The following is a 57,671-nucleotide window of genomic DNA, read 5'->3' as shown; positions in this document are numbered from 1 at the left end:
ATCATTGTGACCTCTGCTGAAGCCATTGTGATGCCTGCCTCCTCAAGAGCAGCCCTTACCGCATCAAAATCAGCCGGTGCAGTTGTGATCTCATAGCTGTCATCCTCATCGGCAAAATCTTCAGCGCCTGCATCGAGTGCCTGCATCATAAGGTCATCTGCATCCATATCGCACTCTTCCTTGTCGATGATGATCTGCCCCTTCTCGTCAAACATGTAAGATACACAGCCCTGTGTACCGATACTTCCCTGTCCCTTTGTAAAGGCATTGCGGACATTGGCAGCTGTACGGTTCTTGTTGTCTGTAAGACACTTTACAATAATAGCTGTACCTGATGGTCCATAGCCCTCATATGTAGCTGTCTCATAGTTTACACTGTTGCCATCTCCTGCTGCCTTCTTGATACCTCTCTCGATTGTATCGTTTGGCATGTTGTTGGCCTTTGCCTTGGCAACCACCTGAGCGAGCTTGAAGTTATTGGCCGGATCCGGTCCGCCCTCTTTAACTGCAACTGCGAGCTCTCTACCGATCATTGTAAAGATTTTGCCCTTTGCAGCATCATTTTTCTCTTTCTTATGCTTGATATTCGCAAATTTAGAATGTCCTGACATAATTTGTATCCTCTTTTCTACTTTTAAAAATAATCCATATCTTATAATATCATTTTTTCTCTTCCGGCGCAAGTTTCTTAATCATTACCTGCTTAATGACCTTATCCTCTACGCTCATGACAGAAAATTTATATCCATACGCGCTAATCACAGTCTTATCGCCCTCCTCCGGAATCTTATCCGAAAGCGATATGATAAAACCGTTAAGTGTCTCGTAGGCATCATCCTCAACTGGCAGTGACAGCGCCTCCTTTACATCGGAAAACTCCGTCATGCCATCCATGATAAAGGTCTCATCATCACTCTTTCTGATGTAGTTTTCCTCCTCATCATGCTCATCCTCTATGTTACCGACAAGCTCCTCGAGTATATCCTCCATCGCGATAAGGCCTGAAATCTGGCCGTACTCATCCACAACCATCGCAAGATGACTCTTTTTAGACTGCATCTTTTTAAACAGATCATTGATATTTACCGTCTCGGGTATGAAGTCCACCGGCCTGATAAGTCCGTCTATGTCCTTGATACTGCTGCGGTAAACCTCATTTTTTTCAAAAAACGTAAAAGCATCCTTGATATGTAAGACTCCGATGATACTGTCAACATCGTTTTCATAGACCGGAAAACGTGACTTGCCGGTATCTATGATAAATTCGATGGCATCGATAAAGGACATATTGCCGTCGAGGCTTACGATATTCTTGCGGTGAGTCATGATATCCTTTACTTCCTTATCATCAAACTCAAACACATTGTGTATCAGCTCTGCCTCAGACGCAAGGATTGTACCCTGCTCGTGCCCCTCCCTGACCATGGAAATAATTTCTTCCTCTGTGACATCATCATTTCCAAGTATTCCATCGAGAGTCTTTTTGTTGTTTTTCATTCCGTAGAGTAATACTCCAATACATAAAAGAAGTATCACTACAAGTATTGATAAAATTATAATTGCATATAACATAATGTTTTATTATCCTATGTAATAAGTTCTAAGCTGATTTCAAGTGCCCTGTCGATTTTAAGCAGTGTATCCTCATCAAGATGACACACCTTATCCTTAAGCCTTTTTTTGTCAATTGTGCGAAGCTGCTCTAAAAGCACAACCGAATCCTTTGCAAGCGCATACTCCTTACAGGCAAGCTCCACATGGGTGGGCAGCTTTGCTTTATGCATCTGCGAGGTTATGGCTGCGCATATTACCGTCGGGCTGTGTCTGTTTCCGACATCATTTTGTATTATAAGGACAGGTCTTATCCCGCCCTGCTCTGAGCCTACAACAGGCCTTAAATCAGCGTAATAAATATCTCCTCTTTGAATAATCATACACGAATACACTCCATATTATGGTATACAAAAAGTATCTCCAGATTTTTCGAGTGTATTCTTAAAAGTTACACTTTTTTAGTTTTTGTGGTAGATTCTTGGAACACGCGGTGTGATAAGACACGCAAACTCGTAGTTGAATCTGCCTGACAGCTCACCTAACTGCTCCATCGTGATTGTCTCATCTCCGTCTTTACCGAGCAGAGTAACTGCATCGCCTATTTTCACATCGGGTATGTCTGTCACATCAACCATAAACTGATCCATACAGACTCTGCCGCATATAGGCGCCTTTTTTCCTTTTATGAGAACCCAGCCCTTGTTTGAAAGCCCTCTTGAATATCCATCACCGTAGCCCACCGGAACTGTAGCTATCCTCATAGGATGCTCTACCGTAAAGGTGCCGCCGTAGCTTATATGTCTGCCCGGCTCAAGCTCCTTTACGTAGGCAACTCTGCTGTGCAGTGACATAACAGGCTTTAATGAGATTTTGCTCTTGTCAACCTCCTCTGACGGCCACAGACCATAGAGTGTGATACCGGCTCTGACCATATCCATATTGCACTCCGGGATTTCTACTATTCCCGCACTGTTTGAGCAGTGCTTGATTGCAATCTCCACTCCTCTTGCCTCAACAAGAGCTATCATACGCTTAAAAAGCTCAAACTGCTCAAAGGCAGGCTCCTTTGACAGCTCATCAGCCCTTGCAAAGTGAGTGAACATTCCCTCTATCATAATATTCGGCAGCTTAGCAATCTGTGCAATAATATCTGCACTTTCCTCAGTCACCTGAAAGCCTATACGGCACATGCCGGTATCTATCTTGATATGTATCTTACAGGTCTTATTTTTAGAAGCTGCGATACGTGAAAGCTCCTTAGCAGTCTCGTAGGTGCACACTGCCGGACGCACATCATTGTCCACTATCTCCTCAAACTGCTCCGGGAAGCTGAGTCCTAAAATAAGTATCGGCTTTTTCCTGCCTGCCGCGATAAGCTGCATTGCCTCGTTGCTTGTGGCAACAGCATAGCCCCACAGATACGGAAGCGGCTCAAGCACCTCTGAAACAGCCTCTGCGCCGTGGCCATAGCCATCAGCCTTTACAACTGCTGCCATCATGGTCCCCGGCTTTAGCTTATTATGCATCGACTCCATATTATATAAAATTGCATCCAGATCTATATCTGCTCTGATTCTGTTAATTGCCATTTTTTTCCACCTTAATCCAAACTTTATCTAATCCATCAATAATATCACTTGCTATCATACCATAAGAGCCAGTATTGTCAAATGCCATATTACCGGCAAGTCCATGAATAAATGCGCCGTATGCCGCAGCCTTTTTCGTATCATGCCACTGCACCAGAAGTCCTCCCACGATACCGCTTAGCACATCTCCGCTTCCGGCTGTTGCCATACCACAGTTGCCTGACAGATTGATAAACGCATCACCATCTGCCGCCGCTATAATTGTGCGAAAATCCTTAAGCACGCAAACCACCTTGTACAAGCTCGCAAACTCTCCTGCCACACCGATGATATCCTCCTGAATATAAGGAATACCATACCCGGTAAGTCTGGACATCTCACCCAGGTGCGGAGTCACGATGACAGGCATTTTATGTTCCTTAAGCAGTGCCATGTTTTCTGATATGATATTAAGCGCATCCGCATCGATTACAAGAGGTATCTCTGCTGTTTTAAGCACTGTTTCCACAAGCATTTTGGCATCATCAGACTTTGAAAGCCCCGGGCCTATCACCACCGCATCTGCCCATTTAAGCTCCGCCTCCAGAACATCAGCTGATGTGACATCAGTACAAAGCAGTGCTTCCGGCAAAGCACATTGGATTATTGAGCGGTTGCACTCAGGCGTCATGATTTTCACCAGTCCTGCACCGCTTTTGTATGCAGCCCTTGCGGAAAGTACTGCGGCACCCGCCATATTGCGGCTTCCGGCTATAATTAACAATTTTCCGAAAGTTCCCTTGTTGGAGTGTGCCGGTCTGTTATCAAGCTTCTTTAAGTCAGACTCATCAAGAGCCCTTACGGATGGCGGATTGCCACAAAAGCTGTGGTCATCTATACCTATAGGCACCATCTTGACCCTGCCGCAATAATCACAGCCCGGCCACAGTAGAAGACCTGTCTTCTTATAAGAAAAGGTATATGTGATATCTGCTTTAAAAACACTTCCCATCACATGTCCTTTATCTGAATCCACTCCCGATGGCACATCAACTGCCACCCTGTAAGCATTTGCCCTGTTAACGGCTGAAATCACATCTGCTAGGGAGCCCTCTATGGCTCGCTTAAGCCCTGTGCCAAACAGTGAATCTATTATTACGTCACTTTTTAATATATTCTCGATATCATTGGCCACCGGAAAGCCATACCTTGCGTATATATTTTTCTGCAGCTCAAAGAGCTCGCTTCCTGCCGCATCTGTGCCAAACGCATAGTACACCATGCATCTGTATCCGGCCTGATTTAGAAGCCTTGCTATCGCGATACCGTCCCCAGCATTATTGCCTCTGCCGCATATCACGGCAAACTCCTTTGATTTATCAAAACATGCAACAAGCTCCCGGACAACACCGGCCGCAGCCTGCTCCATCAGCACCACCGAAGGAACCAAAAAGGTCTGTGATGTTGTATCGTCCAGAAGCTTCATTTCATTACCTGTAACAATATATTCCAATATCAATTCCCCTTATTCTCATTGTTTGCATTATCAGCCTTTGCATTAGTAGCATTGAAAACCATAGGATCATCATATTCAATATCAAAAAGATTTAAAACCTCTGCACCAAAAATATCATGAAGGTACGAATAAATTTCCCTGTTGTTGATATCTCTGTTCTGTTTCCTTATTACATTCTTTTTGAGCTCAACTCTTATATTTGCAATCCAGTCGTCAATTTCCTTTGATTCCAGTTTGTTTTTCTCAATTTTTTCACTGAAATAATCCATCGACAAAAGCATCAGTCTGTCATTTACGGTCTTTATATTCTTTTGGATTTCAATAAGCTCTCCCTCGATATTGTCGGCCTTCTCATTAATTTCATCTATAAGCTGCTTATCCTTATCACGCTTTTCATCTCCGTCATCTCCCATATTAGCAACAATATTAGACATAATTTTTGACTTAAGCTTTTTCAAATTCTTAAGCTCATTGTTGTACTTGCCCTGCAGCTTCAACAGCTCATCCAGCTCTTTTTCCGTGGCTGATATTTCATCAGTCTTACCATGAATGGCAAAAAGTCTGTGCCACTTCTGGTCTAAAACAAGTAAAGGCACTTTTTTCCCTTTTAACGCAGCCTCAAAATCTTTTTTATCATCCATAAGACTCACCCTCTATTTATTTTTGGAATTTTTTACAATATTATAGCTGAGCTGCATAAGGCTGTCAGACAGATGTACACTCTCCACAACCACATCCTTGTCAGGAATCTCAAGGTCCACATGAGCAAAATTCCATATTGCCTTTATGCCAAGTTCCACAAGCTTTGACGCAATGGAGTCAGCCTTTGACTTTGGCATGGTGAGTGCTGCTATATCCACCTTGTGTGTCCTGCAATACTCGCCAAGCTCGCTTAGCATAAGAATCGGAATACCACGCACACTCTTTCCTGAAAGCTCAGGATTCACATCAAATAGAGCTGTAATCACAAAGCCAAGCTTTTCAAACTTTACATAATTGGCGAGCGCCTGTCCCAGATTACCTGCACCGATAATAATTATTCTATGCTCAGTGTCAAGTCCCATTATCTTTCCAATTTCCTCGTAGAGGAACTGAACATTGTATCCATATCCCTGCTGTCCAAAGCCTCCGAAATTGTTGAGATCCTGTCTGATTTGTGAAGCTGTCACCTTCATTCTGTGGCTCAGATCGTTTGATGAAATACGCTCCACTCCCTCATCCAAAAGCTCTCCGAGATATCTATAGTATCGTGGCAGTCGTCTTATAACCGCCTGTGATATTTCTTTACTCAAGTCTTATTCCTCCAATCATCGGGATGTCATTTCTCTTTTAAAGACAAAAACCCAAGATTAATTATAATTTTTTGAAGGTCATCTGTCAATGTGTTAAGAATTTAACATTCAAAAAATTTATAATTATCCCCGGGTTATATCATATTCCAAGGCTAAAAGCCAAAATTCAGATTAAATTGTCTTCTCAAGCTCTTCCCTGATTGCCTTGATAAAGCCTTCGCTGTTTAAAACAGTAGGATTCTCAATTGTTGTGATGAGTGCGAGATCCTTTGTCATCTTTCCGCTCTCAATAGTCTTTATGCAGGCTGCCTCGAGCTTGTCTGCAAACTCTGAAAGTGCAGGAAGCTTGTCAAGCTCTCCTCTCTTTCTGAGTGCTCCTGTCCATGCAAATATAGTAGCTACAGAGTTTGTTGATGTCTCCTCACCCTTTAAATGCTTGTAATAGTGTCTCTGGACTGTTCCATGTGCTGCCTCATACTCATAGTATCCGTGAGGTGATACAAGCACTGATGTCATCATGGCAAGTGAGCCGAATGCAGATGAGATCATATCACTCATTACATCTCCGTCGTAGTTCTTGCATGCCCAGATAAATCCACCCTCAGATTTCATTACTCTGGCAACGGCATCATCGATAAGTGTATAGAAATATGTAATTCCTGCCTTCTCAAAAGCATCCTTGTACTGTGCATCAAAGATTTCCTGGAAGATATCCTTGAAGGTGTGGTCATACTTCTTTGAGATGGTATCCTTTGTGGCAAACCATAAATCCTGCTTTGTATCAAGCGCATACTTAAAGCAGCTATGTGCAAAGCTCTCAATTGAATCGTCTAAGTTGTGCTGTCCCTGAATAACTCCTGCACCCTTAAACTCATGGATTAATTCTCTTGTCTCGGTTCCGTCTTCTGCTGTAAATACAAGCTCTGCCTTTCCCGGACCTGCTACCTTCATCTCTGATGCCTTGTATACATCACCGTATGCATGACGAGCGATTGTGATTTGTTTAACCCATGTCTTTACGTTTGGCTCTATGCCCTTTACAACGATTGGAGCCCTGAATACTGTTCCGTCAAGCATAGCTCTTATTGTGCCGTTAGGGCTCTTCCACATCTCCTTTAAATTGTACTCTGTCATTCTGGCTGCGTTTGGTGTGATTGTCGCACATTTTACTGCTACACCGTATTTCATGGTTGCCTTTGCTGATTCAACGGTCACCTGATCATCTGTACGATTTCGCTCCTCTAAGCCCAGATCATAATACTCTGTCTTTAAATCGATAAAAGGTGTTAAAAGCTCATCCTTTATCATCTGCCAGAGGATTCTGGTCATCTCGTCTCCGTCCATCTCTACAAGGGGTGTTGTCATCGTAATCTTGCTCATTCTTAAATCTCCTTTACTTAATAAGGTTCTCCCAACCAAGGTGTTCCATATTTTCCTTTGAATTGTTTATATGCTCTCTGGCGCATTTTTCTGCCAGCAGTGCGTCATGATTCTTAATTGCCTCGCATATCTGTTTATGCTCGTGAGTGGAGTTTTTAGCTCTCTTTGTCTCGCCGAGTGTCACCTTTCTCACTCTGCCGACATACTCATGATAGTCCTTTAATACTCTCATAAGCTCCTTGCTTCCACCGGCCTCATACAATAGCTCATGAAACCTATTGTCCAGCTCAAGAAGCTGCTTTGCATTGCCCTTTTTCTCGTGAAACTCCGTGAGATAAATATTCTCCTCCATGGCCGCCATGAGCTCATCCGATATCCTCGTTGCAGCCCATCTGGCACAAAGTCCCTCAAGCAGAGCCCTTATCTCATATATATCCCTGATATCATCCGTGGAAACACCCTCCACGAATGCGCCCTTATTTGGGATAATAGATACAAGTCCTTCAAGCTCAAGCTGGCGCAGTGCCTCCCTCACGGGAGTCCTGCTCACCCCAAGCTCATCACCGATATTCTTTTCCTTAAGCTCATCGCCCTTTGCAAATGTTCCTGCAAGTATACCATCCCTGATATGATTGTATACTCTGGCACTCAGGCTGTAATTATCATGTGACATGTACTAATCTACCTCACTATAATACTATATTAAGCTTTTTACAGCAATCAGTAATTTGAACTACAAGCTCATTATCTGTGATGGTAGTCACACGGCCCTCGTCATACTGCTCATCTACCCATTCCTTTATCATGGTCACAAGCTTTGAGTTCTTATCTACCTTTCTGTCATCAGGCAGGCGGTAGTAGGTGTTTATCCACAGCGCTATTCCTGCAAGTCCTGATGTATTAGACACAGCTACAAGAGGTGGTCTGTTTAAGAATTTACCTGTATCAAATATGTTGTAAATCTCCTCATTTTTGAGAAGTCCGTCAGCATGAATTCCGGCTCTCGTCACATTGAAATTTCTGCCGACAAATGGTGTACGGCTCGGCTGCACGTATCCAAGCTCCTTCTCAAAGTACTCTGAGAGCTCTGTAATAACCGTTGTATCCATGCCATCGAGTGTACCCTTAAGCTGTGCATACTCAAATACCATAGCCTCAAGCGGTGTGTTTCCGGTTCTCTCTCCGATGCCAAACAGTGAACAGTTGACGCCGCTTGCTCCGTAGAGCCATGCTGTTGTAGAGTTGTTTACAGCCTTGTAAAAGTCATTGTGTCCATGCCACTCAATCTGTGATGACGGCACACCTGCATGTGTGTTAAGTCCGTATATGATGCCCGGCACACTTCGAGGTATAACTGCTCCCGGGAAGTTTACTCCATATCCCATTGTATCACAGGCACGCACCTTAATCGGAATCTTGTACTCCTCCTGCAGCTTCATGAGCTCAACACAGAAAGGAATAACAAAGCCATATATATCTGAACGTGTGATATCCTCCAGATGGCACCTAGGGCTTATGCCGGTCTCAAGACACTCCCTGATGACTGACAGATACATATTCATAACCTCACGTCTGGTCATCTTCATCTTGTAGAAAATATGATAATCCGAACAGCTTACAAGTATACCGGTCTCCTTTAAGCCTATATCCTTTACCAGCTCAAAATCCTTCTTGCTGGCACGAATCCACGATGTAACCTCAGGGAACTTGTAGCCTCTCTCGAGACACTTATAAACAGCGTCCCTGTCCTTTTTGCTATAGAGGAAAAACTCACTTTGTCTGATTATCCCCTTAGGGCCTCCAAGCTTATGTAAATAATCATAAATGGTAACTATCTGCTCAGTAGTGTATGGTGCTCTCGACTGCTGACCATCTCTGAAGGTGGTATCTGTAATCCAAATGTCCTCAGGCATATTGTGAGGCACTATTCTGTCATTGAATGCTATCTTAGGAACTTCTGAATAAGGAAAGAGATTTCTAAAAGTATTCGGCTCATCTACATCAACGAGCTGGTAAAAATGCTCTTCAAGCTGTAGTAAATTTGTTTTTTCGTTCATCAAAACTTCTCTCATCTTCGCATCTCCTGTGCTTAGTTTTATCTTTTGAATAATTGTATACAATTATACTTTTTGTGTCAATAAAAAAATTTAAATCTTAGTGTAACACTTTGTTATGTCTATCATAACCTAGAGTGTAAATAAATTTTATTGGAGGTCACTTATGAGTGATTTAGCAGCAACAAACTGTTCATGCAGCAATACAGATAACGGATGCGGATGTTCTTCGATTTTATGGATTATCCTGTTACTGTGCTGCTGTTGTGGAAATGGCAACGGAGGCTCTTTCTTCGGAGGAAACGATTGTGGAAGCGGCAATAACAGCTGTATCTGGGCTATCATCTTACTTTTCTGCTGTGGTGGCTTTGGCTGTGGTGGTGGCAGCAATAATGGCTGCGGATGTGGCTGCGGCTGCTGATTTACATTTTTACTGCGGGTCTTTAGGACCCGCAGCTTTTTACGATTTTTCAGTATTCTTTTTTTGCCTGTGCTGCTCTTTTTCTTTGAGCTTTTCAATGACTTTACACTCGCCCTTCACCCTGTGCTTTTTGATGCATTCTTCATCTATCTCGTATACGTCGTGACCATCTATGATAAGCATATATCTTTTTTTAATAATGTATGCTGTAAACATGCATAATGTGAATCAGGTGACATATTATATAGAAATATATTTTAAAGGATTTTTATGGACGAGAACAGCCTGTTTACACCATTCGATGAAATAACCCAGACAAGGGAGCTTCAGATGCTTAAAACCATAATCCCATATATGCCGCACGACTCACAAAAGCAGATGACTCTTATGGTTCACTACATATCACTTATGAATTCAATGAGAATGATAGATTCTGCGCCGGCACTGTCCGTTGCAGAGACAGAAAGTATGGCAGACAGAAGGCTTTCCATGCTCAATGCCTTAAAGAAATACTGCAGTAAAAGCGAACAGGATACGATAGACAATCTGTTAAATATTTTTTCAGTTTTGGACAATAGGGAGATTTATGACAAAGCAGGAATTTTTAAATAATTTTGCACAAAAGGAAAAACCGAAGGATACAACAAGCGCCATGCCGTTTCTCATGGAAAGTATTAAGGAAGCAAAGCGTAACGGCATAGAATTTACCAAAGAAGAGGTCTATTCCATGTGCACTGAGCTAAGCAAAAACCTGCCTGAGAAAAACCGCAGGCAGGTTGAAAGGCTTTTAAAAATGCTATAGTTTAGTTTTTAAATGAATCTGTATTTATGCGGAGTATCTTGTCTATCGGTGCCGGCGAGTTTCCCTTGCCATCAGTGCCCTCAAGATACTTCTCCCCCGCAGATTCAAAAATGACATACAGGCTTTTATCCACGCTGTCAAGCTCCTCTGAGCCCGGTGGCATCTCTATTGTGATGTCGGGGCTGTTTGGCCTTGATGAGAGAGCTATGAGTGATTTGTAGCACTTGATATACGATGACACATTCCTGCCATAGGAGGTGCTCAGATATACCTTTCCCGAGGTATCAAATGTCACTCCCTGCACTCTGGCAGGTATCGTATATGTGCTTAAGCTTGTGAGCCTGTCATCCTTTTTGTCATAATAATATGCTACCATCTTTGACTTAAGAAGGATATTGTGAGTGGCTATCCACAGCCTGCCTCCATAGTACGTGATGCACGACGGCTTGTTTCCCACATCAAACACATCGACCACACCTGTCGCATCGATGACCTGCTTGGAATTCGCAGTGGCCATAAGAGAGATAAAATCATATGAGATGCGCTCCACAGTTGTGTCGTAGGAATTGCATACCCATACATTTTCTCCGTCAAAGGCAATTCCTCCCAGATGGCTGTTTGCATCCATGCCAAGTGTCACGAGGTACTCTCCGTCCTCCCTGTCAAATACCATCAGCTCCCCTAGTGAGCCCTTGTCATCAGAATAGCTTGTGATAAGCACGTATTCGTCCGTGATACAGATTCCCTGCGGGCACTGTGCCTCACTGAAAATATAATTATTGAGAAAATCATTCTCCTTCGTCTCCGGCATTCCCGGAATATTTATTTCATCTATAAAATCGTAATCGCAATCCTTAAGCGCCATTGTATGCGCTTTTTTATTATTCCTGTAATTATAATGCTCTACGCTGTATTCGTTGTTAACAGTCCTGACCCATTTGGCATATACGACATATCCATTTGCTTTTTCGTAGGTCAGAACATCTGCCTTTTTTGAAAAATGCTCATCCAGATACCAGCCATCAAATTTATAACCGTATTTGTGCGGTTCTCTAAGTCCCATGAATTTCTGCTTTGGTGTGATGTATCCATAATTATTGATATTGTTTGCCGCACCGCCCAGATTATAGTAAATATATGAAACACCATCACTTTCCGACATATTGTCAAGTAGTGTATTTAGTGATGGCCCGGAAGCAAAAGAGGCAGCTTCTGCCTCTTTTATCTCCGATGCAAACACATGAGTATTGGTAAAAATCAATGTAAGTAATATAATTAATGCTATTCTACTCTTCAACTTCAACAAGCTTGCTTGCCCTTTCTTCTATCTGTTTTGCAGCCACATCATCCGGTGCCTGCTCATATCTGGCAAACTCATATGAGAATGTGCCGCTTCCGCTCGTCATTGAGCGAAGGGTGGCATTGTATCCATAGAGCTCCAAATAAGGAATATCTGCTGCTATCTCCTGATATCCACCTTCTGTCGGGTTCATGCCCATCACTCTTGCACGTCTCTTGTTGAGCTCACCCATCACATCACCTGTATAGCCCTCAGGCACCACTACCTTAAGTGTGGCAATCGGCTCAAGAAGCACAGGCTTTGCCTCCATAATGCCCTTTTTAAATGCCTGCTGTGTTGCCACCTTGAAGGCCATCTCCGATGAATCCACAGGATGATAAGAGCCGTCATACAGCACAGCCTTTATGCCTGTCACAGGATAGGCTGCAAGAGGTCCCTTTTTCACAGACTCTGCGATACCCTTTTCAACAGCCGGGAAGAAGTTCTTCGGTACAGCTCCTCCTACGACCGTCTGCTCAAATACATATGGCGTATCCATATCACCTGACGGCTCAAAGGTCATCTTGACATGTCCGTACTGTCCGTGTCCGCCTGACTGCTTCTTGTACTTATACTCTACATCGGATTTTTTCCTGATAGTCTCCTTAAAGGCTACCTTTGGACGCATAAGCTCTATCTCCACCTTGTACTTTTCAAGAAGCTCACTTGCCACTACCTCAAGCTGCATATCTCCGATACCATATAGTACAGTCTGTCCATTTTCACTGTCATTTACACTGTTTAGAGTCAGATCCTCCATTAACAGTTTCTGTAAAGACTGGGAAATCTTGTCCTCATCGCCCTTTTTCTTTGCCTTGTAGCGCATTGCCACATACGGCTTTGATATACTTGTTCTAAGATATGTAACCGGCATATTTCTGGTGGAAAGTGAATCTGTCGTAAGAGTCTTCGCAAGCTTTGCAAGCGCTCCGATATCACCTGCATGAAGCTCCTTCACTTCCTCCACCTTACTTCCTCTCATCACATAGAGCTTTCCGATTTTCTCATCGCAGTCCCTGTGATAATTGTAAAGCACATCGTCTGTCTTTAATACACCCGAATTAACCTTGATCAGTGAATACTTACCGATGTACGGGTCAACTATCGACTTGAACACATAAGCACTCTTTGATTTTGCAAAATCATAATCAGCATTATACACCTCATTTGTTTTGGTGTTAATACCTGTACAGCTTCTCTTCTCCGGACTCGGCAGGTATTTCACAATATCAGCCATAAGTGTATACATGCCTCTTGCGAGAATATTTGATCCCATAAGCACCGGTACAATAGAGCACTCAAGCACGTTTGCACGAAGCGCAGCCCTGATTTCATCCTCAGAAAACTCCTCTCCTCCGAAATATCTGTCCATGAACTCCTCACTTGTCTCAGCTACAGCTTCAACTAAGGCTTCACGGCATATTCCCAGGTTCTCCTTTGAGTACTCAGGCACATCAAACTTATCCACGCCTCCGCTTTCATTCCATCTCTTTGCCCTCTGCTGGATGACATTGACATATCCCACAAACTTCTCATTCTCTCTGATTGGCAGATGAAATGGAGCTATTTTCTTGCCGTAAAGCTCCTGCAGCTTTAGCACCACATCCTTGAAGCTTGCATTGTCGATATCCATGTCCGTCACGAAAATCATCCTCGGCAGCTTGTATTTCTCGCATATCTCCCATGCTCTTTTTGTGCCGGTCTGTATGCCTGCCTTGCCTGAAACCACGATGATTGCAGCATCTGCAGCCGATACAGCCTCCTCAACCTCTCCTACAAAATCAAAAAAACCAGGAGTATCGAGAATATTTATTTTGACATTATCCCACTCAATCGGTACAACCGATGTATGTATAGAGAACTGACGCTTTATCTCTTCCTTGTCAAAATCGCTGATAGTGCTGCCGTCCGCTACAGTTCCCATTCTGGTAGTCTGTCCTGCCAGATATGCCATAGCTTCCACGAGTGATGTCTTGCCACAGCCGCTATGGCCTAAAAGCACGACGTTTCGAATCTTCTCAGTAGTGTAAACATTCATTTCAAGTACCTCCCTGACATTATTATAGTATGTATACATTGTACTAATATTTTAGATAATTTACAACACTTTTATGCAATCTGACGATTATTTTTTATCATTTTATTATAATAAATATGGCAATAATTTATTGCTTTATAGTGTTAAATTGATTATAATATATTAGATAATAAAGAATTAGGAGATACACATAAATGCATTTTGATAAAGTTGGCTTTATCGGGCTCGGTCTGATTGGAGGCTCGATAGCCAGAAAAATGAAAGAAAATAATCCAAAGGTCTCAATTATCGCAACAGCCGGACATCAAAAGACCATAGATGATGCCTTTGGGCTTGGCCTGATAGATAATAATGAGCTTTTAGAGCTCAACTCATTTAAAGACTGCGACGTAATCTTTCTGTGTGCACCGGTAAACAAAAATATCGAATACCTCACACAGCTTAAGGATATCATAAAGGATGACTGTATCATCACAGATGTTGGCAGCACCAAAACACAGATTCATGAAAAGGTCACAGAGCTTGGCCTTGAGCGCAATTTCATTGGCGGGCATCCTATGACGGGCTCTGAAAAAACAGGCATACTCAATTCAGACAAGCAGCTTTTGGAGAATGCATACTACATCATCACTCCTACTACGGCAACAACTGAAGAAAATCTGAATAATTTCAGACAGTTTGTACTTTCGCTCGGCTCGATAGCTCTCATTTTAGACTACAAGGAGCACGATCATGCTACCGCAGCCATCAGCCATCTGCCACACATGATTGCATACTCTCTCGTCAATCTGGTTGAGCACATCGACTCTGAAAAAGAGACCATGAAAACCATCGCCGCCGGAGGCTTCCGCGATGTGACACGTATCGCTGCAAGCTCACCGGTCATGTGGGAAAATATATGTGAATCCAACAAAACGCAGCTGCTCTCACTCATGGACCAGTATGAAGCCAATTTCCATAAGCTTCGCGAAATAATTGCAGAGGGCAGCTCTCAAAAGATGCTCGATTACTTCCAGGATTCAAAGAATTACAGGGATTCACTCACACTGCCCGGTGCCAAAATCCGCAAGGATTTCCACGAGGTATTTGTCGATATTGCAGACGAGGCAGGCGGTATCGCAGTGCTTGCAAGCCTTTTAGCCTTCAACGGCATCAGCATCAAGAATATCGGCATCATGAACAACCGTGAGTTTGAGGAGGGCGTACTGCGCATAGAGTTCTATGACGAAAATGCTCTTGACTCAGCTATCAGTGTACTTAAAGAGAGAAATTATACTATTCACCGCAGATGATTTATCCTGTTATATGGCTTTAATCCAAAACAAAGAGCCGTAAAGCGAAGTAATTTCGTTTTACGGCTCTTTTTATATCATCCGATGCAACAGCCCTTACCATTAAACTGCACCAATAACACTTTATTAGTATACGCTCTCCTCAAGTATCTCATAGAAATCCTCAAAGGTCTTACGGCAGCAATAAGGGTCAATTATCTCAACGCCCTCTGCCATAAGCCCCGGCAGTGTAAATGACATGGCTACGCGGTGATCGTCATACGTCTTAATTTGACAAGGCTTAACACTCTCTGCCGGATAAATCCTTAATCCATTTTCAGTTTCTTCAACCCTCACACCTAATTCAGCAAGGTTTTCCTCGATGGCATTTATCCTGTCACACTCCTGCAGACGTATATGTGAAATGCCTTCTATCCCTACAGGCTCCTTTGCAAACGGTGCAATCGCAGCAAGTGTCAGTGCCTGATCAGAAAATGCTGACAAATCCCAGCTTCCGCCATGCATTTGTCCATTATCCGGTGGCATACACACTATGCCGTCTGCCTCGTCAGAAAGTGTGCAGCCCATATCCGCCAGCACATCAAGAAATGCCACATCTCCCTGCAAACTGTTTTGGTGCACACCACGTACCTGTGACTTCACATGTAAAAGCGGACTCATGGCATAAAAATAGCATGCAGCCGACACATCCGGCTCTATATCATAGTCTAAGCTTACATATGCCGCTTTCTCAGGGATAATAAAGCTGTTATTTTTTTGGTTCTGTATCACATCAAGCCCAAACTGCTTCATCATAAGAAGTGTCATCTCAACATATGCCATGCCATGTGTTCCTGTGACATTAATTGTAAAGGTCTTTTCCATCACCATAGCCGAGATAAGAAGGGCACTCAGAAACTGGCTGCTCTTGTCTACGTTTATATCAACAGCATCAGCATACTCTCCTGTATTTCCGATTGTAAAAGGAAAATGATACTCCTTCTCATCATACTCAATATGAGCCCCCAGCTTTTCAAGCGATACAAGCAAATCCTTCATAGGACGCTTCTTCATCTGCTCAGATGACACTATATGATATCTGCCCTTTGACAGTCCAAGAAGTGCTGTAAGAAAACGCGCAGCGGTACCTGCACTTCCCACGTCTATCTCGGCCTCATTCTTTGGAATCCTGCCTCCAAAGCCTGTTATTGTTATTTCTCTTTTATCCTCATCCACCAAAACCGGAAATCCCAGACGAATCAGTGCATCTATAAAATGTCTCGAGTCATCACTAAAAAGACACCCTTTTAAAACGCTGCGCCCATTTGCGAGTGCAGCGATTAAAAGGGCTCTGTTTGTGATACTCTTTGAGCCAGGTACACTGGTTACAATATCATGTGGATGATTTACTTTTTTTACTTTATAAATCATTGAAAATCTGATAAATATCAATCTTGAGTGCATCAGTATCTGTCATGCCGATAAACACTGCACCATAATGATATACTCCTTCTTCACCGTCTGTTCTTCGTACAATCTCGATAACCGCATCCACAACCTCCTTGGTCCAAATCTGGATCTTGGTATCATAATATGTATGTATATCGAGAGGTACCTTTGCATTAAATCCGATACCGCTTCTGGAAATATCCGTGACATCCACATGACAATACTTAAGTGTTGTCACTCCGTCCTCATCCAAACGCTCTAACTGTACCGATACATCAATGTCAAGTCTTTTATGTCTTCTCTTTTCTTCCATGCACTTTACCCCATCTATTATATTATTGATAAAGGGAACAAATAACCCTCAATCAACATATTAGTATATATGACTGATTTTTACAAGTAAAATTTATTCAGCCGTCTCATCTTCCATATGCATATCGTTTGTGATAAACATCGCATCCCCAAAGCTGAAAAATCTGTATCTTTCCTCTACGGCCTCTTTGTATGCATTAAGAACATGCTCTCTGCCTGCTAACGCTGACACAAGCATGACAAGCGTGGACTGTGGCAGATGGAAATTGGTAATCAGACAATCAATCACCTTAAAGCTGTAGCCAGGATAAATAAATATATCCGTCCATCCGCTGCACTCTCTTAGCATGCCGTTTTCATCTGACGCAGCCTCTAAGGTACGTGTGCTTGTAGTGCCGACAGATATTATTCTGCCACCATTTTTCTTTGCATTATTAATCTTGTCTGCAGCCTCCTGTGACACCATGTAAAACTCAGAGTGCATATGATGATCAAGCACATTATCAACCTTTACCGGTCTGAAGGTGCCAAGACCTACATGTAAAGTCACCTCTGCTATATCCACTCCCTTATCCTTTACCTGCTGTAAAAGCTCCTTTGTGAAATGCAGTCCTGCAGTAGGCGCAGCTGCTGAGCCGTCATACTTTGCATATACTGTCTGGTAGCGGTTCTTGTCCTTTAGCTGATGTGTGATATACGGAGGCAGAGGCATCTGTCCGAGCTTATCAAGTATCTCCTCAAAAATACCCTCATAGCTGAACTGAATCAGCCTGTTTCCATCATCAACCACATCTATTACTTCACCGATTAAAAGTCCGTCACCGAATATAATTTTCGTGCCCGGCTTTGCCTTTTTACCCGGCTTTACAAGAGTCTCCCATACGTCGTTTTGTCTGCGCTTTAGAAGAAGTATCTCTATCTTTGCCATAGTGCCTTCCTTCACGCCAAACAGACGTGCAGGAATAACCTTTGTATTGTTGAGCACAAGGCAGTCGCCCGGTCTTAAATATTTAACAATCTCCTTGAACACATGGTGGCTGACTTCTCCTGTATTCTTGTCAAGCACCATGAGCCTTGAGCTGGAGCGGTCCTCCAGAGGATCCTGCGCTATAAGCTCCTCCGGAAGATCATAATCAAAATCTTTTACGTCCATAATTTCCTATTCCTAAAACTATACCAATATCTAGCCACGAAGCGTGATACCTGCAGTCTCTTTAAGATGAGCAAGTATATCCTTTACAAAGCCCTCGACCTTCTTAGCCTTAAGTTCCTCATCCTTTGGTGTAAATACTACACTGTACGCCATGCTCTTCTTATTCGGAGGAAGCTGTACGCCCTCGTAAACATCAAACAGTGTAACATCTGAGACATAATCACAGGCTTCCATGATACCGTTCTCAATCTGCTCACAGGTGATATCCTTGTCCACGACAAAGGCAAAATCTCTCTTCTCATCATCAAATTTTGAGATTGGAGTAAATACTCTGTCCTTTCCATACCACTTTGAAAGTACTCTAAGGTCAAGCTCCATCACATATGCCGGCACTCTCATGTCAAGCTCATCGCATATCTCATATCTTACCTGACCGAGATATCCGACCTTTTGACCGTCACAGAATACCTCTGCGGTCTGATATGGATGAAGGAATGGCTTTTGAGCCGGCTTATATGTAAACTTCACATCAAGTGCATCTGCTACAGTCTCAGCCAGTCCCTTTATAGTAAAGAATGACTCATCCTCACCGAATACACCTGCGCAAAGAGTCTCTCTCTCATCAGGATACTCTGTAAGCGGAAGCTCCTTTGCGATAAAGATATTTCCAAGCTCAAAGATTCTTCCCTCCAAAATACCCTTCTTCTGGTTTCTTGCTATGGCATAAAGCATCTCAGAAGCAAGTGTTGTTCTCATAAGCGAGAGGTCAACATTGATTGGATTTATAAGCTTGATTGCATGTCTTTCCGGTGCATCCTCCGGGAACCTGAGCAGATCAAGATCAGCAGGTGAGAAGAATGAGTAGTGTATTCCTTCATATGCTCCTGCTGCACAGAGCACCTCCTTTAGCTTGCGCTCTGTCTGCTGTCTAAGGTTGAGTCCTCCGAGTGTAACCTGTGCTGTAGGCATGAATGCAGGAATGACATGGTCATAGCCATACATACGGATAACCTCCTCTGCCACATCCGGATAATCCTCCATATCCTCACGGTATGCAGGAATCATGAGTGTCAGCTCATCACCGTTTACAACCGGTGCAAAGCCTAAATTTGTGAGTATTCTCACGATATCCTCTGTAGGAACCTCTATTCCAAGCACGCCGTTTACCTTTGCAATAGAAACCTTCATCTCTTTTGGCTCAAGTGAATTTCCTGTAGTCATCTCAACGTGTGTTGAAGAAACCTTACCACAGCCAAGCTCCTCCATCAAATGAAGTGCTCTCTTCATAGCCATGGCTGTTGTGTACTCGTTTACTCCCTTTGAGTAAAGTGCACTCGAATCAGATGACTGTCCCAACGCACGTGAGCTCTTTCTGATATTATCTCTTGCAAATTTTGCAGACTCAAACATCACCTCTGTGGTACCGTCGTTAATCTCAGAATTTAAGCCGCCCATGATACCGGCGAGTGCAACCGGCTTCTTTCCGTCACAGATAACGAGATTATTGCTGTTTAACTCAAATTCCTTCTCATCAAGTGTGACAATTTTCTCTCCATCGTTTGCACGTCTTACTACAATCTCATCTCCCTCAAGGTATGAGTAATCAAAAGCATGCATTGGCTGTCCAAGCTCTTTTAAAATAAAGTTAGTGATATCTACCACATTTGAGATAGAACCAATTCCTACAAGTGCAAGACGTTTTCTCATCCATGCAGGTGACTCGGAGATTTTTACATCATGTACATAGTGAGCTGTGTAGCGTGGGCAGATATCCTGTGCAAGAACAGATACCTTGAAGTTTTCCTTCTTCACATCATCTGCAGTATAGTCAAGTGCAGGCTCCTTAAGCTCTTTTCCCAAAACCGCAGCAACCTCTCTTGCCATGCCGTATATACTCTGGCAGTCAGGTCTGTTTGCAGTGATTGCAATATCAAAAATCCAGTCATCAAGACCGAGGATAGGCTTTACATCTGCTCCAACCTTAGCATCCTCAGGCAAAACCAAAAGTCCGTTATATCCTGCGCCCGGATAGAGGTCTTCATTTAAGCCAAGCTCTACCCCTGAGCATAACATTCCATATGAATCATATCCACGCAGCTTGCCCTGCTTTATCTCCATCACGCCCTCTATTGTAACGTGATCCTTTGCTGTGGCATATACTGTTGCACCGATAAGTGCGAGAGGGAATTTGCCGCCGGCTTTTACATTGTCTGCACCGCAGCAGATCTGGAATGTGCCATGTTCTCCTGCATTTACCTGACACAGGCTTAGGTGTGTCTCAGGAATCGGCTCACATTTTTCTACAAGGCCGACTACTACGTTTGAGATATCCTTTCCCACCTCATATGATTCCTCAACCTCGAAACCGCATGAGAATAATTTTTCCTCTAACTCCTTTGGTGTTACATCTATATCTACATAATCCTTTAACCAGCTAAGTGGTGTTAACATAATTTTTGCCTCCTGTTATATATTCAAGAAATGAATCTAGTTGTCATCAATCTGGTCTAATACCCTAAGGTCTGACTCGAATAAAAGCTTGATGTTGTTGATTCCGTATTTGAGCATTGCAATACGCTCAAGACCGATACCGAATGCAAAGCCGCTGTACTCATTTGTGTCTATACCGCAGCCCTCAAGCACCTTTTTATTTACAACGCCTGCACCAAGCACCTCAATCCAGCCTGTGCCCTTGCACAAAGAACATCCCTTGCCGTGGCACTGGAAGCAGCTTACATCAACCTCTACAGATGGCTCTGTAAATGGGAAGTATGAAGGACGAAGACGTGTTGTGACATTCTTTCCGAACATCTTCTTTACAAGCTGGTCAAGCATACCCTTTAAATCGCAGAGTGTGATGCCCTTATCTACCACAAGTCCCTCCATCTGTGTGAACATAGGAGAATGTGTTGCATCATCATCCGAACGGAAAACCTTACCCGGTGAAACAACCTTGATAGGCGGCTTCTTTGCTTCCATAACATGAATCTGTCCTGCTGAGGTCTGTGTACGAAGTAAGAACTCAGGTGATAAGTAGAATGTATCCTGCATATCACGCGCCGGATGATCCTTTGGAGTATTTAAGGCTGTAAAATTATAGTAATCATTCTCGATTTCTGTTCCCTCGTAAACCTCAAAGCCCATAGATGTGAAAATCTCTGAGAGCTGGTCCTTTACCTGTGTTACCGGGTGAAGATTACCCTTTTTGCTTCTCTTTGCAGGCATAGTGACATCTATTTTCTCGCTCTCATACTTGCGCTTAAGTGCCTCTGCCTCAAATTTCTTAACCTTCTCATCAAGAAGCTTCTCAACTGCCTCACGTGTCTCATTGACCCACTGGCCTACCTTTGGTCTCTCATCAGGAGCAACATCCTTCATGCCCTTTAAGACTGCTGTGAGCTCACCCTTCTTTCCAAGAATTGCAGCACGCACATCATTTAATTTTTCAAGGCCGTCAGCCTTATCAATTTCAGCAAGTGCTTTTTCTCTGATCTGTTGAATTTTGTCTCTCATCGAATTTCACCTCATAATATTTTTCTTAATTTGCATAAACTCGTAACTCCAAGCCTGAATTCGCCGTTTATGCGATAAAAAACGCCCCTGCATGGCTGTTAAACCGTGCAGGGACGAAAATTCCGCGATACCACCCTGATTTCCATTGAAGAAGTATCCAATGGACTCTCATTGATATGTGTAACGTACATAAAACGTCATGAACTACTGTTGCTTCATCCATGCAGCTTCAGTGTGAACTTCAATCAATAGCCTTTTTGTAAGACTGCTTTCAGCCGGTGACAATCTCTCTCTGGTCAAAGTACTATAATCTACTATGCACCTTCATTGCTTTTATTATATATATATAGCTGCGACATATATATCGCAAACGCTTATGTCTTAATAACACATAAGACATTTTAGCACAATCTCTATATTTTGCAAGTAAAAATTTCTCTATTTTATTATATTTTGATTTATATTTTATTTCTAAGACCCTTAGGATAATGGTTTTTAACCTGTGCACCATTCACCTTGCCCCAGCCGGCCGGATATCCGTCTACACATACAAGCGCCCAGCCCTTTTTGCATTCTGCCGCCTGCTCATCAGACAACATGACTGACTGACCGTTGAAAAAGCCGGTAGTCTGCGGATCATCACAGGTAAGCTTTACTACATTTTGGGCATCACTTTGCTTAAGCGCAAGTGCAAGCGAATGTGACGGCTCAAAGCGCTGTTTTTTGAACTCTCCTACATGAAGCCCTGCACGCTGTACCTTAAGCCCCTTGATATCCACCTCCATATCCGGCAGCCTGTAAAGCTGTTCCCCAAACATGACAAGCCTTGAGTTTTTTATCCAGGCTGCCATATCCTCTGATACGGTCTCATCAAGAAACTCTGAGAGAAGCTTCATATTTTCTTTTGTGAGAGCCGGCTTCGTTTCATTTTTCCTGTTCTTATTATTTTTGTTCTTTTTGGTTTTCCTGTCAGTTTTAAGGCCTGTGTCCTCTACTTTATTACAGCTCTCCTCGCATACCTCATAATCCGCATCAAACTCATTAACACTGCCTCTTCTCACAAGCTTTGCCACAAAATGACCCTCTCCATCCACCTTATGCGGCCAGAAGCGTTCCATCTCTTCAAGTGTAAAATCAGGATGTCTCTCCAAAAAATACTCAATAACGTTCTCATTTTCCTCCTGCGAGAATGTGCAGGTACTGTAGACTATCGTTCCACCGGCTTTAAGCATAGTCGCTGCATTGTCAAGTATCTCCTTCTGGCGTGCGGCACATATCTCCACATTTTGTGGACTCCACTCATTTACAGCCTCAGGAAGCTTTCTGAACATTCCCTCTCCTGAGCATGGTGCATCCACCTGTATGGCATTAAAAAAGCTTGGAAAATGTGAAGCAAGCACAAAGCTGTCCTCATTTGTCACAATCGCATTTTTGATTCCCATACGCTCTATATTCTGCGACAAAATCCGGCTTCTTTGTGTGTTAATCTCATTTGACACCAAAAGCCCGCTGTCTCCTAAATATGTGGCAAGCTGTGTACTCTTGCCACCCGGAGCCGCACACAGATCAAGCACTCTCATGCCCGGCTTTGGGGCTAAAAGAGCAGCCGCCGACATGGCGCTTGGCTCCTGTATGTAATAAAGCCCCATCTCGTGATACGGATGCTTCCCGGGGCGTTTTTCCTCGTCATAATAATAAGCATCATTCGCCCACGTAACTTTTTTGTCCATCGGTATGCAAAGCTTATCCATTATTCCGGCGATTTCTTCTTCAACGCTTTTATTTTTTCCGACTTTAAGTGTATTAAAGCGAAGCGCCTGAAAACGGTTATTGTCATAGCTGTATAAGAACTCCTCCCACTCATTGCCAAGAAAGGCCTTCATCTTTTTCTCAAACTCTATCGGTAAATTCATTGTCAAATCCTCTTGTTCTCTAAATGTATCCTGCTACCACACACATACTCATGTGTCTAAGTACTTCGATATTACCACATTTCTACTATCCATGCTATCAATTTTTTAAACTGCTTATATCCACAACTGTCACATCCTTGTAATAATATCCGATTATATCCTTATAGCTGTTTCCTGCCTTTGCCAGCCTGTCTGCACCATATTGGCTGAAGCCTATTCCATGACCAAAGCCTCCTCCGGACAGCGTATAGTGACCATTTGCACCGGCACTCACACTAAAGCAGGCGCTTGGTATCATCGACATATTCTCCCTCACAGAGCCGTCGTTTAATGTAACCTTTTTCTGATAATGCCCCAGTGCTTTTCTTATATCATTCTCTGCCGTAAATGTCTGTGATTTGTTTCCATAGCTTATAGTAAGTGAAAGTACATATCCTGCGTCAGAGGTTTTATCCGCACAAATGCCTGTAGCCGCACCATATTGAGGATCATTGTATGCCGATAATTCAAGCTCCGAGGTCCATCTGTAGTATGGCGAATTGTCATCCACCGACTCCACCTTGTGTATGAAATCCGGTGTACTCGAAGACCAGACCTCCATATCCTCGGTTTTTCCGGCAGATGTGGAAAAATAATAGCATGTTATCAAGCTTCCTCCACATGATACAACCTGCCCTGCCGTAGCCTTTACTGCCTCATCGGTTGACTGCTTTGCATCTGAAGCGTTATAGACCTGAAAAGCCGTGGTATTGTCTATATTGGCTCCGTAGAGCGCATACTGTGTATTTTTCATCTGTGAATACACAAAGGTTCTCGCACAAACAGCCTGTGCCTTAAGCGCCTCCGCATCAAATGTGGACGGCATCTCCGACGGCAGCACATAGCGCACATATGTCTCCACATCGACTGTATTCACCGCCACAATGCCTGCAGCTGTCCCGATAAACTCAAACGAGCCCGGATAGCTCTTACCGTTTATGCTGACATAATTGTCTGCTGAGCTCACCTTTATCTTACCTTTCTGTACATTTGCCATATATGCACCCACATCATCAATAGCACTGCTGCCGCAGTCGGCATCATCCACATAAAGGTTAGACGCTGCACCTGCCGCAATTGTGGGAAACGCATCCTTTCCGTCGTTTTTTATAAGCAACCTTATGTATGTAAGGTCTGGTGCCTGTCTTCTGACAATGGCACATATCCTGCCCGAATCAAGTATGTAGGAAAGTGTTTCACTGCCTATTATCAGGTCAGAAACTGATATTTCCCTAGGCGTATCTCCTGTCTCATCATACACGGGCAGCTCATCTGACTGCATCGGAATATCGTCCTGTCCCGCAATCTGCATTGTGCCGTTTCCGTACGACAGCATCACACCTGATATATCATCCGGCTTTATCTGTATCTTTTTTACCTTAGAGCCACTGATTTCAATATCACAGACACCGGTAAAGCTCTCCTCCATGGTTCCCTTTGCCCTGTAAAGCTCTCCATCACAAATGAAAATCAGCCTTCCATCGTCATTTGAAACAATATATGCATTCTCATACACCATATCCTTTGTCACAGCCTTTGCCTGCTTTGCAAGCGTCCCTTTTTCCTTTTGTGCCATGACAATTGCAAAAACAATAACCACACATACCATGGTTATCGCAAGCATTATCCAGACCATCTGATTCGGCTTTTGCCGTCTTCGTCTCCTATTTGCCAAATTTCTGTTCTCCTTAACACCAAAATAGTGGTTACTTACCGCTCAAAAAATGGGAGCTGCAAAAACAGCTCCCTTTATCATCTGTACTTAAGAATCCTTTGTGCTTTAAAAATCATTTGTATCTCATGAATCTTTTGTGCGTCCGGAGTTCTTTTGTACATTATTATTCTTTTGTAAGAACCCAAAATGCCGGTCCTGTAATTTAGACTCCTAGCGCTCTTGCTAGGTGGGTAACCGCAGTCTGCCTTCTGCCTTCCGCTGCATAATGACGGCCTGACATCCAACAGCTCATATAGGAATCCCGTTTAAAGTAAATGTAGGTTCTAAATACACAGGGTTGTCGAACATCTCAGGTATCTTTGTAAATTCATTATACTTTATTATGTCTCATGTTGCAATGCAAAATTCATGTTAGAATTTAACAAATTTTTCTCTGGCATTTCGTAACATATTTGAAAACCAGATAATTACTGCGACAAATATAATCATCTCAACATATGACCAGTATGGTATCTTTTTAAGACAATCCGAAACTATCGCAACTATACTGATAACAAAAATCACAATACCGAATACCAGTGACTTTGGATAAATATACGATATATAGCCAGCCGTATCCTTTATCTTTTTCATCTCCTCATCAGCCACAAAGGTGCTTTCAATTTTGCCGCTTTTCTTCATTCGCAGTGAGACAAAAATTATGTAAATTCCAAGTATCAGCGTGACCGCATCTATTATAATAAAATAGTTCATTCTTCTTTCTCCTGTATTTTTATTTATTATTCCTCAATAGTTACACCGGATTTTATATACAAAAATATGTAAAATCACCAAAATTAGTATAACCTCCTGTAAGGAAAAAATAAATGGTAAATAAGTCCCAACTATTTCTTGAATTTCTTTTGTTAATGTAGTAAAATGTATTTATATTTACATGGGGAAGGAGTTTTTAAAATGAAACTTGACGATTTAAAAATACTTATATGCGACGATTCGATCCTCGCAAGAAAACAGATGAAGGATATCATCAATTCCATTGGTTCACCGACTATCATTGAGGCGGCAAACGGACAGCTCGCCATTGATATGTACAAGGAGCATAAGCCAAATCTCACATTTATTGACATTGTAATGCCTGTAAAGGACGGAAATGCCGCTATCTCAGAGATTATGGAGTATGACAGCAGTGCTACAATCTTTGTTGCATCATCTGTCGGCACACAGTCCGAGCTTAAAAAGGCTCTTGCTGCCGGAGCATGTGACTTCATTCAGAAACCTATCGACAAGGATCAGGTCATAAGCCTTATTCAAAAGCACATAGGAGGAAATTAATATGTATACTCAATTTTTTGGCAATTTTCTCCTATCAAAGGGGTATATCACTAATGAACAGCTTTTTGACGCTCTCAAGGAAAAAGCTCAAAAGCACGCAAAGCTTGGTACTCTTGCTATCCACTCAGGGCTTATGACAGCAGCCGAGGTTGATTCGGTAATAGTCGAGCAGACTCACCAGGACAAGAAATTTGGCGAATTGACGATTGAAATGGGTTATCTGACAGACGAGCAGGTAAAGGAGCTCTTAAGCATCCAGAGTCCTGACTTTCTTCTTTTAGGACAGATTCTTTTAGACAAAGGCATAATCGACAATACCACTCTCGAAAAGAGTATACATGATTACCGCAGTGAGAATGCTATTTCCGACCTTGACATGGTACTCGAGGATAAGGACAGTATAAACCACCTGATAGGTCATTTTTTTGAAAATACAGGTATAGAGCCTTCTGCCATTGACACTATGTATCTTGAGCTTTTGTTTAACAGCTTTATCCGATTTGTCGGTGATGACTACACTCCGCTGTCTGCTGAGATATGTGACAGCTTTAGTGCAGACTGCATGGTACGTCAGGACATTGAGGGCAGCTACGCTATATCTACATACATAGGCATGAGTCAGACGACAGCCATCAATTTTGCATCACGCTACGTAAAGGAACCTTTCTCGGTATACGACGAGTATGTACAGGCATCTCTGGATGATTTCTTAAACTTAAACAATGGACTGTTTCTGGTCAACTGCTCCAACGATCAGGCACTTGAGCTTACTCTCACAGCACCTGAACATTTCGATGGACAGACACTAAGCTTCAATAAAGCGTGCAAGCTAAAGCTGTTATATCCTTTTGGAACCATTCACTTTATTATTGAATTCTAATACCTCTACAAGGTATTTTCAGCAAGCTGATAATAATTTGCTCTATGCTTTGAGCACAAAAAGAACATCTGCCAACGACAGATGTTCTTTTTATGTTACGCTATATATAATTATATATCTGAGCAGTTACAATTATATTAATTACTGTACACCAAGCATTTTCTTAACAGTATTTTCCATCTGATCTACATCACATACTGTATTGTGAAGAATCTTTGCATCCCTGATCTCCTCAATTGCATTTGGCACCTTAACCTTGCCGAGCTTTGAAAGCTCATCGACAAGTTCAAAGTCTGTCATTGAATCGTACTTAGGATCAATTGCATCCATTACACTTCTTGTGAATTTGAACGGACTTGCTGTAGATGCGATAACTGTCTTTGTGGCTGTATCGCCGGTAGCATCCTTATACTTGCCATATACACCTGCTGCAACCGCTGTATGAGTATCAATTATGTATCCTGTATCCTCATAAAGCTTTTTGATAACCTCTGCGGTTTCCTGCTCGCTTGTGTAATTACCATAGAAGTCAGAAAGCTTCTCCTTCATATCAGGTGTTACAGTGTACTTGCCATCCTTTGAAAGCGAAGCCATGAGCTGCGCATTCTTATTTGCATCATTGCCTGCGATACGGTAAATGAGTCTCTCAAGATTTGAAGAGATAAGGATATCCATGGATGGTGAATTTGTGAGGATAAACTCTCTGTTCTTATCATACTCTCCTGTTGTGAAGAAATCATAAAGCACTTTATTCTCATTTGAAGCGCAGATAAGCTTAGCAACAGGAAGTCCCATGTTCTTTGCATAAAACGCTGCAAGTATATTTCCAAAGTTTCCTGTAGGAACAACGATATTTATCTTCTCATCCTTTGCAACAGCTCCCTGTGCAAAAAGCTTTGAATAAGCATATACATAGTACACAATCTGTGGCACAAGACGTCCTATATTGATTGAGTTGGCAGATGAGAACTGATAGCCTGCTGCATCCATTGTCTCAGCAAGAGCCTTATCATTGAACATAGCCTTTACTGCTGACTGCGCCTGGTCAAAGTTACCGTGAATACCTACTACATGAGTATTGGCACCCTTTTGTGTAAGCATCTGCTTCTCCTGAATCGGGCTGACACCATTCTTTGGATAGAAAACGATAATCTGTGTACCCTCAACATCAGCAAAGCCTGCCATAGCTGCCTTTCCTGTATCTCCTGATGTGGCTGTGAGGATGACAATCTCGTTTTTTACATTGTTTTTCTTCGCAGATGTGATAAGTAAATGAGGCAGAATGGATAATGCCATATCCTTGAAGGCTATTGTAGAGCCATGAAACAGCTCAAGGTAGTAAGCCCCGTCAGCAAACTTAAGCGGTGCAATCTCAGTAGTATCAAACTTGCTGTCGTATGCCCTGTTGATACAGTTTTTAAGCTCATCCTCTGTGAAATCCGTAAGGAAAAGCTTCATAACCTCATATGCTACCTGCTGATATGACATCCTGGAAAGCTCCTCAATTGAAACATCAAGTGCAGGAATACTCTCCGGTACAAATAATCCTCCGTCATCGGCAAGTCCCTTAAGGATAGCCTGTGAAGCTGTTATTTTCTTTTCACTGTTTCTTGTGCTTGAATATAATAAATCCATTTTTTACCTCATTTCTCTTTTTATCTTTTCTAAATCCGTATTGCTGCATCAAACATGCAGACAATTATTTTCCTATATAGTATAATAAATTTCATATATCAAATCAATAACAAAAATGCTACAATTATATAAATGTTTTAATAAACAGTACCAAAATATACACGAAAGGGACTATATATATCTATGCTGCAAGGAGTTTACACCGCAACAAAAAAGGACAAAACACTGTATTACCGCTCCAGTATCACCTATAAAAATAAACATATAAGCCTCGGAAGCTTCGAAAGTGAGCCTGAAGCCGGCCGTGCCTACTCTGCTGCTGCATCCATACTAAACAGTCATGACAGCATTGAAGACTCATTTTATCACACATATGCCCTTGCCTTTGACAAGATTGTCACACTGATTAACTACCGTGACAACGGCATGTACATAAAGACTCCCATATATCTGCGCAAAAACTATTTCAGCTACTACATGGATATATCATGCGAGCTCAAGTTCGATATAGATGACCTGTTCTACTACTCAGAGCACCGCATACTAAGACGGCAGGGACATCTGTACGTCAATGACTACGGCATGCAGGTCACTCTTCTTAGCCGCTATGGCATACAGCCACATGCGGTTTGCGGGCGGGACTATGTATTCGTAAACAACGATTCCACCGACATGCGCTACGAAAACATCAAGCTGCTAAACCCATACCACGGTGTGGAGATTGTCAAAACAGCCGGGCTTGACAAATACAAAACGCGCATACACGTAAACGGCAATTTTGTCATAGGAACCTACAGCACCATAGAAAGAGCCGCCATCGCCTACAATAAGGCAGTGGATATGGCACATTCACATGGTCTTTTAAAAAACTATCATGAAAACTACATAGAAAACATTTCTCCAAGTGAATATGCCGACATCTACACTACTGTCAGCATTTCCGATAAGTTCGTAAAATATCTTGAAGCCATAACCTAAAACAAGCCTGATAATCCCGATAATACATATTATGAAAAACTTCCCGTGTTGTTCTTTCCACGGGAAGTTTTTACACAGAATATAACTAAGCATATATCCATGTTATTTCTGATTTATATAGTTTACAAGACCCTCGCAGTCGATAATCTTCTGCATGAACGGCGGGAACGCCTGTCCCTTAAACTTCTCTCCTGTTGTCTCATCTGTGATGATACCCGAATCAAAGTCCACAGTCACCTCATCACCGGCATTTATTGCCTTTGCTGCCTCAGGGCACTCGATAATAGGAAGACCTATATTGATTGCATTTCTGTAGAAAATTCTAGCAAATGTCTCTGCGATAACACAGCTTACGCCTGCTGCCTTGATAGCAATCGGTGCATGCTCTCTTGATGAACCACAGCCGAAGTTCTTGTTGGCTACCATGATATCTCCGGCCTTTACATTATTTACAAAATCCTTGTCGATATCCTCCATGCAGTGTGTTGCAAGCTCCTTAGGATCAGAAGAATTCAGATATCTTGCAGGAATGATTACATCTGTATCGACATTATCTCCATATTTAAATACACAACCGTGTGCTGCTTTCATTGTGATTCCTCCAATCTTTACATAACATCCTTTGGTCCTGAAATCTTACCTGTGATGGCACTTGCCGCTGCAACAGCAGGGCTTGCCAGATAAACCTCAGAATCCACATGACCCATACGTCCGACAAAGTTACGGTTTGTGGTAGATACGCATCTCTCGCCCTCAGCAAGCACTCCCATGTATCCGCCAAGACATGGTCCGCAGGTAGGTGTGCTCACGATGGCACCTGCCTCGATAAATGTCTTAAGAAGTCCCTCTTCCATGGCCTGAAGATAAATCTTTTGTGTGGCAGGAATCACGATAACCCTGATACCGTCCGCAACCTTTTTACCCTCAAGAATCTTTGCTGCAATACGCAGATCATCCATACGACCGTTGGTACATGAACCGATTACTACCTGATCAATCTTCACATCTCCTACCTCATCGATGGTACGTGTGTTGTCAGGCAGATGTGGGAATGAAACTGTAGACTTAAGTGTGCTAAGGTCAATTGTATACTCCTCATCATACTCTGCATCACTATCAGCCTCATACTCTGTGAACGGACGCTTTGAATGCTCCTTCATGTACTCTCTTGTGAGGTCATCTACAGGGAAGATACCATTCTTGCCGCCGGCCTCGATTGCCATATTGGCGATAGTAAATCTGTCGTCCATAGAAAGGTATTTAAGTCCATCTCCAACAAACTCCATTGACTTATAAAGTGCGCCATCCACACCAATCATACCTATGATATGAAGGATGACGTCCTTACCGCTGATCCACTCAGCCGGTTTTCCGACGATATTGAACTTGATAGCAGAAGGCACCTTAAACCATGCCTTGCCTGTAGCCATTCCAGCTGCCATATCAGTGCTTCCCACACCTGTAGAGAAGGCTCCTAAAGCTCCGTATGTACATGTATGTGAATCTGCTCCGATAATCACATCACCTGCCACGGTAAGCCCCTGCTCAGGCAAAAGTGCATGCTCAATGCCCATTTTTCCTACATCAAAGTAATTTGTAATCTCGTTCTTGCAGGCAAACTCACGAACACATTTACAGTGCTCTGCGGACTTGATGTCCTTGTTTGGTGCAAAGTGATCCATAACGAGTGCGATTTTATCTTTATTAAACACTCCCTCTACCTTCATCTTGTCAATCTCATGAATCGCTACAGGTGAGGTAATGTCGTTTCCAAGCACAAGATCTAAATCAGCCTCAATGAGCTGTCCTGCACTAACAGAGTCAAGGCCTGCGTGTGCAGCAAGAATCTTCTGTGTCATTGTCATTCCCATGCTTATATTCCTCCTAGCATATAAAAATATTGTATTATGATTGTATCTGAATCAAGTTTACTTAAGACATCATAACATATGATTTACCATAATAAAAATACATAATAAACATATTTACCATAACTAAATCTCATGGTATAATAAACACAGATTTGTTGATGTTCACACCTTTTTGTGACAAGCAACAATTACAGCCCATTAAAAGTACAAACCACAGGAGGTACAAATGAACCAGAATCTCTCATCTTACTGGATTTTCTATACTGTCGCCAATGCCGGCAATATATCAAAGGCAGCCAAGGAGCTCTATATCAGCCAGCCTGCCATCAGCAAGTCAATTCAAAAGCTCGAGGATGGACTGGAATGCAAGCTTTTTTCCAGAAGCTCCAGAGGTGTCGTCTTAACCGATGAGGGCAGGCTTCTTTATGATCATGTAAGCGAGGCCTTCGAGGCATTAAATGAGGGTGAGGAAAAGCTGAAACGCTCAATAGAGCTTGGTGTAGGCCAGCTCAAGATTGGTGTCAGCTCAACACTCTGCAAATACATGCTTTTGCCATATCTCAAGGAATTCATACACAGAAATCCTCATATAAGCATTTCCATCGAATGCCAGTCCACAAACGAGACCTTAAAGCTCCTCGATGAGGACAAGATCGATATAGGCCTGATTGGAAAACCAACGTCCCTTAAGACCTTCAATTTCTATTATCTGGACAATATCGAGGATATATTTGTCACCACAAAGGACTATCTGCGCAACTTAAGTGCCCGCGGTGTCAAAAAGAGCGAGATTTTACAAAACTCCACTCTCATGCTTCTCGATAAAGGCAATATGACACGTAAATATATTGACGACTATCTGCAGGAGAACCAGATACACGTAAAGGACTCAATAGATATATCAAATATGGACCTGCTCATCGACTTTGCCAAAATAGGCGTAGGTGTGGCCTGCGTCATAAAAAGCATAGTTTCAAAGGAGCTTGCAGACGGTACCCTGATTGAAATCCCTCTCGGTATACCAATCCACAAGCGTGAGGTCGGCTTTGCATACAAGGAGTCATCAAAGCTTTCCACCTCTTTACAGACCTTTATAAAGTTCTACGAGAGCTACACACCAGAGGATTTTTAAATCACAAAATACAACCCCGGAGGTATTACCTTGAAAGAACAGATACACACCATTCCCATATCAGATGCCTTTGACAATGCCGGTGAATGTCCCTTCTGCTATATAGAAAAGCGCACCGAGGATCACGTCATGGATTTCGTACTTGGTCATGGTGCCTCTTACATGGAGGCTGACATACGCGATATGACCGATAAGGAGGGCTTCTGCCGTGCACATTTCAAAAAAATGTTTGACTATGGCAATTCACTCGGAAACGCCTGGATACTAAAAACCATGTACATGCGCCATATTGAGGAGATGGACAAAGAATTTAAGAACTTTAAGCCTGATTCAGTGCAAAGGAGCGGTCTTTTCAAAAAAGCAAACGCCTCCTCCAATTCCATCGTGGACTGGATTAACAAGCGTGAATCAACCTGCTTTATATGTGACAGCGTAAACAAGACCTTTAATGCATACATGAAGACCTTCTTCACTATGTATGAAAAGGATCCTGAGATAAAAGAAAAGCTAAAAAACACAAAGGGCTTCTGTCTTGACCATCTGAAGGTGGTACTTGAGGGCGCTGATACATATTTAAAGGGTGAAAAAAGAAAAGAATTTTATGACATAGTGCTTCCAATGATGCAGGAAAACATGAAGCGTATCTATGATGATGTAGCATGGTTTATAGAAAAATACGATTATAAAAACAAAGATGCCGACTGGAAAAATTCCAAGGATGCGATCCAGCGCGGTATGCAGAAGCTTCGCGGAAGCGATCCGTCACTTCCACCACATGTGCTCAAAAAATAAAATCACCCGGTATTCTGCCGGCCATTTAATGGCTGTGCAAAATACCGGGTGAATTTTTATTTCATTACGATATTTACAATACGTCCCGGAACATAAATCTCTTTTACAATATTTCCTGTAAGCTTATCTGCAATAACATCCTTTGCTTTTGCGATAACCTCATCCTTAGGATCCTGTTTTCCGATTGCAAGAGTGCCCTTTGTCTTTCCATTGATCTGTACAGCAATCTCTACTGTATCCTCAACAGTCTTTGCCTCATCGTATGTTGGCCATGGCTCAAATGCGATTGTATCGTCATGACCCATCTTCTGCCAGATTTCCTCTCCGACGTGTGGACATACACATGAAAGCATCTTGATAAGTCCCTCTGCAAACTCTCTTGGACATTTTCCTGCCTTGTATACTTCATTAACAAAGATCATCATCTGGCTGATAGCTGTGTTGTAGCCAAGTGCCTCGAAGTCGTTTGTGACTTTCTTTACTGTCTGATGATAGATTCTTGTAAGCTTTCCGTCATCCTCTTCGATGATGTTCTCAGGCTCTGTAAAGAAATTCCATACACGTGTGATGAATCTCTTTGCTCCCTGTACATTGCTGTCGTTCCAAGGCTTTGAAACCTCAAGCGGTCCCATGAACATCTCGTAGAGACGCAGTGTATCAGCGCCGTACTCCTCGACTACATCACTAGGATTTACTACGAACTCAGGGAATCTCTTACCCATCTTGATACCATTTGAGCCAAGGATCATTCCCTGGTGAACAAGCTTCTTGAATGGCTCCTTTACAGGAGATAAGCCCTGATCAAAGAGGAATCTGTTCCAGATTCTTGAGTACATGAGGTGTCCTACCGCATGCTCAGGACCACCAACATAGAGATCTACAGGCATCCAGTGCTTTAAGAGCTCCTGATTTGCAAATTCCTTATCATTGTGTGGATCGATATATCTCATATAGTACCATGAAGATCCGGCTGAGCCAGGCATTGTAGATGTCTCACGAGTGCCCTTGACACCATTTCTGTCATACTGCTTCCACTCTGTAGCATTCTCAAGAGGTGCCTTGCCGTTCTTGCCCTTGTAATCCTCAAGCTCAGGAAGGATAAGCGGAAGCTCATCGTCAGGAAGGAAATAGATTGAACCATCCTCCTTGTATACACAAGGAACAGGCTCACCCCAGTATCTCTGACGTGCAAAAATCCATTCACGGAATTTGTAGTTTACTGTTCTCTTTGCCACGCCCATCTTCTCAAGCTTGGCTGTGATGGCTTCCTTCGCATCCTCGACTACCATTCCTGTAAACTCCTCTGAGTTGATGAGCTTGCAGCCCTTTCCGAGGTAATCATGCTTCTCAAATGCTTTCTCTGATACATCTGCGCCGTCAATTACCTGGATCATCTCAATATCATGAGCCTGTGCATACTCGAAATCTCGCTGGTCATGAGTAGGAACTGCCATAACAGCACCTGTACCGTAGCTTGCCAGTACGAAATCACCGATAAACATACGCACTTCTTTGCCGTTTACAGGGTTGATACAATGAAGTCCCTTAAGCTCACAGCCTGACTTTGTCTTGTTGAGCTCGGTTCTGTCCATGTCGCTCTTCTTTACAGTCTCATCTATATAAGCCTGAACCTCTTCTTTGTTCTCGACTCTGTCCATGAGACCCTTTACTATATCTCCGTCCGGAGCAAGCACCATAAATGTGATACCATATATTGTCTCGATACATGTAGTAAAGATAGAGAACTCTCCACCGCCTACTATCTGGAACTTAACCTCGACACCTGTACTCTTGCCAATCCAGTTTCTCTGCATTTCCTTGGTAGACTCAGGCCAGTCAATCTCGTTAAGACCCTCAAGAAGCTTCTCTGCAAATGCCGGCTGGTCGATAACCCACTGCTTCATATTCTTGCGGACTACAGGATATCCGCCACGCTCTGACTTGCCATCGATAACCTCATCGTTTGAGAGAACCGTTCCAAGCTCCTCACACCAGTTTACAGGCATGTCGATGTGCTTTGCATATCCGGCCTCATAAAGCTTCTTAAAAATCCACTGTGTCCACTTATAAAACTCAGGATCACTTGTAGAAATCATCTTTGACCAGTCATAATCAAAGCCAAGCTCTCTAAGCTGCTTTGAGAATGTCTCGATATTCTTCTGTGTGAAGCCGTTTGGATGATGACCTGTGTTTACAGCATACTGCTCTGCCGGTAAACCGAATGAATCATAGCCCATCGGATGAAGTACATTGTAGCCCTGCATTCTCTTCATACGCGACATGATATCTGTAGCTGTATAGCCCTCCGGATGTCCTGCATGAAGGCCTACTCCTGAAGGGTAAGGGAACATATCAAGTGCATAATATTTAGGCTTTGAAAAATCCCAAACATCGGTCTTGAATGTCTCGTGTTCTTTCCAGTATTCCTGCCATTTTTTCTCTATGGCCTTGTGATTGTATGGTTCTGACATACTTGCCTCCTTATATCAAAAACGCTCCGCCTCTCAAAGAGACGAAGGCGTATTTTTAATCCGTCTGATTAACATTCATAATTTTACACATCACACTATATTTTGTCAAGTTTTGCTATGTAAAAAACCCGGTGCATCACTGCCCCGGGTCTTATTGTCATATATATCTGACAGATTAGTTGTTGATGAGCTTGTCGCTCTCATCATTCCAGCTGTAAAGCTTACGGATCTCCTCACCAACCTTCTCTGAAGGATGCTCAGAAGCAAGCTTTCTCATAGCCTTGAAGTGTACCTGACGTCCTGCAGGTGACATATCAAGTAAGAACTCCTTAGCAAATGTACCATCCTGGATGTCAGAAAGAATCTTCTTCATAGCCTTCTTTGTCTCAGCTGTAACAATCTTAGGTCCTGTTACATAATCACCATACTCAGCTGTGTTAGAGATAGAGTATCTCATTCCTGCGAAGCCTGACTGGTAGATAAGGTCTACGATGAGCTTCATCTCATGGATACACTCGAAGTATGCGTTTCTTGGATCATAACCAGCCTCGCAAAGTGTTTCGAAACCAGCCTGCATAAGTGCACAAACGCCACCGCAAAGAACTGCCTGCTCACCGAAGAGGTCTGTCTCTGTCTCTGTACGGAATGTTGTCTCAAGAAGTCCGGCTCTTGCTCCGCCGATTCCAAGACCATATGCAAGTGCAAGGTCCCATGCCTTTCCTGTAGCATCCTGCTCTACAGCGATAAGACAAGGTGTTCCTTTTCCTGCCTGGTACTCTGAACGTACTGTATGTCCCGGAGCCTTAGGTGCGATCATAGCTACATCTACATTCTTTGGTGGCTTGATGCATCCAAAGTGGATGTTGAAGCCGTGAGCGAACATAAGCATGTTGCCAGGCTCAAGGTTTGGCTCGATGTCCTTCTTGTACATATCTGCCTGTAACTCATCATTTATAAGAATCATGATGATATCAGCCTTCTTTGCAGCCTCTGCAGCAACATATACCTCGAATCCCTGCTCTTCTGCTCTCTTCCATGACTTGCTGCCCTCATAAAGACCGATGATGACGTTGCATCCTGAATCCTTTAAGTTAAGTGCATGTGCATGTCCCTGGCTGCCGTAACCGATAATGGCAATTGTCTTGCCCTCTAATAATGAAAGGTTACAATCATCCTGATAAAATAATCTTGGTTCTGCCATTTTGTTTTCCTCCTGTTAATTTAAGTAAACTATTTATATGTAAGGATTGTCCTTTGACTAATCCAACATAACTACATCATTGGAACCTCTGGTAAGTCCTGTGATTCCTGTTCTTGCAAGCTCTAATATCTCATAATTGCTAAGCAGATCTATGAAATTATCAAGCTTGTCCTGTGTACCTATGAGCTCTATAATCATAGAGTCATGTGTGACATCAACTATCTTGCCGTGGAAGATCTCAGTCACGTTCATGACTGCCTGTCTTTGTGTATCAAGTGCTCTTATCTTTATCATAATAAGCTCCCTGCACACTGAGAGTCCCGGCTCAAGCTTCTTGATATCAAGTACATCCTCAAGCTTCGCCAACTGCTTCTCTATCTGCTCAAGCACCTGCTCATCTCCGCTTGCAACGATTGTGATACGTGTGTAGCGCGGATCTGCTGTAACTCCTGAGGAGAAACTATCAATATTAAATCCCCTGCGGCTGAACAGTCCTGAAATACGACTGGTCACTCCGGGATTGTTCTCAACTAAAAGAGATAATGCCTGTCTTCTCATCGAAAAACCTTCCTCACAATTTCTATTATTTCTGTTCACATGATGATAATATTACTATAATCTGTATTTGTCAAGCAATATCGTTAATATAACTTAAATTCATATTATCAATAACAATTTTTACACATCCATAACCTTGATAAATGCCTGTTTTATAGTGTTTTGTAATATTCCAAGCATAATATTATAAATAATAACCCTGTTTTCTTATTAATCTAATAACCATCTTTGCAATGTATAAGCTAAACCAGACTCTCCCGCCGTTAGAAACGTGCGCCGCCGGGCACACCACAATAAAAAGCCGGGCGATATACACCGCCCGGCTTTAGAATTATCCGATATAATTCTGTTGTAATATATTATAACTGTGGTCCTGCTGCAACAAGTGCTTTACCAGCCTCATTTGTTGTGTACTTAACAAAGTTCTTGTTGAATCTCTCTGCAAGATCCTTAGCCTTTGCCTCCCACTCAGAAGCATCAGCATATGTGTCACGAGGATCAAGGATTCCAGAATCAACTCCAGGAAGCTCTGTTGGAACCTCGAAATCGAACATAGGGATCTTCTTTGTTGGAGCATTAAGGATATCACCAGAAAGGATAGCGTCGATGATTCCTCTTGTATCCTTGATTGTGATTCTCTTTCCTGTTCCGTTCCATCCTGTGTTTACAAGGTATGCCTTAGCGCCTGACTTCTCCATCTTCTTAACGAGCTCTGCAGCGTATTTTGTAGGATGAAGCTCAAGGAATGCCTGTCCGAAGCAAGCTGAGAATGTAGGTGTTGGCTCAGTAATTCCACGCTCTGTTCCTGCAAGCTTTGCAGTAAATCCTGAAAGGAAGTAGTACTGTGTCTGCTCTGGTGTAAGAATAGATACTGGAGGAAGTACTCCGAATGCATCTGCTGAAAGGAAGATTACGTTCTTTGCAGCCGGTGCTGAAGATACTGGCTTAACAATATTTGTGATGTGGTTGATTGGGTAAGATACACGTGTATTCTCTGTTACACTCTTGTCCTCGAAATCAATCTTTCCGTCATCAGCAACTGTAACGTTCTCAAGAAGAGCATCTCTTCTGATTGCGTTGTAGATATCAGGCTCAGACTCTTTGTCAAGACCGATAACCTTTGCGTAGCATCCACCCTCGAAGTTGAATACACCGTTGTCATCCCAGCCGTGCTCGTCATCTCCGATAAGAAGACGCTTAGGGTCTGTAGAAAGTGTTGTCTTACCTGTTCCTGAAAGACCGAAGAAGATTGCTGTGTTCTCTCCGTTCATATCAGCGTTTGCTGAGCAGTGCATTGAAGCGATGCCCTTAAGTGGGAGGTAGTAGTTCATCATAGAGAACATACCCTTCTTCATCTCTCCGCCGTACCATGTATTGATGATAACCTGCTCTTTTGATGTGATGTTGAATGCAACACATGTCTCTGAGTTAAGACCTAACTCCTTGTAGTTCTCAACCTTAGCCTTTGAAGCATTGTATACTACGAAATCAGGCTCGAAGCTCTCAAGCTCCTCTGCTGATGGCTGGATGAACATGTTTGTTACAAAATGAGCCTGCCAAGCAACCTCAACGATGAAACGAACTGCCATACGTGTATCCTTGTTTGCTCCACAGAATGCATCTACTACGAAAAGCTTCTTGTTGCAAAGCTCTTTCTTAGCGAGATCCTTAACTGTTGCCCAAACATCCTCGTTCATTGGATGGTTGTCGTTTGGATACTCAGGTGTGTTCCACCATACTGTGTCCTTAGAATTCTCGTCCATAACGATATATTTATCTTTAGGAGAACGGCCAGTGTAGATACCAGTCATAACGTTAACTGCACCAAGCTCTGTCTCCTTACCAACCTCGTAACCCTCAAGGCCGGCTTTTGTCTCTTCCTCGAATAATGTCTCGTAAGAAGGATTGTGAACGATCTCTGTTGTTCCGGTAATGCCATACTTTGTTAAATCAACATTTGCCATTTGAATAAACCTCTTTTCTATAAATTATGGATTTGCATCCATTTCTTTTGTTAGTATATATGTTTGTTAAAAAAAAATCAATATCTACTTTTCAATTTACACTTATTTCACACTTTTTCGACATGTATAATATATTTCTCACACATCAGCCGTTCGCATATCTGGTGAGGAACTGCCTGGTGCGCTCCTCCTTCGGATGTTCAATCACCTCATGCGGATCTCCCTGCTCAACAATCACACCACCGTCCATGAAGATCACCTGGTCTGCAACATCACGTGCAAAAGCCATCTCATGTGTGACAATAATCATTGTGGTATTCTGCTCCGCAAGAGAACGGATGACCTTAAGCACCTCTCCGGTAAGCTCCGGGTCAAGAGCCGATGTAGGCTCATCAAAGCAGAGTATATCAGGCTTAAGCGCCAGTGCCCTTGCTATAGCGACACGCTGCTGCTGTCCACCTGAGAGCTGATGCGGATAATGATTCATCCTCTCAGCAAGCCCCATTCTGTCAAGAAGCTCCTTTCCATGCTCATCAATACGCGCAAGGATTGCTTTTTTATCCTTTTTAAACTCAGGTGTCTCCTGTGCCAGAAGGCGCTCTGCCAAGGTGACATTCTCAAGTGCCGTGTACTGTGGAAAAAGATTAAACTGCTGAAACACCATGCCAAAATGCAGCCTCTTTTTGCGAAGCTCGGCATCCTTATCCTTGCCCGCTTCGGAAGCATCAAATAGCTTCTCACCATTTACAATAATCTGCCCGCTGTCAGGTCTCTCAAGGAAATTGAGGCACCGTAGCAGCGTAGTCTTTCCCGAGCCCGACGAACCAATTATAGCAAGAGCATTGCCCTCCTCCATGGAAAAGCTGACATCCTCAAGTACGTTAGTTCTTCCAAAGTGTTTTTCTATATTTCTAACCTCTAAAATTGCCATGTCATCCTCCTACCTGAAATAATCCAGCTTCTTTTCGATATAATTAAATAAAAGTGTAAGGATTCCGACAAATATGAGATAGAATACACCTGTGTAAAACAGCGGCCATGTAAGTCCGTCCGACTTCATAAACGCTGCTCCCGCAAAGGTAAGCTCGTATGCCGCAATAATTCTGGCAAGAGAAGTATCCTTTACCAGAGTGATTATCTCATTTGACATAGGCGGAACAACACGCTTGATCATCTGAAGCAGAGTGATTTTAAAGAAAATCTGCTGCTTTGTCATGCCTAACACCTGTCCTGCCTCTCTCTGACCGGCCGGAACCCCCTCTATGCCGCCTCTGAATATAACAGAGAAATAACATGCATAGTTGATGACAAACGCTACAACAGTCGCTGTGATACGGCCTGTCTCGTCGCCACTCCAGATAGCCTGATGAAGCCAAAGCCCCGGTCCGTAAAATATGATGATAAGCTGAAGCATAAGCGGTGTGCCACGGATAACCCATACAAACACATTCATAACGGCCTTTACCGGCTTAAACCTGCTCAAAAGCCCAAATGCAAATATAAGCCCCAGCGGCAGTGCAAATATAAGTGTCAGTATAAATATTTCAAAGGTGGTCCACAGACCACTCATAAGTGCTTGTGTAACAGTCCAGAACATTTTATTTCTCCCGCTCTACAACTACCTGTGCATTGTTACAGTATGCATTTGTGCATTCCATAGACTTTGTAACCTCATCTGTGAGTGTCATGCCATTCCAGACAACATCAATCTTCTTAGAGTCGAGCTCCATAACCTTGTTGTCCCAGTCGATAACTACAAATTCAACATCCACACCGAGCTTCTCACCAACGAGTCTTGCCATATCAGCATCAAAGCCAATCCATTTGTCGTCCTTATCCTTGTAATCCATAGGCTCAAACTCTGTGATACCTACAATCAGCTTGCCCTGTGACTTGATATAATCCACATCACTGTCGCTTTCAGACTGCTTGAACTCGCAAGGCTCCTGCTCAAGGAGTGAATCCTGTACTCCGTAATTCTTTGCAATCTCCTGCATGCTGCCATCAGCATATGAATCTGCGAGTACACTGTTGATATATGAAGCAAGATCAGAGCCCTTACGGCATCCGACACCATACTTCTCTGATGTAAGCTCTGTTGTATGTACTAAATCCGGATAGCTTGTGCCCTCTCCAATCATGGCTCCTGCCATTAAAAGATCTATGATTGCCGCATCAGACGTACCTGATTTAACCTCCATAAGCGCATCTGCCTGTGACGAAACCGAATTGTAATTAAAGCCCTTTTCCTTTGCCACAGCCTCTCCTGCTGAGCCTGCCTCAACAGCGTAGGTCATGCCGTCGCCCTTTTCGCTTTTTTGTGTTCCTGCACCCTTGCTGCCACCGCATGCGGTCATTGAAAGTGCTAATGTTGCTGTCAAAAGAAGTGCTAATCCTCTTCTCATACTCATTTCCTCCATATGTTAAATTAATAATTATAATTATTCAGAAGCATCCGATAACTACAATCTTTTAACATATTAGCAAATTATCACGCTAAAGTAAAGAGGAATTATCCACCAAATCACGAGTTATGTTCTTCCATAAAATCTATAAAGCTGTTTAAAGCAACCGGCTTTTCATATAAATAGCCCTGATACCAGTTGCAGCCCAGCTCAAGGAGCTTATCCCGCTGTTTACCGGTCTCCACAAACTCCGCTATCACCTCGATGTCAAGCTTTCTTGCCAGTGTAACGATTGACGAAACAATCTTTTGATTTGTAGTGTTTGTCTCTATGTCGCGCACAAGCGAACCATCCAGCTTGACCACACCAAAGTTACTCGACTGCAGATACAGAATAGATGTATGTCCCATACCAAAATCATCAATCATCATCACATGTCCCTGAGCCTTTAGATGATTCATCTTTTCAATAACCATTGTAGCCTTTGACAGCACATCCTGCTCCGTAATCTCAAGCCACAGCTGCGACGGCTTCACATTATACTTTTTCAGTGTCTTATCTATATATTTGTCCACATCCCATAAAAGCGACTTGGCGGTCAGATTCATTGAAATCTTAAAATCCGGTCCGCATTCTTTTGACACCTCTGCAATAGAAGAAACCGTCATATCGATTATCAGCTTCTCCATATCTTCAAGTAAATCACTCGCCTTCGCCAGATAGATAATGAGCGGCGGATAAATCAGTCCGTAAACCGGATGCTTCCAGCGAAGCAAAGCCTCTCCACCTATACAGTGTCCTTTTTCATCTACCTGAGGCTGTATCAAAAGATAAAGCTCTTTATTTTCAATTGCCGTCCGCAGGTCATGTCGCAGCATACGGCTTATCTGTCCTATCCTGCCGGACTGTGACAGCAGTTCATAGCTCTCATTGAGTTCTTCCTTTTCCCTGATGAAGCTTATGAGCCCATCCATCTCTTCCTTTGCGTTCCTGACAGCCATTCTGTCGTTCAGCCGCAGGAAAGGCACATATATGGCAACTCCCGCTGCAATCATAACAATCTGTAAAATACTGCCTGCAACAGAGCCTGTACCCAGATAACCGCTGAATATAATGGGTGTAGGCCATGGCACCGTATGTGTCACAGGCGGCACAATGCCTATATATGTCGCGGTATACGCTACGATATAGCAAAGCAAAGGTGTGCAGATAAACGGTATAATGAGTATCGGATTGAGCAAAATCGGAATACCAAATGTAAGAATCTCATTGAGATTGAATATAACCGTAAAAACGGAAAGCTCAGCTATCTTGCGAAGCCTTGTATTATTTACCAAAAACAGCAATGCGATCAGTACACATATGGTTGTTCCGCAGCCGCCCATCACTACAAAGCTGTCAAAAAAGCTTTTGCTGAATATATCTCCGGACACACCTATTTGAAACGATGTTGAAGCAACAGGTTCTAAAATATGGCTGCCATGCAGACCAAATGCCCACATGATATGAAGCAGCAAGGTATATAACAGTCCCTTAAAAAACTCATTATGCACATTCTCAAAAAATCCACACATTGCATTGGAAAAAAGCTCATACAGTGAATCCACATCAAACACTGTAACCAGTGACTGCACTACAATTGTAAAAATCACCATAACAATAGCTGCGGGAATCAGCATGCCAATAGCCAGTGCCGTAATTCTCTCCACACCATTCGTCTGTTCCCTGAAATCAAACAGCGATACCTTCTGCAGCTTTTCAAGCAGAATGCACGATAAAAGAGCCGTCACAATTGCAAAAAAACAGCCTTTCACATCAAGCATATCTGTATTACAGTTGCCACCGGTATTGTAAAGCTGCGTGCCAAAGGCTCCAATCGCTACTATGACATACATCACAGTCTTATCTACCGTCATGTTTTTCTCCATGCAATAGCTGCTGCTAAGTGCAATAAGCATAGACACCGAAAAAAAGCCAAATGTTCCAACGTATATAGTGTGCAGAAATAGAGCAAAAAAACTATCCTCTATAAGCCTCTGATAAGCCTGTATAGGCAGATTCAGCAGTGCATTAGCAATGCCCCCGGTAAGTAAAATCGGAATCATCATAGCAAGCCCATGCCTGATTACATGAATATAAAAGCTGTTTTCAAGATTATAAGTAATAGTTTTAAGACTTTTCTTCATAATTAATTTATCCCCCACAGATATTTCATATAGTACTATATTATCACTTATGCACAGAATATACAATTATTATTTTAAATTAATATGTTTTTTATAGATTATGACTAACAAAAAAGCCAACTGAAATACAAATACAGTTGGCTATTTTTGTGCAAATTTTCTGTTAATTTATTTTTATACAAGCCCTAGGCTTCTAATTATGTAAAGCCAAAGTGTCAGTGTAAACGCACTGAGCAACGTCGTGAGCATTATAGTGGTCGATGAGATAACGCCCTCATGCCCCATATTCCTTGCCATGACAAAGCAGCTCACTGTAGTTGCTGAGCCAAGCATCACAAGAATTGCAATGAGCTCACTATCCCTGAACCCGAAGGCTACCGCAACAGGAAGAAATACAGCCACAAAACCCACAAGTTTGATAAAGGTGGCTACAAATGCCGGCTTTGCCTTTGCTGAGGCTTTTTTCAAATCAAAGGTGGCTCCCATAGCCATAAGTCCCATAGGTGTTGCCATATTGCCAATGCTCGTCACAGCCTTTGCCGGTATTCCCGCAAACGGCAGACCAATAGCTGACCACAGAAGTCCTGCAACGATTCCTAAAATAATCGGATTGGTCACTATCCCCTTAAATGTCTTTTTGAGCACTACCCTGTCTATGCCGTTTTGTCCCGGCTTAAAAAACGAAAGCACAATAACCGCCATCACATTGTAAAGCGGCACACTTCCTATAATCATGACAGGCGCCATGCCAGCGTTTCCGTAAATATTCTGTATAAATGCTATTCCAAGCAGCGCCGCACTGCTTCTGTATGAGGCCTGTATAAACTCGCCCCGTATGGATTTATCCCTCCACAGACAGGAAACAAGTGTTGATATTGTAATGCTTATCAGTGTAACCACAAAGCAGAATACTATAAACTTAATGTTCCAAACCTTTGAAAAATCAACTGCCGCCAGATCACTAAACAACAAAAATGGTAAAGGAATCTTAAACACAAACTTATTCATCCTGTTTGCAAAATCCTCATCCAAAATCCCCACCTTGCGAAGAAAAAGTCCAAACACCATCATTAGAAAAATAGGTCCTGTGGCATTTAGACAAAACATTAGATTTCCCATCTGCGGGCCTCCTTATTCTCTCTTAAAACATTTTGTGCAAACCTTTTGTTGCAATGTCTTCTACCACAATAAGCTTTGGACTTAGATATGTCAACCTTTTATTACACTGTAGATTATTTTAAAAAATTATGGTACACTTATCGCATACTTTATTTAGGAAGGAATTAAACAGTTTGAAAATTCTTATTTTATCCTGTGACACCGGCGAGGGACACAATAGTGCCGGTAAAGCTATAAAAGAAGCGGCCGAGCTTAAAGGACATTCTGTGACCATGATAGATATGTTTCTCTTATCGGGCAAACACACATCACACGCCGTATCAGGAGCATATATAGGAATTGTAAAGCATATTCCTTTTTTCTTTGGACTACTCTATAGGATTGGCATGCTGATATCAAGTGATAAGCATAAATCCCCTGTCTATTTTGCCAATGCACTCCTTTGTAAAAAGCTATCAGCATACATTGAATCAAACGGCTTTGATGCTGTCGTCACGCCTCATCTGTACCCTGCTGAGACCATGACCTGCATGAAAAGAAAAAATCTGCTTCATATCCCGGCAGTCGCTGTTGGAACAGACTACACCTGTATCCCATTTTGGGAAGAGACAAATGTGGATTATTATGTTATTCCACACGAGGATCTGACCGATGAATTTGCAAAGCGCGGTATTCCTGAAAATAAGCTGCTGCCATTAGGAATCCCGGTGAAACAGGCTTTTTGTACAAGAACAGCTAAAGACACTGCAAGAGCAAGGCTGCATCTGCCCTCCGATGTGCCTATTTTTCTTGTGATGAGTGGCAGCATGGGTTTTGGCAAGCTTGCTGTCTTTGCTGCGGAGCTTGCCATAAGATGCCATAATAATGAGCATATCGTAATCATTTGTGGCAACAATACTAAGATAAAACGCATACTGCAAAAGGAGTTTAGGTTCAACAAACGTGTACACATAATAGGCTACACCAATCAGGTTTCACTTTTCATGGATGCCTGTGACGTAATCTATACAAAGCCCGGCGGTCTCACCTCCACGGAGGCACTGGTAAAAAATATACCGATTGTGCACACTGCTCCAATACCGGGATGCGAGGCAGCAAATGTTGCATTTTTCAAAAAACGCCATCTGTCTGTCTCATCAAAGCGTCTGTCAAAGCAGATTGAGCTTGGAAAAATAATGATAGAAAATAAAGAACGCAATGCAGAAATGATACGTGCACAGCACCGGGAGCGAAAGCCCGATGCTGCCATGCAGATTGTCAGTCTGCTTGAGAAACTGGCTCACATTAATACAACTGACTGATTATAAAACCATGAACTATAAAACTATAAGGAAATTATCATGCCATATTTTTTATTTACACTCTTAGGCTTCGTACTCGGAAGCACTCTCTTTGCTTACTGGATACCAAAACTATTAAAAAACATAGATATCTGCACACTTCCCGATGACCACAATCCCGGTGTGAGCAACGCATTTATGTACGGTGGCTTTTTATGTGGAATACTCTCACTCATATGTGAGCTTGCAAAGGGATTTATCCCGGTGTATCTTGGTCAGAAATATTTAGATATAAACTCACTGCTGTTCGTACCGGTTTTAGTCGCACCTGTCTTTGGACATGCATTTCCTTTTCTACAAAAAGAAAAAGGCGGCAAAGCTATTACCGCCTCCTTCGGAGTACTTTTGGGCCTGTTTCCGGAATTGCATCCGGCTGTCTATCTGGCATTTTTCTTTATATTTTTTTCAGTTGTGGTCATAGTAAATCCGCATTCCCTCAGATCTATTCTGACCTTTGGATTTTTTGCATTTAATGTCCATTTAACCATAAAAACAGCTTCAATCCAGATTGGCTGCTTCATAATCGCAGGGATTGTGATTTACAGACACCTGATAAGGCACAATAAAGGACCTGTAAGGATAAGTATTCTGCATCAACGGTAATTATGATATCTGCTTTTACTCATTGGTTTTGCTTCTTACATATCTGTTTATTTTCATACATATAGGAATCAGCCCTATCAAATAACATTTGTATTGTACTCTCCTTATAATCCTCCGATATCGCCCATCCGCAAGCGTAATCAATTTGCAGTTCATTTCCGGTGTTGTTTAATTTATCCTTTTCCAGACATAAGCATTTCAGGATTTCTTTACAGGCACTTCTATTAGGCAATCCTGTACGGGCATCAGTATATGCTCTTTGCTCCAGCAATTTATCCTGATATTCCTTGTCCCGAAGCTTTACCAGATCATACTTTCCGTCCTGATATTTTAATCCGCTTAAAATATCATCCAAATATTTAATCAGCTCATCATTTTGGGAACCTGTAATCTCCAATTTCACTTCACGCTGTGTTGCTCCACGTACCAGACCTGCGTAATTTATTACCCTTGCCGTTCCTTGCAGCCGGTCAATCTGTATCATCATAAAAATAACAAGAATAACCAATGCAAAGATAAGACAGCTTTGTATAATACCTATTATATTTCTGCTTTTTTTATTCTTTAATTTCATTTTCCAATTTATCCTTATGAGGATTTTTTATAAAAGTTATATAGTGTATTATAAGTTATGTCAACGGATAAGGCGTTTTTGGATTTTCATTATTACAACTCTGCACTTTGCAATTCTAATGTTCCAACATAGTCTCCATTATTATATACAAACGGTCCAGCCTCCTTCTCATCTCCGAAATACTCAGGTCTCAGTGAAAGAATACTTAATAGTTCATCCATATTATTCACCTTTGTTGCCTGATATGGCTGCTCAAATGCTATTTTTTCTACAAACAGATAATAGTCACTGTATTTTATCAATAAACCTGTATGTCCCACGAACATAGCATCAGAATCCGGATCATATATTGCTATACTAATAAGTGAAATACGATCACTGTCTATTTGAAATCCATACTTTTTCCAGTTGTCAGAGAATGTCTTTTCAGGATGTTTATCGTCCGTAATACTCTTTTCTCCGTATAATGTAGTAAACATGTCCTTATTCTGCCTTATGATTTCATACCTGTCTACATTATCTATTGCTTCTGTATCAAACATTAAATATGTGCCACTATAGCTATCTTCCGTTGACTGTGCGTGAAGCAGCCCATCCAGCAAAAGAAAAGCTGTCATTCTGCAATCTGCATCTGAATAGTCATGCTTTTCCTCCCAACCATCCATACATTTACCTGTATCTGCTTTCATTTTATATGCATCTGACCAGGTATCCTTCAGCTTTGCATTCTTCCCGGCAGAATCCGCAAAATCGGTCACCCATTCTTTAAAGGTATCTACATGCGATGCCCCGGCTGAACCAAGCTCTTTGCACACCTCAGTAATGGTATTGCTTCCACCCATATATGTTGCAGTTGGCAGCTCCTGTTTTTTATCCGAATCCTGCTGTTTCGACTCCTCGGCAGTATCCGTGGTAATATTATCCTTGTTTATATTCTTATTACCACAACCGCCCAACAGCTCTGCACAAAGCATCATTCCAACTATTATTGTGATTAATTTCTTCTTCATGATTATCATATCTCTTTCTGATTATTTGTACTGTCCTGTACTTTTTTAAAGTACATTACTATTTGTACTATGTAAATAGTATGCTGACAAAATTAAAGAAATATTAATCACTAAAACTTCACACATGCCAAATATTGATAGTGCCGTCCGGTGTGCAGACTTACGCTGATAAGCTACACACTTTTAACTGCATTTACCAGATTTTCATTATATGCTGCATAATAAGACTTACAATTGTAATTCCACACCAGCATGCTGCCCCAACTACAATAGGCTTTCCACCTGTTTTGATAAGCTGTACCACATTACTGTTTAATCCAATTGCCGCCATTGCCATAATAATCATAAACTTTGATAATTCCTTAACCGGCTGAAACACTTCCACACCAATTCCCATATGTACACAAACTGTCGTAACAATTGCCGCAATCACAAAATAAAGTATAAACATTGGAAATGACTGTTTCAGGCTAAAGCTAGTGCCCTTTTTCGCTCTTTTCATAGATAATCCCAGTGTAATCGGTATGATTGCAAGTGTTCTTGTAAGCTTTACCGTAACTGCTTTATTTAAAGTTTCACTTCCCAGATTCCACATGCTATCCCAGGTTGAAGCGGCAGCCGTTACAGATGAGGTGTCATTAATTGCAGTTCCCGCAAAAATGCCAAACGCATCACCATGCACAGTATCAAATCCTATTGCTTTTCCAAGTATAGGAAAGAAAATAGCTGCAATTACATTAAAAAAGAAAATCACCGCTATCGACTGTGCTATTTCGTCATCGTCTGCATCAATAACCGGTGCAGTTGCTGCAATTGCAGAACCTCCGCAAATTGATGAACCAACACCTACAAGTACTGATGTATTTGCAGGAACTTTGAGTACTTTTTTCATAACCCATGCAATAATAAGAGATGTTGTAATTGTACATATAATAATCGGCAGGGATTGCTTTCCCGTCTCAAATATTATTCCAAGATTCATTCCAAATCCAAGCAAAACCACTGCAGTCTGAAGAATCACCTTAGATGTCCATTTGATTCCTGCTGCAGCTTTTCCTTTATCATTCCAAAACATCGTGATAATCATTCCCGCAATAATTGCTATTACCGCTCCTCCTACAACCGGAAATGTCCTTCCTAAAAACCACGATGGAATCGCAATTATAAAACAAATAAAAATTCCTCTCAAATTTTTTTCCATAAAATTCATTTGCAAAATGCCTCACTTTCTTTTTCTGTATGGAATTGTATCACTGGACAATAATAAGGTAAAATTATATAATTCTATCGAACAATAAATAATTCTTATTGATGAAATGACCACTATGCTTGATTTTAGAACAGAGACATTTCTTACTGTATGTCAGACAATGAATTTTACTGCCGCCGCAAAGCAATTGAATATAACCCAGCCGGCAGTTTCACAACACATACATTTTTTAGAAGAACAATACAATACCTCACTTTTCATTTACAGGAATAAGCAGCTTTTTCTCACACAATCCGGTGAAATTCTGCGTAAACATCTTTTAACAATGAAAAATGATGAACAAAACATAAAGAAGGAATTAAAAAGCAATTTTACAGGGATAGAGACACTTTCTATTGGTGTTACCATGACAATAGGCGAGTATGCCATCGTAGATAAACTTGCTAATTTCCTAATACAGCACCCTGAAATAAATGTCCATCTTCATTATGGCAATACGCTTCAACTCCTAAAATTGCTTGATAACGGACTAATTAGCATGGCTATCGTAGAGGGAAATTATCCAAAAGAAAATTATTCACGCAAAAAATACAGCACCGAAGACTATATAGCCGTCTGTGCTGCATCACATATTTTTATGACTGATCATCCTCATACCATCAGTGATCTGGTGTGCGAACGTCTTCTTGTTCGTGAAGAGGGTTCCGGTACAAGGAATATTCTTGAACAGAGCCTGATTTCCCGTGGTTTTCGCATATCTGATTTCATACATTATACCGAAGTTGAAAACATGCATACCATTATTGGTCTGTTAAAAAAAGATTGTGGGATATCTTTTCTATATAAAATTGCAGTTGAAAATGAATTAAAATCCGGAATCTTAAAAGAAATCTCTCTGGACGATTTCAAAATGCAGCATGACTTTGATTTTATCTGGGAAAAAAATAGCATATACACCGATAAATATCTTTCCATTTGCGAAGAGCTTATGTGCTTGTGATGTTCTCCTTCGCTTTTGAGTTTTACCCTTTTGGGATTCTGTGACAGACTTACGGTAAACAATCAATGCCACTACCGCCTACCTTTTACGCATCTTACATTTGTTTTTTCGCCACTTACATCCAAAGGCGAGACATTATGTATGAAATATTGTATGATTAACTCACCAAAAAGAAAGGAGGATTTTACATGAAGGTAAGTATTGAACTTTCCCCTGAATACAGCGAACCATATGCCATCATATATGCAGATAAAATCACTGACAGCATCCAGCGTACCCTTGATATATTCGGTTCAAATGAAAGCCCAATTACAGCTTTACAAAACGAAAATGATATTGTCATTTTGCAGCCAAAAGAAATATACATGGTAAGGGTAGAAAACAAGGATACTATTATTTATGGCAAAGAACACCGCTACCGTTCCCGAAAAAGACTGTACGAAATGCAACAGCAGCTTGGTGCCGGATTTATGCAAATTTCAAAATCAACTTTGGTCAATCTGTCTTATATGAGCAATGTCGAGGCTGGTTTTAGCGGCACTCTTCTTTTGAAACTAAAAAACGGATGTAAGGATTACGTATCAAGAAAATATCTGCCTGAGTTTAAAAAATATCTGGGATTATAGGAGGACAAAAATGAGAGAAACTATGAAAAATTTGATTAAAAGCACTATAACAAGCATTGGTATAACATTAACCATTTTCTGCATTACAGGAATGGTATTTGACATCGCCTATGACGGTAATTTCAGTTTAGATAATTACCAATTTTCCAAAATGGTTATCGGATGCATAATTGTAGGTCTTGGTTTTGGACTTCCGACCATGATTTATCACAAAGACAATCTTCCAATGCCATTTAAAGTAATTATTCACATGGGAACAGGCTGTGTTATTTATACAATCGTCGCATATACTGTCGGATGGATAGGAGGAACAAGTTCTATCCTTCACGGAATTATTGCAGCCATATTTCAAATAGCTTTGGCATTTATAATTTGGGGATGCTTCATGCTTCACTATCGCAATGATGCCAGAAAAATGAATGAAAAAATCAAGGAATTATAGACTCTTGTTCGTACTGCGTGTCTGTGGAGTGATACTCTGCAATATCGAACTAAAAAACGAGGGCAAATCAAACCGATTTACATCGAATTTGATTTGCCCCGTAATAAGTAAAAAATTGTCCGATAGTGTTCAACAATAATCAATACTGTTATTCCTAAATCAGATATTACATTCCTCTGCGAATCAACGAATTATAATGCTTTTTGAAATAATAGAGTTGAACACCTACAAACTCGTCTCTTTCTTCTCTGTTATATAGTTCATCCATTATCTTTTTAAGCGTTGCTGATGTACATTTTCCTTTAAAAATAATTCCCGCTGATGCCATTGCCAGCCATAAATAAAAAATGTAATAAATATCATTGTGCCTTGTGCTCTGCCTGATGAAAATCGTCAAAGTAAATTTTATATGAAGCATGTTCTCCATATTTATCACGCAATCCCTGTTCAATCGTTTCCAAACTGTTCATTAAATGATCTTTTTCTGTATCTGAAAGCTTTTTTATCCGATAATCATATGCTTTGATATCTATATAAAAATCAGCAGTGTCCATTGACAGGTAATGTTCTGCAGAGACTTCGTTGCTTTTGAACCAGCTTTCTTTCAACAGTTTATCATAAAATTCAGGCTTGGGATTACCACCCTCGTAGGATATGCCGACTTCTATACAATCCGATTCAGCTTGAGGAAGATATTCTTCTATAATGTCACTTTTTATATTGTCCCCTATTACATCAAATGAAATGTCCATCAATTCCATCGTCAATGCCTGCTTAGCCGATAAACGATTATGGTTGATAATGCTATACTTATCATTGTTTATTTTATAAACATGATCTGTGATATGCCAGATTGATTCATTTTGACCATCATCATATAAAATATACCAATTATGGAATTTTCCCGGAACATTCTCTGACAGTTCCGGATAGATATTGTTTATTTCATATTCATCGTAAATAAGGCTATCCTTTTTCTCTTCATCAATACACTTCCAATTGCCCTTTCCGAAAAATCCGTCAAATACAGAAGCATATCTAATTGTCCAGTTTTGATTTATAAAATAAACTCCAACTATAATCACGGAAACTAAGCAAACAATCAAAACAAATCCACATTTTTTAATTTTTTTCATAAAAGCTCTCCATTTCTTTTTGAATCCATGTCATATCCACATTTAACCACAAATTATCATTTCTTCAATTTACTTTCAAGCCACGAAATAATTATCCCACAATACGGTGTCAAATTTTGTTCCTTTACCAGACTCTCGTATGTACGTTCTAATTCACGTATAAATGCATCCTGAGATTTTCCTTTGCATTTTCTCATAATTCTACTTTTTTCTTCCATCAAAACTCTTCTACGGGTTTCAGGAAGAGAGACCGCTTCACAGTTTAAATTCAGAGTTTCTGTGACATCCTTGTTAATATCTTCATCATCTGAATAAATGCTACCATCTGCTTTATACTTTATCTTTCTAACCGACAATTCATCAAATGGATTTATCGTAAGTTCTGTGTTACCTCTATGAGCATCACAAGTTGTGTCCTCCGGATTTACACCTCTGGTCAGACTATTGCCATAGCATACACCAAGCATCCATTTAAAATCTAAAGTTGCCTTCTTATCATGCTCTGATTCATATTGCGGATGTCTTGGTCTACAATGCTCAATTCTTTCAGATCTTGGATCATCAATTTTTCTCATACAATATGCACACAGATTCCTTTGCTCCTCCCACATCTGCTGTCTTATATCTTTAAGCACATTTGAAGGCATATCAGTCTCATAATCTGCATCAGGATTCTGCTTACGAAATTGTAATAGACTATTTGGTTCTTTCCCTCTTCTCACAACTATCATATACTATTCTCCCAGTATCTTTTCTAAGTCCAGTGATGTTCTCGCTGCTGCAATATCAGGATCTGTTGTACCAACAATTGCTTCAATCTCGTTCAAAACATTATCTGCTTCTTTATAATTATTTTCATCCATATATGAATAGAATAAACTCATGCGCTGCTTAATATCCGTTGGACGTTCAGATACCTTCATTACTTCTCTTAATATGGAATTTGCATCTCTTCCATAGGTTTGTGCTGCTGGCATATAGATTTCTCCATTATCCAAAATACGAATCTGTTCTTTGGCTACAGAATTAATGACTGCCGGTGCGTGTGAGCTGACAATAAATTGTATATTGGGAAAAATAGTATTTAAATCGCTTATAATAGTCTGCTGCCACTGTGGATGTAAATGCAGATCTATCTCGTCAATCACAACAACCCCAGATGTTTCTTCTAACACCCTATCTCCAAGCATTGGATTCAATACAGCCATGCGATATGCAATATCTCCAATCATACTGAGAGTATTTTTATAACCATCGCTCATTTCATCCATTGCGAATTTCTGTAAACTACCATCTGTACTTTCAAAATTCAAAACCAATCTATGTGTATCAAGATCAAATACAATGCTGGCATTTTTTGAGCCACTAATTCTCTCAAAACATTTGCAAATAGCAGACTCTACTGTTTTTAATAATAAAGGCTTTTCTGCCTTTCCTGTCCGTTGCTGCTCTTGAAGACTTTTCAATGTCTGAATCTGAAACCAATTAAGCATCAGCTTTTCATTTGATTCAGCAGCCATACAATCTACATAACCAACCTGACGTTTAAATTCAGTCAATGATTTTATGTTTTTCTTTTCCTTCTTCTGCGCATACAAACGACCTGTACCATAATAAGATATCAACGGAAGAATTAATGTTTTGTCTCCCGTCATAATTCTCTTCTGTGCATCCCTTGATATACTCGTTAATTCTCTTGCTTCTTTGACTGTAGTATTACCACTTTCAGAATTTAGAGAACGCACCCATTTCACATCATGATTATCCAGACAATCACCTATGCTTTCGATACTTACAGGAAACTGATGCTGCGGATCAACTGTGCCATCAAGATCATGGAACTCATATCTGGAATCATCTTTTGAAATCCTTCTGCTGATTCCACCATCAATTCCCAGTAAAAAGGTGCTGATTGCAACAGCAACTGCATCTAATATTGCAGTCTTTCCTGCCCCATTCTTTCCGACAATCAATGTTATATGATCATCAAAGTCAATATTTACTTCTTTGAAACATCTATAATTGGAAATTTTGATATTATTTAACTTCATTTAACATCACCTCACTATTTGGGTTATGCATAATAACATATTGTCATTTTATATAACTCATCGTCCTAAAATATTATAAATTCGCATAGATACAGTATACCACAGCTCCTGTATCTATGCGATTTATTTTTTTATTTACAGTTTTTGCTCACGCTGATGCCCGTGCCAGCCCCGAATAAAAATGCAATAATATTGTTTATTTCATATTCATCGTAAATAAGGCTATCCTTTTTAATTTTTTTCACAAAAATTCTCCATTTCTTTTTGAATCCATGTCATGATTACATCTACAAGATAATCCTGCTGCACCTGACTTAGTTCCTTGCCCGGCTGCATTTTATGCCACTTTCGGATACACTCCCTGCAGCATGTTGCCGTTGCATGCTGGGCAATAAATACCGGATGTCCACGCATTGGTGTCTGTTTGCCATCATTTGCTATATATGCCGGAGCTTCTCTCTTTGCAATAAAATCCTTTGCATGTTGTCTTATTGTATCAAGGCCTTTTTCATTTATGTAATCAATATCCTTCTGCTTCAAGTGAAAACTGCTTCGGAACTTGGAATTATCCAGTCGCTCAAATAACTGCCTGTACCATTCATCCTTAGTCATTAAAACTTCACCTCAAAAATCGTCCCACCTGCAGAGCCTGATTTAATACAAATACTGCCATCATGTACTCTAACGATTTCACGGACAAGAGCAAGTCCTAGCCCTACGCCGCCCAGCTCCCGGCTTCTGGATTTATCCACACGAAAGAACGGCTCGAACACTCTATCTCTAAGCTCCTTTGGTATTCCGCTTCCCGTATCCTCTACAGACAGATAAACATGCTTTTTTCTCTGATATGCGGTTACGGTAACCTGTCCGAGCGGATGATTATATTTGATGGCATTTTCAACCAGATTGTATACAAGCCTGTAAATAAGTATATCACTGCCTATCATAGTGGCATCCTCACATTTTCCAATGAGCTTTATATTTTTTTCCTGTGCAAGAGGCTCAAGGTCTGCCAAAACCTCTTCAACAATAGCATCCAATACAATTTTATCATCTCTTCCCACCGTCTGAAGCTCACTCATGTCAAGAAGAGTCTTTACCATCCTGTTTAATTTATCATTTTGTTCCGTAACCATTTTTATGGTCTGCAAAGTGTCTGCATCATTCCCAGGGTGAGAGGCAGAATTATATAAATCAAGCTGTACCTGCATTAACGCTAATGGAGTTCGCAGCTCATGTGCTGCATTTGCAGTAAACTGTCTCTGTATCTCAAATGCCTCCGACAGGCGCTCAAGCATCTTGTTATAAGAAATGCCAAGCTGATTCAGTTCCTTAATATTGTTTTCCTCTATTCTTGAATCAGACAGATTTTGAGCCTGCACCTCTTCGATTTTATCAGAAAACTCCCTGATTGGTCTGAGTGCATGCCCGCTTATAAAATAAGTGACAACACCTCCCAAAAGTGCCAGCAAAACAGTGATTATCAGACTGTTTCTTTTATAGTCAGCCTTATTATTGTACACCTGGACCGAAAATTCATCCGCAAACTCATCCCACTTATCGTCCGGTATGCTTATATATATTTCATCTGATTTGTTTCCTTTTTCATCCCCCTGTGACTCTACCGCATCCTGCAGAGAATCAATGTAATGCACACCATTTTTATAGACAAACATAGTCAGGAAGCCACATATAATGGCAATACACAATGTAGTTATACACGTAAGTCTCCACTGTAACGACATTCTTTTCATCTGTCAGACTCCTCCCGTATTTTATAGCCTTCACCTACCTTGTTCAGAATGGGATCATAGCCCAGCTTCGCCTTAAGCTTTTTTCTAAGTGAAGACATATGTACCCTGATTG

The 57,671-nt window shown here is 41.6% G+C and carries 56 protein-coding genes, 1 other RNA gene and 1 other annotated feature (1 of these 58 running past the window's edge); of the genes, 14 read left to right on the top strand and 43 right to left on the bottom strand.

The window, feature by feature from the left end:
- From ACW6PM_RS02415 to ACW6PM_RS02370, 10 genes are all read right to left on the bottom strand, one after another.
- Positions 1-611, bottom strand: partial view of a YebC/PmpR family DNA-binding transcriptional regulator gene (locus ACW6PM_RS02415; protein ID WP_012742800.1) — the 5' portion only. It extends 118 nt beyond the left edge of the window; the window shows 611 of its 729 coding nt (coding positions 1-611); the start codon lies at positions 609-611; the stop codon falls past the left edge of the window.
- Between the two features lie 49 nt (positions 612-660).
- Positions 661-1,497 (bottom strand): hemolysin family protein, encoded by an 837-nt coding sequence (locus ACW6PM_RS02410; protein ID WP_308650327.1) that lies wholly within the window; start codon positions 1,495-1,497, stop codon positions 661-663.
- Positions 1,498-1,586: 89 nt separating this feature from the next.
- The gene (locus tag ACW6PM_RS02405) at positions 1,587-1,934 is read right to left on the bottom strand and encodes a type II toxin-antitoxin system PemK/MazF family toxin (RefSeq protein ID WP_012742802.1); all 348 of its coding nucleotides are present in this window, start codon (positions 1,932-1,934) and stop codon (positions 1,587-1,589) included.
- A 78-nt stretch (positions 1,935-2,012) separates the two neighbouring features.
- Entirely contained in the window at positions 2,013-3,143 is a 1,131-nt protein-coding gene (alr, locus tag ACW6PM_RS02400; RefSeq protein WP_456056112.1) for an alanine racemase, read from the bottom strand.
- Positions 3,133-4,635, bottom strand: coding sequence for an NAD(P)H-hydrate dehydratase (locus tag ACW6PM_RS02395; RefSeq protein ID WP_456056111.1), 1,503 nt, complete (start codon positions 4,633-4,635; stop codon positions 3,133-3,135). The genes alr and ACW6PM_RS02395 overlap by 11 nt, the downstream gene beginning before the upstream one ends.
- A 2-nt stretch (positions 4,636-4,637) precedes the next feature.
- Positions 4,638-5,279: a hypothetical protein gene (locus ACW6PM_RS02390; protein ID WP_456056110.1), complete on the bottom strand. Its 642-nt coding sequence runs from the start codon at positions 5,277-5,279 to the stop codon at positions 4,638-4,640.
- 12 nt (positions 5,280-5,291) lie between these two features.
- Positions 5,292-5,930 carry a redox-sensing transcriptional repressor Rex gene (locus ACW6PM_RS02385; protein ID WP_308650331.1) on the bottom strand — a complete coding sequence of 213 codons (639 nt, stop codon included), beginning with the start codon at positions 5,928-5,930 and terminating at the stop codon, positions 5,292-5,294.
- 171 nt (positions 5,931-6,101) lie between these two features.
- On the bottom strand, positions 6,102-7,310 hold the full coding sequence (locus ACW6PM_RS02380; protein ID WP_456056109.1) for an NADP-dependent isocitrate dehydrogenase: 1,209 nt from the start codon (positions 7,308-7,310) through the stop codon (positions 6,102-6,104).
- A gap of 13 nt (positions 7,311-7,323) precedes the next feature.
- Positions 7,324-7,983: a GntR family transcriptional regulator gene (locus ACW6PM_RS02375; RefSeq protein ID WP_308650333.1), complete on the bottom strand. Its 660-nt coding sequence runs from the start codon at positions 7,981-7,983 to the stop codon at positions 7,324-7,326.
- 16 nt (positions 7,984-7,999) lie between these two features.
- The gene (locus tag ACW6PM_RS02370; RefSeq protein ID WP_022292881.1) at positions 8,000-9,382 is read right to left on the bottom strand and encodes a 2-isopropylmalate synthase; all 1,383 of its coding nucleotides are present in this window, start codon (positions 9,380-9,382) and stop codon (positions 8,000-8,002) included.
- Positions 9,383-9,530: 148 nt separating this feature from the next.
- Between ACW6PM_RS02370 and ACW6PM_RS02365 the strand changes: the two genes are divergently transcribed.
- A complete protein-coding gene (locus ACW6PM_RS02365; RefSeq protein WP_117686354.1) occupies positions 9,531-9,785 on the top strand; it encodes a chorion class high-cysteine HCB protein 13 in 255 nt (84 codons plus the stop codon).
- Positions 9,786-9,824: 39 nt separating this feature from the next.
- Here the strand turns inward: ACW6PM_RS02365 and ACW6PM_RS02360 are convergent, their stop codons facing one another.
- Entirely contained in the window at positions 9,825-9,968 is a 144-nt protein-coding gene (locus ACW6PM_RS02360) for a hypothetical protein (RefSeq protein ID WP_456056108.1), read from the bottom strand.
- Positions 9,969-10,055: 87 nt separating this feature from the next.
- Between ACW6PM_RS02360 and ACW6PM_RS02355 the strand changes: the two genes are divergently transcribed.
- Both ACW6PM_RS02355 and ACW6PM_RS02350 read left to right on the top strand, forming a co-directional pair.
- Positions 10,056-10,397 (top strand): hypothetical protein, encoded by a 342-nt coding sequence (locus tag ACW6PM_RS02355; RefSeq protein ID WP_308668466.1) that lies wholly within the window; start codon positions 10,056-10,058, stop codon positions 10,395-10,397.
- Entirely contained in the window at positions 10,372-10,587 is a 216-nt protein-coding gene (locus tag ACW6PM_RS02350) for a hypothetical protein (RefSeq protein WP_022292882.1), read from the top strand. The genes ACW6PM_RS02355 and ACW6PM_RS02350 overlap by 26 nt, the downstream gene beginning before the upstream one ends.
- A gap of 1 nt (position 10,588) precedes the next feature.
- Here the strand turns inward: ACW6PM_RS02350 and ACW6PM_RS02345 are convergent, their stop codons facing one another.
- Positions 10,589-11,890, bottom strand: coding sequence for an InlB B-repeat-containing protein (locus ACW6PM_RS02345; protein WP_456056107.1), 1,302 nt, complete (start codon positions 11,888-11,890; stop codon positions 10,589-10,591).
- Positions 11,874-13,964 carry an elongation factor G gene (locus tag ACW6PM_RS02340; protein ID WP_308656542.1) on the bottom strand — a complete coding sequence of 697 codons (2,091 nt, stop codon included), beginning with the start codon at positions 13,962-13,964 and terminating at the stop codon, positions 11,874-11,876. The genes ACW6PM_RS02345 and ACW6PM_RS02340 overlap by 17 nt, the downstream gene beginning before the upstream one ends.
- 194 nt (positions 13,965-14,158) lie before the next feature.
- Here ACW6PM_RS02340 and ACW6PM_RS02335 point away from each other — a divergent pair, with 194 nt between their 5' ends.
- Positions 14,159-15,256, top strand: coding sequence for a prephenate dehydrogenase/arogenate dehydrogenase family protein (locus ACW6PM_RS02335; RefSeq protein WP_456056106.1), 1,098 nt, complete (start codon positions 14,159-14,161; stop codon positions 15,254-15,256).
- Between the two features lie 126 nt (positions 15,257-15,382).
- Here ACW6PM_RS02335 and aroA read toward each other — a convergent pair whose 3' ends face one another.
- The 9 genes from aroA to ACW6PM_RS02290 form a co-directional block, all read right to left on the bottom strand.
- Positions 15,383-16,666, bottom strand: coding sequence for a 3-phosphoshikimate 1-carboxyvinyltransferase (aroA, locus tag ACW6PM_RS02330; RefSeq protein ID WP_456056105.1), 1,284 nt, complete (start codon positions 16,664-16,666; stop codon positions 15,383-15,385).
- Positions 16,656-16,997 (bottom strand): PilZ domain-containing protein, encoded by a 342-nt coding sequence (locus ACW6PM_RS02325; RefSeq protein WP_308668470.1) that lies wholly within the window; start codon positions 16,995-16,997, stop codon positions 16,656-16,658. The genes aroA and ACW6PM_RS02325 overlap by 11 nt, the downstream gene beginning before the upstream one ends.
- 93 nt (positions 16,998-17,090) lie before the next feature.
- Positions 17,091-18,149, bottom strand: coding sequence for a tRNA preQ1(34) S-adenosylmethionine ribosyltransferase-isomerase QueA (gene queA / locus ACW6PM_RS02320; RefSeq protein WP_456056104.1), 1,059 nt, complete (start codon positions 18,147-18,149; stop codon positions 17,091-17,093).
- Positions 18,150-18,179: 30 nt separating this feature from the next.
- Complete coding sequence (pheT, locus tag ACW6PM_RS02315; RefSeq protein ID WP_456056103.1) at positions 18,180-20,600, bottom strand: phenylalanine--tRNA ligase subunit beta; 2,421 nt, start codon at positions 20,598-20,600, stop codon at positions 18,180-18,182.
- Positions 20,601-20,636: 36 nt separating this feature from the next.
- The gene (gene pheS, locus ACW6PM_RS02310; protein WP_012742823.1) at positions 20,637-21,662 is read right to left on the bottom strand and encodes a phenylalanine--tRNA ligase subunit alpha; all 1,026 of its coding nucleotides are present in this window, start codon (positions 21,660-21,662) and stop codon (positions 20,637-20,639) included.
- A 106-nt stretch (positions 21,663-21,768) separates the two neighbouring features.
- Positions 21,769-21,999, bottom strand: a binding site (T-box leader).
- Positions 22,000-22,120: 121 nt separating this feature from the next.
- Positions 22,121-23,575 (bottom strand): RsmB/NOP family class I SAM-dependent RNA methyltransferase, encoded by a 1,455-nt coding sequence (locus ACW6PM_RS02305; protein ID WP_456056102.1) that lies wholly within the window; start codon positions 23,573-23,575, stop codon positions 22,121-22,123.
- 97 nt (positions 23,576-23,672) lie between these two features.
- Positions 23,673-25,289: a SpoIID/LytB domain-containing protein gene (locus ACW6PM_RS02300; RefSeq protein ID WP_456056101.1), complete on the bottom strand. Its 1,617-nt coding sequence runs from the start codon at positions 25,287-25,289 to the stop codon at positions 23,673-23,675.
- Positions 25,290-25,463: 174 nt separating this feature from the next.
- Positions 25,464-25,648, bottom strand: a non-coding RNA gene (gene ssrS, locus ACW6PM_RS02295) — 6S RNA.
- Between the two features lie 52 nt (positions 25,649-25,700).
- A complete protein-coding gene (locus ACW6PM_RS02290) occupies positions 25,701-26,042 on the bottom strand; it encodes a hypothetical protein (RefSeq protein ID WP_456056100.1) in 342 nt (113 codons plus the stop codon).
- A gap of 201 nt (positions 26,043-26,243) precedes the next feature.
- On the opposite strand from ACW6PM_RS02290, the gene ACW6PM_RS02285 reads away from it, so the two are divergent.
- A complete protein-coding gene (locus ACW6PM_RS02285; RefSeq protein ID WP_308650347.1) occupies positions 26,244-26,621 on the top strand; it encodes a response regulator in 378 nt (125 codons plus the stop codon).
- 1 nt (position 26,622) lies between these two features.
- Positions 26,623-27,501, top strand: a complete 879-nt coding sequence (locus ACW6PM_RS02280) for a chemotaxis protein CheX (protein WP_456056099.1) — start codon at positions 26,623-26,625, stop codon at positions 27,499-27,501.
- Positions 27,502-27,642: 141 nt separating this feature from the next.
- Here ACW6PM_RS02280 and thrC read toward each other — a convergent pair whose 3' ends face one another.
- Positions 27,643-29,136: a threonine synthase gene (thrC, locus tag ACW6PM_RS02275; RefSeq protein WP_456056098.1), complete on the bottom strand. Its 1,494-nt coding sequence runs from the start codon at positions 29,134-29,136 to the stop codon at positions 27,643-27,645.
- Between the two features lie 183 nt (positions 29,137-29,319).
- Here thrC and ACW6PM_RS02270 point away from each other — a divergent pair, with 183 nt between their 5' ends.
- Entirely contained in the window at positions 29,320-30,114 is a 795-nt protein-coding gene (locus ACW6PM_RS02270) for a hypothetical protein (protein WP_456056097.1), read from the top strand.
- A 102-nt stretch (positions 30,115-30,216) separates the two neighbouring features.
- Here ACW6PM_RS02270 and leuD read toward each other — a convergent pair whose 3' ends face one another.
- Both leuD and leuC read right to left on the bottom strand, forming a co-directional pair.
- Complete coding sequence (gene leuD, locus ACW6PM_RS02265) at positions 30,217-30,705, bottom strand: 3-isopropylmalate dehydratase small subunit (RefSeq protein WP_055061785.1); 489 nt, start codon at positions 30,703-30,705, stop codon at positions 30,217-30,219.
- Between the two features lie 17 nt (positions 30,706-30,722).
- A complete protein-coding gene (leuC, locus tag ACW6PM_RS02260) occupies positions 30,723-31,985 on the bottom strand; it encodes a 3-isopropylmalate dehydratase large subunit (RefSeq protein ID WP_055222753.1) in 1,263 nt (420 codons plus the stop codon).
- A gap of 226 nt (positions 31,986-32,211) precedes the next feature.
- Between leuC and ACW6PM_RS02255 the strand changes: the two genes are divergently transcribed.
- Both ACW6PM_RS02255 and ACW6PM_RS02250 read left to right on the top strand, forming a co-directional pair.
- Positions 32,212-33,117: a LysR family transcriptional regulator gene (locus ACW6PM_RS02255; RefSeq protein WP_443598967.1), complete on the top strand. Its 906-nt coding sequence runs from the start codon at positions 32,212-32,214 to the stop codon at positions 33,115-33,117.
- 30 nt (positions 33,118-33,147) lie between these two features.
- Positions 33,148-33,909 carry a DUF6062 family protein gene (locus tag ACW6PM_RS02250; RefSeq protein WP_306751541.1) on the top strand — a complete coding sequence of 254 codons (762 nt, stop codon included), beginning with the start codon at positions 33,148-33,150 and terminating at the stop codon, positions 33,907-33,909.
- Between the two features lie 56 nt (positions 33,910-33,965).
- Here the strand turns inward: ACW6PM_RS02250 and leuS are convergent, their stop codons facing one another.
- The 9 genes from leuS to ACW6PM_RS02205 form a co-directional block, all read right to left on the bottom strand.
- Positions 33,966-36,380 carry a leucine--tRNA ligase gene (gene leuS, locus ACW6PM_RS02245; protein WP_456056096.1) on the bottom strand — a complete coding sequence of 805 codons (2,415 nt, stop codon included), beginning with the start codon at positions 36,378-36,380 and terminating at the stop codon, positions 33,966-33,968.
- A 175-nt stretch (positions 36,381-36,555) separates the two neighbouring features.
- The gene (ilvC, locus tag ACW6PM_RS02240) at positions 36,556-37,581 is read right to left on the bottom strand and encodes a ketol-acid reductoisomerase (protein WP_308650353.1); all 1,026 of its coding nucleotides are present in this window, start codon (positions 37,579-37,581) and stop codon (positions 36,556-36,558) included.
- 57 nt (positions 37,582-37,638) lie between these two features.
- On the bottom strand, positions 37,639-38,139 hold the full coding sequence (gene ilvN, locus ACW6PM_RS02235; RefSeq protein WP_308496714.1) for an acetolactate synthase small subunit: 501 nt from the start codon (positions 38,137-38,139) through the stop codon (positions 37,639-37,641).
- A 359-nt stretch (positions 38,140-38,498) separates the two neighbouring features.
- Positions 38,499-40,103: a phosphoenolpyruvate carboxykinase (ATP) gene (pckA, locus tag ACW6PM_RS02230; RefSeq protein WP_308496715.1), complete on the bottom strand. Its 1,605-nt coding sequence runs from the start codon at positions 40,101-40,103 to the stop codon at positions 38,499-38,501.
- A gap of 145 nt (positions 40,104-40,248) precedes the next feature.
- A complete protein-coding gene (locus ACW6PM_RS02225) occupies positions 40,249-41,034 on the bottom strand; it encodes an amino acid ABC transporter ATP-binding protein (protein ID WP_456056095.1) in 786 nt (261 codons plus the stop codon).
- 9 nt (positions 41,035-41,043) lie between these two features.
- The gene (locus ACW6PM_RS02220) at positions 41,044-41,700 is read right to left on the bottom strand and encodes an amino acid ABC transporter permease (protein ID WP_308657555.1); all 657 of its coding nucleotides are present in this window, start codon (positions 41,698-41,700) and stop codon (positions 41,044-41,046) included.
- 1 nt (position 41,701) lies between these two features.
- Positions 41,702-42,508, bottom strand: a complete 807-nt coding sequence (locus ACW6PM_RS02215) for a transporter substrate-binding domain-containing protein (protein WP_331478973.1) — start codon at positions 42,506-42,508, stop codon at positions 41,702-41,704.
- A 119-nt stretch (positions 42,509-42,627) separates the two neighbouring features.
- A complete protein-coding gene (locus ACW6PM_RS02210; protein ID WP_456056094.1) occupies positions 42,628-44,694 on the bottom strand; it encodes a PTS sugar transporter subunit IIC/EAL domain-containing protein in 2,067 nt (688 codons plus the stop codon).
- Between the two features lie 174 nt (positions 44,695-44,868).
- Positions 44,869-45,813: an AEC family transporter gene (locus ACW6PM_RS02205; RefSeq protein ID WP_456056093.1), complete on the bottom strand. Its 945-nt coding sequence runs from the start codon at positions 45,811-45,813 to the stop codon at positions 44,869-44,871.
- Between the two features lie 173 nt (positions 45,814-45,986).
- On the opposite strand from ACW6PM_RS02205, the gene ACW6PM_RS02200 reads away from it, so the two are divergent.
- Together ACW6PM_RS02200 and ACW6PM_RS02195 are read left to right on the top strand one after the other, a co-directional pair.
- Positions 45,987-47,114 (top strand): MGDG synthase family glycosyltransferase, encoded by a 1,128-nt coding sequence (locus ACW6PM_RS02200; protein ID WP_456056092.1) that lies wholly within the window; start codon positions 45,987-45,989, stop codon positions 47,112-47,114.
- A 39-nt stretch (positions 47,115-47,153) separates the two neighbouring features.
- On the top strand, positions 47,154-47,756 hold the full coding sequence (locus tag ACW6PM_RS02195) for a glycerol-3-phosphate acyltransferase (protein WP_456056091.1): 603 nt from the start codon (positions 47,154-47,156) through the stop codon (positions 47,754-47,756).
- Between the two features lie 19 nt (positions 47,757-47,775).
- Here the strand turns inward: ACW6PM_RS02195 and ACW6PM_RS02190 are convergent, their stop codons facing one another.
- From ACW6PM_RS02190 to ACW6PM_RS02180, 3 genes are all read right to left on the bottom strand, one after another.
- The gene (locus ACW6PM_RS02190; RefSeq protein ID WP_456056090.1) at positions 47,776-48,330 is read right to left on the bottom strand and encodes a hypothetical protein; all 555 of its coding nucleotides are present in this window, start codon (positions 48,328-48,330) and stop codon (positions 47,776-47,778) included.
- 92 nt (positions 48,331-48,422) lie between these two features.
- Positions 48,423-49,340 (bottom strand): DUF4300 family protein, encoded by a 918-nt coding sequence (locus tag ACW6PM_RS02185; protein WP_456056089.1) that lies wholly within the window; start codon positions 49,338-49,340, stop codon positions 48,423-48,425.
- A gap of 193 nt (positions 49,341-49,533) precedes the next feature.
- Positions 49,534-50,550: a YeiH family protein gene (locus tag ACW6PM_RS02180; RefSeq protein ID WP_456056088.1), complete on the bottom strand. Its 1,017-nt coding sequence runs from the start codon at positions 50,548-50,550 to the stop codon at positions 49,534-49,536.
- 115 nt (positions 50,551-50,665) lie between these two features.
- Between ACW6PM_RS02180 and ACW6PM_RS02175 the strand changes: the two genes are divergently transcribed.
- From ACW6PM_RS02175 to ACW6PM_RS02165, 3 genes are all read left to right on the top strand, one after another.
- The gene (locus ACW6PM_RS02175) at positions 50,666-51,550 is read left to right on the top strand and encodes a LysR substrate-binding domain-containing protein (RefSeq protein ID WP_448754193.1); all 885 of its coding nucleotides are present in this window, start codon (positions 50,666-50,668) and stop codon (positions 51,548-51,550) included.
- A 188-nt stretch (positions 51,551-51,738) separates the two neighbouring features.
- Positions 51,739-52,176: a LytTR family DNA-binding domain-containing protein gene (locus tag ACW6PM_RS02170; protein WP_308657548.1), complete on the top strand. Its 438-nt coding sequence runs from the start codon at positions 51,739-51,741 to the stop codon at positions 52,174-52,176.
- Positions 52,177-52,186: 10 nt separating this feature from the next.
- Positions 52,187-52,618, top strand: coding sequence for a DUF3021 domain-containing protein (locus tag ACW6PM_RS02165; RefSeq protein ID WP_456056087.1), 432 nt, complete (start codon positions 52,187-52,189; stop codon positions 52,616-52,618).
- Positions 52,619-52,977: 359 nt separating this feature from the next.
- Here ACW6PM_RS02165 and ACW6PM_RS02160 read toward each other — a convergent pair whose 3' ends face one another.
- From ACW6PM_RS02160 to ACW6PM_RS02135, 6 genes are all read right to left on the bottom strand, one after another.
- Positions 52,978-53,754: a hypothetical protein gene (locus tag ACW6PM_RS02160; protein WP_308650365.1), complete on the bottom strand. Its 777-nt coding sequence runs from the start codon at positions 53,752-53,754 to the stop codon at positions 52,978-52,980.
- 56 nt (positions 53,755-53,810) lie between these two features.
- Positions 53,811-54,485, bottom strand: a complete 675-nt coding sequence (locus ACW6PM_RS02155) for a hypothetical protein (RefSeq protein ID WP_456056086.1) — start codon at positions 54,483-54,485, stop codon at positions 53,811-53,813.
- A gap of 3 nt (positions 54,486-54,488) precedes the next feature.
- A complete protein-coding gene (locus ACW6PM_RS02150; RefSeq protein WP_456056085.1) occupies positions 54,489-55,805 on the bottom strand; it encodes an AAA family ATPase in 1,317 nt (438 codons plus the stop codon).
- Positions 55,806-56,036: 231 nt separating this feature from the next.
- A complete protein-coding gene (locus ACW6PM_RS02145; protein ID WP_456056084.1) occupies positions 56,037-56,417 on the bottom strand; it encodes a DUF4186 domain-containing protein in 381 nt (126 codons plus the stop codon).
- Positions 56,417-57,559 carry a sensor histidine kinase gene (locus ACW6PM_RS02140; RefSeq protein ID WP_456056083.1) on the bottom strand — a complete coding sequence of 381 codons (1,143 nt, stop codon included), beginning with the start codon at positions 57,557-57,559 and terminating at the stop codon, positions 56,417-56,419. The genes ACW6PM_RS02145 and ACW6PM_RS02140 overlap by 1 nt, the downstream gene beginning before the upstream one ends.
- The coding region (locus ACW6PM_RS02135) for a helix-turn-helix domain-containing protein (RefSeq protein WP_456056303.1) at positions 57,556-57,671 on the bottom strand (116 nt) is incomplete at its 5' end. The genes ACW6PM_RS02140 and ACW6PM_RS02135, both read right to left, overlap by 4 nt.

It is taken from the genome of Agathobacter sp. (genome assembly GCF_977054825.1).
Note: the sequence above shows the minus strand (reverse complement) of the source record. Positions and strands in the feature narration are given on the sequence as shown.

What these genes read in the sequence shown, in the direction of transcription:
- ACW6PM_RS02410 (WP_308650327.1), bottom strand. Translation starts at nt 1,497, where the DNA reads ATGAAAAACAACAAAAAGACTCTCGATGGAATACTTGGAAATGATGAT.
- ACW6PM_RS02405 (WP_012742802.1), bottom strand. Translation starts at nt 1,934, where the DNA reads ATGATTATTCAAAGAGGAGATATTTATTACGCTGATTTAAGGCCTGTT.
- alr (WP_456056112.1), bottom strand. Translation starts at nt 3,143, where the DNA reads ATGGCAATTAACAGAATCAGAGCAGATATAGATCTGGATGCAATTTTA.
- ACW6PM_RS02390 (WP_456056110.1), bottom strand. Translation starts at nt 5,279, where the DNA reads ATGGATGATAAAAAAGATTTTGAGGCTGCGTTAAAAGGGAAAAAAGTG.
- ACW6PM_RS02380 (WP_456056109.1), bottom strand. Translation starts at nt 7,310, where the DNA reads ATGAGCAAGATTACGATGACAACACCCCTTGTAGAGATGGACGGAGAC.
- ACW6PM_RS02375 (WP_308650333.1), bottom strand. Translation starts at nt 7,983, where the DNA reads ATGTCACATGATAATTACAGCCTGAGTGCCAGAGTATACAATCATATC.
- ACW6PM_RS02370 (WP_022292881.1), bottom strand. Translation starts at nt 9,382, where the DNA reads ATGAGAGAAGTTTTGATGAACGAAAAAACAAATTTACTACAGCTTGAA.
- ACW6PM_RS02365 (WP_117686354.1), top strand. Translation starts at nt 9,531, where the DNA reads ATGAGTGATTTAGCAGCAACAAACTGTTCATGCAGCAATACAGATAAC.
- ACW6PM_RS02360 (WP_456056108.1), bottom strand. Translation starts at nt 9,968, where the DNA reads ATGCTTATCATAGATGGTCACGACGTATACGAGATAGATGAAGAATGC.
- ACW6PM_RS02355 (WP_308668466.1), top strand. Translation starts at nt 10,056, where the DNA reads ATGGACGAGAACAGCCTGTTTACACCATTCGATGAAATAACCCAGACA.
- ACW6PM_RS02350 (WP_022292882.1), top strand. Translation starts at nt 10,372, where the DNA reads ATGACAAAGCAGGAATTTTTAAATAATTTTGCACAAAAGGAAAAACCG.
- ACW6PM_RS02340 (WP_308656542.1), bottom strand. Translation starts at nt 13,964, where the DNA reads ATGAATGTTTACACTACTGAGAAGATTCGAAACGTCGTGCTTTTAGGC.
- ACW6PM_RS02335 (WP_456056106.1), top strand. Translation starts at nt 14,159, where the DNA reads ATGCATTTTGATAAAGTTGGCTTTATCGGGCTCGGTCTGATTGGAGGC.
- aroA (WP_456056105.1), bottom strand. Translation starts at nt 16,666, where the DNA reads ATGATTTATAAAGTAAAAAAAGTAAATCATCCACATGATATTGTAACC.
- ACW6PM_RS02325 (WP_308668470.1), bottom strand. Translation starts at nt 16,997, where the DNA reads ATGGAAGAAAAGAGAAGACATAAAAGACTTGACATTGATGTATCGGTA.
- queA (WP_456056104.1), bottom strand. Translation starts at nt 18,149, where the DNA reads ATGGACGTAAAAGATTTTGATTATGATCTTCCGGAGGAGCTTATAGCG.
- pheT (WP_456056103.1), bottom strand. Translation starts at nt 20,600, where the DNA reads ATGTTAACACCACTTAGCTGGTTAAAGGATTATGTAGATATAGATGTA.
- pheS (WP_012742823.1), bottom strand. Translation starts at nt 21,662, where the DNA reads ATGAGAGACAAAATTCAACAGATCAGAGAAAAAGCACTTGCTGAAATT.
- ACW6PM_RS02305 (WP_456056102.1), bottom strand. Translation starts at nt 23,575, where the DNA reads ATGAATTTACCGATAGAGTTTGAGAAAAAGATGAAGGCCTTTCTTGGC.
- ACW6PM_RS02290 (WP_456056100.1), bottom strand. Translation starts at nt 26,042, where the DNA reads ATGAACTATTTTATTATAATAGATGCGGTCACGCTGATACTTGGAATT.
- ACW6PM_RS02285 (WP_308650347.1), top strand. Translation starts at nt 26,244, where the DNA reads ATGAAACTTGACGATTTAAAAATACTTATATGCGACGATTCGATCCTC.
- ACW6PM_RS02280 (WP_456056099.1), top strand. Translation starts at nt 26,623, where the DNA reads ATGTATACTCAATTTTTTGGCAATTTTCTCCTATCAAAGGGGTATATC.
- thrC (WP_456056098.1), bottom strand. Translation starts at nt 29,136, where the DNA reads ATGGATTTATTATATTCAAGCACAAGAAACAGTGAAAAGAAAATAACA.
- ACW6PM_RS02270 (WP_456056097.1), top strand. Translation starts at nt 29,320, where the DNA reads ATGCTGCAAGGAGTTTACACCGCAACAAAAAAGGACAAAACACTGTAT.
- leuD (WP_055061785.1), bottom strand. Translation starts at nt 30,705, where the DNA reads ATGAAAGCAGCACACGGTTGTGTATTTAAATATGGAGATAATGTCGAT.
- leuC (WP_055222753.1), bottom strand. Translation starts at nt 31,985, where the DNA reads ATGGGAATGACAATGACACAGAAGATTCTTGCTGCACACGCAGGCCTT.
- ACW6PM_RS02255 (WP_443598967.1), top strand. Translation starts at nt 32,212, where the DNA reads ATGAACCAGAATCTCTCATCTTACTGGATTTTCTATACTGTCGCCAAT.
- leuS (WP_456056096.1), bottom strand. Translation starts at nt 36,380, where the DNA reads ATGTCAGAACCATACAATCACAAGGCCATAGAGAAAAAATGGCAGGAA.
- ilvC (WP_308650353.1), bottom strand. Translation starts at nt 37,581, where the DNA reads ATGGCAGAACCAAGATTATTTTATCAGGATGATTGTAACCTTTCATTA.
- ilvN (WP_308496714.1), bottom strand. Translation starts at nt 38,139, where the DNA reads ATGAGAAGACAGGCATTATCTCTTTTAGTTGAGAACAATCCCGGAGTG.
- pckA (WP_308496715.1), bottom strand. Translation starts at nt 40,103, where the DNA reads ATGGCAAATGTTGATTTAACAAAGTATGGCATTACCGGAACAACAGAG.
- ACW6PM_RS02225 (WP_456056095.1), bottom strand. Translation starts at nt 41,034, where the DNA reads ATGGCAATTTTAGAGGTTAGAAATATAGAAAAACACTTTGGAAGAACT.
- ACW6PM_RS02220 (WP_308657555.1), bottom strand. Translation starts at nt 41,700, where the DNA reads ATGTTCTGGACTGTTACACAAGCACTTATGAGTGGTCTGTGGACCACC.
- ACW6PM_RS02215 (WP_331478973.1), bottom strand. Translation starts at nt 42,508, where the DNA reads ATGAGAAGAGGATTAGCACTTCTTTTGACAGCAACATTAGCACTTTCA.
- ACW6PM_RS02210 (WP_456056094.1), bottom strand. Translation starts at nt 44,694, where the DNA reads ATGAAGAAAAGTCTTAAAACTATTACTTATAATCTTGAAAACAGCTTT.
- ACW6PM_RS02205 (WP_456056093.1), bottom strand. Translation starts at nt 45,813, where the DNA reads ATGGGAAATCTAATGTTTTGTCTAAATGCCACAGGACCTATTTTTCTA.
- ACW6PM_RS02195 (WP_456056091.1), top strand. Translation starts at nt 47,154, where the DNA reads ATGCCATATTTTTTATTTACACTCTTAGGCTTCGTACTCGGAAGCACT.
- ACW6PM_RS02190 (WP_456056090.1), bottom strand. Translation starts at nt 48,330, where the DNA reads ATGAAATTAAAGAATAAAAAAAGCAGAAATATAATAGGTATTATACAA.
- ACW6PM_RS02185 (WP_456056089.1), bottom strand. Translation starts at nt 49,340, where the DNA reads ATGAAGAAGAAATTAATCACAATAATAGTTGGAATGATGCTTTGTGCA.
- ACW6PM_RS02180 (WP_456056088.1), bottom strand. Translation starts at nt 50,550, where the DNA reads ATGAATTTTATGGAAAAAAATTTGAGAGGAATTTTTATTTGTTTTATA.
- ACW6PM_RS02175 (WP_448754193.1), top strand. Translation starts at nt 50,666, where the DNA reads ATGCTTGATTTTAGAACAGAGACATTTCTTACTGTATGTCAGACAATG.
- ACW6PM_RS02170 (WP_308657548.1), top strand. Translation starts at nt 51,739, where the DNA reads ATGAAGGTAAGTATTGAACTTTCCCCTGAATACAGCGAACCATATGCC.
- ACW6PM_RS02165 (WP_456056087.1), top strand. Translation starts at nt 52,187, where the DNA reads ATGAGAGAAACTATGAAAAATTTGATTAAAAGCACTATAACAAGCATT.
- ACW6PM_RS02160 (WP_308650365.1), bottom strand. Translation starts at nt 53,754, where the DNA reads ATGAAAAAAATTAAAAAATGTGGATTTGTTTTGATTGTTTGCTTAGTT.
- ACW6PM_RS02155 (WP_456056086.1), bottom strand. Translation starts at nt 54,485, where the DNA reads ATGATAGTTGTGAGAAGAGGGAAAGAACCAAATAGTCTATTACAATTT.
- ACW6PM_RS02150 (WP_456056085.1), bottom strand. Translation starts at nt 55,805, where the DNA reads ATGAAGTTAAATAATATCAAAATTTCCAATTATAGATGTTTCAAAGAA.
- ACW6PM_RS02145 (WP_456056084.1), bottom strand. Translation starts at nt 56,417, where the DNA reads ATGACTAAGGATGAATGGTACAGGCAGTTATTTGAGCGACTGGATAAT.
- ACW6PM_RS02140 (WP_456056083.1), bottom strand. Translation starts at nt 57,559, where the DNA reads ATGAAAAGAATGTCGTTACAGTGGAGACTTACGTGTATAACTACATTG.